This window comes from Pseudomonas gingeri (assembly GCF_013385635.1).
Taxonomy (GTDB): Bacteria; Pseudomonadota; Gammaproteobacteria; order Pseudomonadales; family Pseudomonadaceae; genus Aquipseudomonas; species Aquipseudomonas gingeri_A.
Window position 1 is genome coordinate 343,703 of record NZ_JACAPR010000011.1, and the last position, 57,671, is coordinate 401,373.

Genomic DNA, 57,671 nt, shown 5'->3' on the forward strand with positions numbered 1-57,671 from the left:
TGCGGACTGGATTTTCACCGACCGCCAGGGCCGGCTGTTCCATGTGAACGTGACCACCAGCCGGGTTCGCAGCCTGAGCATTCATTGAGGAAGTGTCCGGTCCACAAGGGCCGGACGTTCCTTTATTACTTCTAACGTTATTCCCTTTGGGTATTTTATTCACGGTGGTTATTTCCTATATCGTTCACGCCATATCTTGTTATAACAAGTTAGGATCAACCCATGGCGCAACTGCTTCCACTGTCTCCCGTCCCGCTCTACAGCCAGCTCAAGGACTTGCTGCGTACGCGCATCCTTGACGGCACCTATCCGCCCCTGGCGCGGATGCCCTCGGAGAACGACCTGGGCCAGTCCTTCGGGGTCAGTCGCATCACCGTGCGCCAGGCCCTGGGGGATCTGCAGAAGGAAGGGCTGATCTTCAAGATCCACGGCAAGGGCACTTTTGTCGCCAGGCCCAAGGCGTTTCAGAACGTCTCTACCCTGCAGGGCCTGGCCGAGTCGGTGACGCAGATGGGCTACGAAGTGCTCAACCGCGTGCGCAGCTTCAAGCAGGTGGCGGCTTCGGCGCGGGTTGCCGAGCGCCTGGCGCTGCCCGAGGGCAGCCTGGTCAGCGAAATCAAGCGGGTACGCCTGATCAACCGCGAGCCGGTGTCCCTGGAAATCACCTATCTGCCCCACAGCGTCGGCGAGAAGCTGGAAAAGGCCGACCTGGCCACCCGCGACATCTTCCTGATCCTGGAAAACGATTGCGGGATTGCTCTCGGCCACGCCGACCTGGCTGTCGACGCGGTGCTCGCCGACGCCGAGCTGGGCCTGGCCCTGGACGTGGAGGAGGGGGCGCCGATCATGCGCATCGAGCGCCTGACCCACGATGCCGAAGGCGCTCCGCTGGATTTCGAATACCTCTACTACCGTGGCGACTCCTTCCAGTACCGCCTGCGTATCGACCGTCAGAAGGACGCGCGCCCATGAGCCCGATCAATACCCTTGAACAGGAATACGACATCGTGGTCATCGGCGGCGGCACTGCCGGGCCGATGGCGGCGATCAAGGCCAAGGAAAAGAACCGCGACCTGCGTGTGCTGCTGATCGACAAGGCCAACGTCAAGCGCAGCGGCGCCATCAGCATGGGCATGGACGGCCTGAACAATGCGGTGATTCCGGGCCACGCCACGCCGGAGCAGTACACCAAGGAAATCACCGTCGCCAACGATGGCGTGGTCAATCAGGCCGCGGTGCTGGCCTACGCCGAATACAGCTATGAAACCATCCGGCAACTGGACCGTTGGGGCGTCAAGTTCGAGAAGGACGAGACCGGCGACTACGCGGTGAAGAAGGTCCATCACATGGGCGCCTATGTGTTGCCGATGCCCGAGGGCCACGACATCAAGAAGGTGCTCTATCGCCAGCTCAAGCGCGCCCGGGTGCAGATCACCAACCGGCTGATCTCGACCCGCCTGCTGACCGATGCCGAAGGCACGGTGAACGGCGTCATGGGCTTCGATTGCCGCACCGCCGACTTCCATGTGATCAAGGCCAAGGCGGTGATTCTCTGCTGCGGCGCCGCCGGCCGCCTGGGCCTGCCGGCCTCGGGTTACCTGATGGGCACCTACGAGAACCCGACCAATGCCGGCGACGGCTACGCCATGGCCTATCACGCCGGGGCGGAACTGGCGAACCTGGAGTGCTTCCAGATCAACCCGCTGATCAAGGACTACAACGGCCCGGCGTGTGCCTACGTCACCGGTCCGCTGGGTGGCTACACCGCCAACAACAAGGGCGAACGCTTTATCGAGTGCGACTACTGGAGCGGCCAGATGATGTGGGAGTTCCATCAGGAACTCGAAGGCGGCAACGGTCCGGTATTTCTCAAGCTCGATCACCTGGCCGAGGAAACCATCCAGAACATCGAGGAAATCCTGCACAGCAACGAACGTCCCAGCCGCGGCCAGTTCCATGCCGGGCGCGGCACCGACTACCGCCAGCAGATGGTCGAGATGCATATCTCCGAGATCGGCTTTTGCAGCGGTCACAGCGCCTCGGGTGTATGGGTCAACGAACGGGCGGAAACCTCGGTCAAGGGCCTCTACTCGGCCGGTGACATGGCCGCCGTGCCGCACAACTACATGCTCGGCGCGTTCACCTATGGCTGGTTCGCCGGCTTCAACGCCGCCGATTATGTTGCCGGACGCGATTTCACCGCGCTGGACGCCGAGCAGATCGCTCGGGAAAAGGCCCGTGTCTATGCGCCGTTGCAGCGCGAACACGGCCTGCCGCCGGCTCAGGTCGAGTACAAGCTGCGGCGCTTCGTCAACGATTACCTGCAGCCGCCCAAGGTCACGAAAAAGATGGAAATCGGCCTGGAACGTTTCGCCGCCATCGAGGCCGACCTCGACCAGATGAAGGCCGGCAACCCCCATGAGTTGATGCGTGCCCTGGAAGTCTCGGTGATTCGCGACTGCGCGGAAATGGCCGCCCGTGCCTCGCTGTTTCGCAAGGAAAGCCGCTGGGGCCTGTACCACCACCGGGTCGATTATCCGTTGCGCAATGACGCCGAGTGGTTCTGCCATTGCCATCTGAAGAAGGATGAAGACGGGCGGATGGTCAGCTTCAAGAGGCCGGTCGAACCTTATCTGATCGCGCTCGATGCCGATGAGCAACAAGCCTACAACCGTTTGCGGGTCGCCAACGAAGCGGCCTGAAACACGCAACCTGTAGGAGCCGGCTTGCTGGTGATAGCGGTCTGTCAGCTGAAACTTCCTGACCTGATCCACCGCTATCGCCAGCAAGCCGGCTCCCACAAGGAATGCATCTCTTCAGGTTGAGCGACTGTTAACAAGAATATAGAGGACACCGTGCCATGGCCTTCCAGCCCCAGGAAATATTCTTTCGCAGCAATGCGCCGGTCACCGTCGATGAGGACAAATGCATCGCCCACAAGGGCTGCACCGTCTGCGTCGATGTCTGCCCGATGGACCTGCTGGCGATCAACCCGGCGACCCAGAAAGCCTATATGGCCTTCGATGAGTGCTGGTACTGCATGCCTTGTGAAAAGGACTGCCCGACCGGTGCGGTGAAGGTGGAGATTCCCTACCTGCTGCGCTGAGCCGGCAAACGCCACACCCATGAGACTCATAAGAAAAAACGCCACCGGCCAACCACCGGACGCCTGATCCAGCACCCCTCGTTTCCCACCCCGGGTCCCGGCGGCGGAGACGACTCCATCTTTCATGATTCGAGGGGAAACACCCATGCGTGCACGCATCACTCTTGCCGGCCTGGCTCTGGCCCTGAGCGCCTTTGGCGTCCAGGCCGAGACTATCCGTATCGCCATCGGCACCCAGGACAGCACCATCAACTGCGCCGCCGGCGGCCTGTTGATCCGCGAGCTCGGGCTGCTCGACAAGTACCTGCCCAAGGACGGCGCCTACAAGGACGCCCGGTACGATATCCAGTGGAAGAACTTCACCAGCGGCGCGCCGCTGACCAATGAAATGGTCGCCGGCAAACTCGACTTCGGCGCCATGGCCGATTTCCCCGGTGCGCTCAATGGCGTGGCCCATGAGGCGGCGGGCAAGCACAGCCTGTTTATCAGTGTGCTGTCGGGCAGCATCGACGGCAGTGGCAACGGCGTCGTGGTGCCCAAGGACTCGCCGGTGCAGTCGTTCAGTGAACTCAAGGGCCAGACGATTTCCGTGCCTTTCGCCTCGACCGCCCACGGCATGTTGCTGCGGGCCATCGCGGCGCAGGGTTGGGACCCGGACAAGGACGTGACAGTGATCGCCCAGCCGCCGGAAGTCGCCGGCTCCGCCTTGCAGGCCAACAAGATCGCCGCCCACGCCGATTTCGTGCCGTTCGCCGAACTGTTCGAGAACCGCGGTTTTGCCCGCAAGATCTATGACGGTTCCCAGGCCAAGGCGCCGACCTTCCATGGCGCACTGGTGGACAGCGATTACGCCAGGCGCTACCCGGAAATCGTCGTCGCCTACCTGCGCGCCAGTATCGAAGCCAACCAGTTGCTCGCGGCCGATCCGGAAAAGTACAGCGAACTGATCGAGAAGGTCGCCGGGGTCGAGGCCGAGGTCAATTACCTGTTCCATGGCCCGCTGGGTCTGCAGACCCGCGACCTGACCTGGAAACCCGAGTACCGCAAGGCCGTTGCCACGGCCATCGACACCCTGAAGTTGTTGAAGAAGGCCGACCGGGGACTCAATACCGACACCTTTATCGATGATCACTTCATTCGCGAAGCCTTCAAGGCGTCTGGTCTCGACTACGACAAGCAACTGGCCAACTACGCCCAGCAGCCGCTGGTGGCCAACGATGCGCTGAGCGGCAAGCCGATCACCGATCCGAAGCAAGTCGCGCAGATCTGGCTCAAGGGTGAACCGAAAGTACGCAGCTATGCCTCGCCCGAGGCGGCCCTGAGCGACCTGGCGAACCTGAAGAAGGCCGGCAGGGACGTGCGCGCGGTCTATGCCCAGGCCAGCGACAGCGGGATCAAGATGCTCGCCCCGCAAGCCTGGTTTGTCAGCGATGCCAAGGGCCGGCTCAACGCTTTCCTGCTCAAGGAACAAGCCCGGCAGTTCGCCCAGGCCCATGGCGGTGAGGTACGGGATTTCGCCGATGCCAGCCGCCAGGCCCTGGCCCAGCGTTGAGGTGAAGGCATGAGTCGCTGGTCTGTCGATCTCGGGCGCCGCTGGAGTCTGCGCCTCGCTTCATTATTGCTCTGCCTGGGAGCCTGGCAGGTGGCGGCGCGCATGCATCTTGACCTGGGACTGGTGACCTTTCGCAACGTACCGTCGCCGGTCGAGGTGGTACAGGCGGCGTGGGCGTTGTTCAACTCCCATGCACTGCCCAGGCATCTGCTCAGCAGTCTCGGCCGGGTCGCCAGCGGCTATCTGGCGGCGGCATGGGTGGCGGTGGCGCTGGGCCTGGCCATTGGCCGCTCGAAGTGGGCCGAGGACCTGCTGCTGCCGCCGCTGGAGGTGCTGCGACCGATTCCGGCGGTGGCCTGGATTCCCCTGGCGATCCTGATGTTTCCGTCTTCGGAACTGTCGATGATCTTTATCACCTTCACCGGTGCGCTGTTCCCGATCCTGCTCAATACCGTGCATGGCGTCGAGTCGGTGGACCGGCGCCTGATCGCCTCGGCCCGCAGCCTGGGGGCGGGGCGCCTGGCGATCCTGTGGGAGGTGATCATTCCCGGCGCCGCGCCGAGCATCGTCACCGGCCTGGCCATCGGCATGGGCACGTCGTGGTTCTGCCTGGTGACCGCGGAAATGATCTCCGGCCAATGGGGCATCGGTTACTACACCTGGGAGGCCTACACCTTGCAGAACTACGCGGACATTATCGTCGGCATGCTGTTGATCGGCGTGCTCGGCATGGCCAGCAGCGGCCTGGTCAAACGTTTCGGGGCGCGGCTGACGCCCTGGTACCGCCCGCAGGAGAAACGCTGATGAGTGTCGCCGAACGTTTTGCCGCGGCGGGGCGGATCGCCATCGAGAACCTGTCGATTCACCTGGGTAGCGGCCCCGACGCCTTCGAGGCGGTGCAGGCGCTGAGCTTTGATGTGACGCCGGGTGAGTTCGTCTGCATTCTCGGGCCGTCCGGGTGTGGCAAGTCGACCCTGCTCGGTGTCCTGGCCGGCCACCTGGCACCCAGCGGCGGTTCGTTGCGGGTCGACGGTCAGCCGGTCGACGGGCCCTCGCCGAGCAGGGGCATGGTGTTCCAGCAACATACCCTGTTGCCCTGGCGACGGGTGCTGGACAACGTTGCCTTCGGTCTGAAGATGCAAGGCATCGGCAAGACCGAACGCCAGCGCCAGGCCCGCGAGTTCCTCGGCTGGGTCGGGCTGGAGGACTTTGCCGGGCACTGGCCGAGCCAGTTGTCCGGCGGCATGCAGCAACGGGTCGAGATCGCCCGGGTGTTGATCAACCGGCCGAAGCTATTGCTGATGGACGAGCCTTTCGGTGCCCTCGACGCCCAGACCCGCAGCCAGATGCAGGCGTTGCTGCTGGATATCTGGGGACGGATCCAGACCACCGTGGTGTTCGTCACCCACGATATCGACGAGGCGCTGTTCCTGGCCGACCGGATCCTGGTGATGAGCCCGCGTCCGGGCCGGTTTATCGAAGACCTGCGCCTGGGCTTTCCCCGGCCGCGTCAGCCGGAACTGCTGACCAGCCCCGAATTCGTCCGCCTCAAGCGCCATTGCCTGGAACTGCTGCGGCACCAGGATGGTCGTCAACTACCGCGCCTGACTCCCCTCGGGCTGCCCCTTGAAAACACCCAACCGCGATTTGCCCTATGACCGACCTGATCAGCGACAACCCCGACATTCTCGACCTGCAACCGCGCCTGGAACATGAAGACGCCGGCGTACGCCGCATCGCCCTGATCGATCTGGCCGACCTGGAAGACCCGGACGCCTTGCCCTGGTTGATCCAGCCTCTTGAGGCCGACCCGGACGGCGACGTGCGCGCCGAGGCCGCGCGCCTGCTGGAAGCCTGGGAAGAACCGCAGGTGGTCAGTGCACTGTGCAAGGCCTTGCTCGACTGGGACCACAAGGTCCGGGTGGCGGCGGCCCAGAGCCTCAGCCTGCTGAAGACCGAAGAGGCCGGCCACGTGATCCTGCCATGGGCCGCTCACCCCGATGTGTTTGTCCGCAGCAGCGCCCTGAGGGCCTTGCGCGAGCTGCGCCTGGACGAAAGCGCGCCCGTCGCCCTGCAAGCCCTGCAGGACCCGCAAGCCAGCGTCCGTCGTGAAGCGGTGGGGATTCTCGGCTGGCTCAAGCAACTCGATGCGCTGCCGGCATTGGCGCGCCTGGCCAGTGCCGACCCCGAGCCGGAAGTGCGCCGTGTGGCGGCCGGAGCCCTGGGCCTGGCCAGTGACCCTTCGGTATTGCCGGCGTTGCAGTCGGCCTTGCTGGACCCTGCCTGGCAGGTTCGCGAAGAAGCGGCCACCACCCTGGGCAAGGTCGGTCTCGGGCAGGCCGGTCCCGCCCTGGAGGCGGCGCTGGCCGACGACTACTGGCAGGTTCGCCTGCGCGCCGCGCGTTCATTGGGGCGCCTGCGCCATGTCGGCGCCCTGACGGCGCTGATCGAGCTGCTCGGTCACAGCATCAGCAACCTGCGCAAGGAAGCCGCCCTGGCTTTGGGCGAACTGGGGCAGCGCGAGGCGGTTGCGCCATTGCAGGCCGCGCAGCATGACGGTGACCCGGAAGTGCGCAAATCGGTGCGTATCGCCCTGGCCCAACTGGGCGTCGGTGGCGTCTGATGCAGCCCCTGGCGGTGCGCAATGTACGCGGCGAGGGGCACCTGCTGTTGACCTGGGCCGATGGTCAGCAGCCCCTGGCTTATGCCCGGTTGCGTGCCGCGTGTCCCTGCGCGCAGTGCCGGGCGGCGCGCTTGCAGGGCCGTATCGACCTGGTCGCGGCCGAGGTGCGCCTGGTCGAGATCAACCTCCAGGGTTATGGCGTGCAACTGGTGTTCGACGACGGCCACCAGCAGGGCATCTATCCCTGGATTTATCTGCGGGAACTGGGCTGAGCGGCCCGCTGTGAGCGCCTGTATCGGCTCTACGACGTTTGATGGCTACACAAACCGCGCCTGGCACGGTTATTCTGGAGGGCACGGGGTTACCAGTCGGCAGGGGAAGGGTTCAATGGAAAAAGTCATCGTCATCACCGGCGGCAGCCGTGGTATCGGCGCGGCGACTGCGTTGTTGGCGGCACAGCAGGGTTATCGGATCTGCATCAACTACATGAATGATGACGCGGCCGCTCATGAGGTGCTGGAGCAGGTCCGGGCCCTGGGTGCACAGGCCATCACGGTGCGGGCGGATGTCAGTATCGAGGACGAGGTGATCCGTCTGTTCAGCCGGGTGGACGCCGAGCTTGGCCCGGTCACCGCGCTGGTGAACAACGCCGGCACCGTCGGGCACAAGTCGCGGGTCGATGAAATGTCCGAATTCCGCATTCTGCAGACCCTGAAGACCAACGTGCTGGGCCCGATCCTCTGCGCCAAGCATGCGGTGTTGCGCATGTCGCCACGCCATGGCGGGCAGGGCGGCAACATTGTCAACGTGTCCTCGGCGGCGGCGCGGCTCGGTTCGGCCAACGAGTACGTCGACTATGCCGCCTCCAAGGGCGCACTCGACACCTTCACCACGGGCTTGTCCAAGGAGCTCGCGGGCGAGGGCATCCGGGTCAACGCCGTGCGCCCCGGTTTCATCTACACCGGCTTCCATGCGCTGAGCGGCGATGCCGACCGGGTCAGCAAGCTGGAGTCGGCGATTCCCATGGGCCGTGGCGGCCGCGCCGAAGAAGTGGCCGAGGGCATTATCTGGCTGCTTTCGGACAAGGCTTCCTATGCCACCGGGACCTTTATCGACCTGGCCGGCGGCCGCTGAGTCGGTTTTTGTCGCCAGAGTGTCGTTCCGGTGCACCCAGGGTTATGTCCATATCCTCAGTATGTGACGGCTGAAATTCACCGCCAGCGCTGACTTGCTCAGCCGTCACAGAGGATTGCCCGATGACCGTCACTTTCCGTCCGGCGCTACGCGCGGATGCCCGCGAGATCGCCCGGCTGTTCCAGATTTCCTCGGAGGGGGCGGCCGACTATATCTGGAGCCGGATCGCCGAGGAGGGCGAGTCGCTGCTGGATGTCGGCGAGCGCCGCTACCGCCGCGAGGGCGTGGAGTTTTCCTATGAGAACTGCTTGATGGCGCAGGCAGATGGCCAGGTCATCGGCATGCTGCACAGCTACCCGATGCTGCACGACCCCGATCCGGCACCGGCCACCGATCCGGTCCTGGCACCCTACGCCGACCTGGAAATCCCCGATACGCTGTATATCTCCAGCCTGGCCCTGCACGAAGGCTGGCGCAACCAGGGACTGGGCGCACGCTTTCTCGACCTGGCCCGCCAGCGCTGCGCGACTCTCGGGCTCAAGGGCCTGAGCCTGATCGACTATGCGATGAACAGCGGTGCCTGCCGCTTCTACACCCGCCACGGTTTCCGGATTGTCGGTGAATGCCAGGTCGTGCCCCATCCGCTGATCCGGGTGACGGGGGCGGCGTACCTGATGCATTGGCCCTCGACCGCGATCAAGACTGACGTTTGAACGCGGTCCCCGTAGGAGCCGGCTTGCCGGCGATGGCGTCCGGATAGACACCGCCAGGCTCAAGGGCTTCATCGCCGGCAAGCCGGCTCCTGCAGCGGTCGTGTGCTCATTGGTCCAGCAGCGACCGCACGATCCGCCCCAAGGTTTCCATCGCGTGCTCCGACACCTCGCTCCACGGGCTGCCGTAGTTCAAGCGGATGCAATTGCGAAAGCGTCGGGTCGGCGAAAAAATCGGTCCCGGGGCCAGGCTGATGCCTTGGGCCAGCGCAATCTGGAACAGCTTCAGCGAGTCCATCTGTTCCGGCAGTTCCAGCCACAGGAAATAACCGCCGGCCGGTTGGCTGACCCGGGTCTGTGCCGGGAAGTAGCGGCCGATGGCCGCGAGCATGGCACTTTGCTGTTCTTCCAGGGCATAGCGCAGGCGGCGCAGATGGCGGTCGTAGCCGCCGTGTTGCAGGTAGTCGGCGATGGCCGCCTGGGCCGGCATCGAGGCACAGAGCGAGGTCATCAGCTTCAGCCGTTCGATCTTCTGCGCGTAGCGTCCCGCCGCGACCCAGCCGATGCGATAGCCGGGGGCCAGGCTCTTGGCGAAGGAACCGCAGTGCATCACCAGGCCTTCGGTGTCGAAGGCCTTGGCCGGCTTCGGGGCCTGCTGGCCGTAATAGAGTTCGGCGTAGACATCGTCCTCGATCAGCGGCACCTGATGCCCGCGCAGCAGTTCCACCAGTGCCTGTTTCTTCGCCTCGGGCATGGTCGCGCCCATGGGATTCTGGAAGCTGGTCATGCACCACACGGCCTTGATCGGGTGGCGTTCGAGAGTCTGCGCCAGCACGCCGAGGTCGATGCCGTCCCGTGGGTGCACGGGGATTTCCACCGCCTTGAGTTTCAGTCGCTCGAGTATCTGCAGGCAGGCGTAGAACGCCGGGGCTTCGATGGCGACCAGGTCGCCGGGCTCGGTGACGGCTTGCAGGCACAGGTTCAGCGCTTCCAGGGCACCGTTGGTGATCAGCAGCTCCTCCATGGGCAGCATCAGCCCGCCGACCATGTAGCGCAGGGCGATCTGCCGGCGCAGTTGCGGATTGCCCGGCGACAGATCGGTGACCACCATGCGCGGGTCCATCTCGCGGCTGGCGCTGGCCAGGGAGCGGGCCAGGCGTTGCAGCGGAAACAGCGTCGGGCTGGGGAAGGCCGAGCCGAAGGGCACGGTGCTCGGGTCCTTGATCGAGTCGAGCACCGAGAACACCAGCTCGCTGACATCGACCTTGGTGGATTCGTGGACCTGGTGGCTGATCACCGGCTCCGAGAACGGGCTCGGTGCATGGGTATTGACGAAGTAACCCGAGCGCGGCCGGGCGCGAATCAGCCCGCGACGCTCCAGCAGGTAGTAGGCCTGGAACACCGTGGACGGGCTGACGCCGTAGGTCTGGCTGGCATAGCGCACCGACGGCACCCGTTGTCCGGGCCCGAGGACTCCGGAGCGGATCAGTTCGGCGATATCGTCGGCGAATTTCTCGTAGCGTTTCATGGTGGCTTGGCTCATTCGATACGGGCACGCAAGTCTTGTTCGAGGGGCGTTCCCGGGGCTTCTCGCGCCCGGGGATTCTATGTCATCAGCGATTCAGCGGGGCGACAAAGCGGCTTTTTGCCACGCTGTAGATGCCGGGCTCATCATCATCGATCACCCGGAAGTTGAGTTCCTGGGAACTGCTTGCCGGTTTGTCGGTGGTCATCGCTACCGACACCGGGAAATCGGCGATCTCGCCGGCGGCCAGGCTCAGTTCGGTCTTGCCCTGTAACTGGAAACCCTCGCTGTCGAGCAGTTCCAGGCGGTACTGCTGGTGCTGCTGGGTCTTGTTGATGACCTTGAGGCTGTAGATATTCTCGATCTGCCCCTGGCTGTTTTCGCGGAACAGGCCACGGTCCTTGCTGACGTCCAGTGACACCATCGGCCGTTGCACCAGCGCTACCACCAGCGCGCCGATCATGATCAGCAGCACCGCGCTGTAGCCGATCAGGCGTGGTCGCAGCAGATGGGTCTTGCCGCCCTGCAACTGGTGCTCGGAGGTGTAGCTGACCAGGCCACGGGCATAACCCATCTTGTCCATGATCGAGTCGCAGGCGTCGATGCACGCCGCGCAGCCGATGCATTCCATCTGCAGGCCGTCACGGATGTCGATGCCGGTGGGGCAGACCTGCACGCACATCTGGCAGTCGATGCAGTCGCCGAGGCCGACGCTGGTCGGGGCCACTTCACGCTTGCGCGGGCCACGATTCTCGCCACGGGCGGCGTCGTAGGAGATGGTCAGGGTGTCCTTGTCGAACATCACGCTCTGGAAGCGCGCGTAGGGGCACATGTGCATGCACACCGCTTCGCGCAGCCAGCCGGCGTTGATATAGGTGGCGCCGGTGAAGAACAGCACCCAGAACAGGCTGACACCGCCGATTTGCAAGGTCGCCAGCTCCTGGACCAGCGGCCGGATCGGCGTGAAGTAACCGACGAAGGTCAGTGCGGTCAGCAGGCTGATGGCCAGCCACAGGGTGTGCTTGGCGGCGCGCCGGGCCAGCTTGTTCGGACCCCAGGGTGCGGCCTGCAGCTTGATCCGCTGGTTGCGCTCGCCCTCGGTGATTTTCTCGCACCACATGAACAGCCAGGTCCATGAGCTCTGCGGGCAGGTATAGCCGCACCAGACCCGCCCGGCGAACACGGTGATCGCGAACAGGCCGAAGGCGCAGATGATCAGCAACGCCGAGAGCAGGATGAAGTCCTGGGGCCAGAAGGTCGCGCCGAAGATATGGAACTTGCTGTTCGCCAGGTCCCACAGCACCGCCTGGCGCCCGCCCCAGTTCAGCCAGACGGTGCCGAAGAACAGCAGGAACAGGAAGCCTGCACCACTCAGGCGCAGGTTGCGGAACAGGCCGGTGAAGCTGCGGGTATGGATCAGGTTGTCGCTGGACTTGGCCTTTATCTTCCTGGGCTGCTGCAGGTCGGGGTGTAAAGGCTCGAAGGTTTCAACTATCTGGACGGGGATTCGTTCGCTCATGGTCTGTCGCTCATCAGCCTCCATCAGGCCAGGGCACTATGCCGAGCGAACTGTATGCATAACAGACTCAGGTATCTGAATAAAAAGCGGATCAGATGGCCGCGCGCGCGCGCCTGCGACACCTTGTCCCAGCGCGTGCTGCGCCACGGTTGGCGTGCCCGCCGCTGCTTGGCACAAGGGCAGGGCGGGCACGCTGACACGGGTCAATCAAATCACCGAATCACTGGAAGTGGCCTTCACATGGTGGCGGCCATCGACTGCACCCGCGACGGTCAGCGCATCGGCTTCTGCTTCGGTAATCACGATCGACTGGCCGTCGAGTTCCGCGCGGGACATGCTCAGGGCGTCATCAGTGGTGATGGTCACGTCCTTGGCCGAACCGTGGACCTCGATGTGGTCTCCTTCCAGGGTGCAGGTCTGGCTGCGTAGATCGATCTTCACGGGCATGGTGTTCTCCTTTTTCTCCGGCTGATAAGCATTAGGGTTCCCGGGCCGGCCATCGTTCGCTGCAGCCGATTAGCGGTCATGGACCGAACCGGCGCACTGGCGCGGGTGTCCACCGCTTATCGAGCATAAAGAGGGCGGGATCATGGAAGCCTGGTGGCACACCGTATGGACGACGTTGCAAGCCGAGTTCGCCGATATCGGCGATGCCCAGCAGGTGACCCGCATCACCTTGCGCCTGTTGATTGCCGCCCTGCTCGGCGGGGTGCTGGGCTTCGAGCGGGAGCAGAAGGGCAAGGCCGCGGGGGTGCGCACCCACATGCTCGTCGCGATGGGGGCGGCGCTGTTTGTGCTGGTGCCGCAGATGTCCGGCGCCCAGGCCGATGCGATGAGCCGGGTGGTGCAAGGGGTGATCGCCGGCATTGGCTTCCTCGGTGCCGGCACGATCCTCAAGGGCCATGCCGACGAGGAGGGCCAACACGTCAAAGGACTGACCACCGCCGCCGGTTTGTGGATGACCGCCGCCATCGGCGTGGCGGCGGGGCTGGGGCGCGAGTCGACGGCCGTACTGAGCACCGTCCTCGCCCTGGCGGTGTTCAGCCTGATGCCCAAGGTCGTGCGGCTGCTGGAAAAACAGCCGCCCGAATCGTAGCCCGCATCCGCGTCTATGCTTGCTGCGCGATCACCGGCGGCATGGTGGTCGGCGGGTCGATCTTCGGTGGCGGGGTGGTGTCGGGCGGTTCCTGCTCCGGTATCGGTTGTGGCCCGGTCGGCGGCAAGGTCGGTTTATCGATATTGGGATCGGGCGTTTCCGCCGGAATCGGAATATTCATGAAGTGGCCTCTTTTATGCGTGGTCCGAGCATGTGGGGCGCCCGGCACCGTGTGTAGCGATGGACCCTGTGCGTTCGCGTTTGACTGCACTTTTTTGACGAGTGGACGTTGCCGGCATATCCGTCTGAACTTTTAACGCGCCGTCCGGCTCCGAACTTGAGCGGCCTTTCAGGATGAAGCCAGCCGCGACGAATCATGATCATGCAGGGTAGAGCGTCCACAGGACGTAAGGAGTGATGCTCGATGACAGCTGATAAATCGTTGGACGAGGAAATCACCGAAGTCCTGCCGTTGTCCCAGGCGCTGTTGCTGCCACGCATCGCCATCGAGAACGTGACGCCGTCCGTCGATGGCGGGCAGTTCGCGGTCAAGGCGGTGGCCGGGCAGGAGCTCACGGTGAGTGCCAAGGTGTTTACCGATGGGCATGACAAGCTGGCGGTGATGCTGGCCTGGAAAGCCACCGATGCGGCCGATTGGCAGCGCTCGGTGATGAGCGACCAGGGTAATAACGCCTGGCAGGGCCGGCTGCGGGTCGGTGGCCAGGGGCATTATGTGTACCGGATCGAAGCCTGGATCGATCAGTTCGGCAGTTTTTGCTACGAACTGGAGAAGAAATTCGTTGCCGGGGTGCTGATCGACCTGGAGTTGCAGGAGGGCCGCGAACACGTCCGCCAGGCCATCGAACGCAGTCAGGGCGATCTGGTGCAACGCCTGACGGCTTTGCATGAGGAACTGTCGCACCTGTCCAACGACGGCCAGGTCGAGTGTTTTCTCAAACCGGCCACGGCGGTGCTGATGCGTCTCGCGGACCATCATGCCTATCTCAGCCGCAGCTATGATTTTCCCCTGGAAGTCGAGCGCAGCCTGGCGCAGTTCGCCAGCTGGTACGAGCTGTTCCCGCGTTCCGTCACCGATCGCGCCTCGCGCCACGGCACCTTCAATGACGTGCATGCGCGCTTGCCGGCGATCCGTGACATGGGCTTCGACGTGTTGTACTTCCCGCCGATCCATCCCATCGGCCGACGCCATCGCAAGGGCCCGAACAATGCCCTGACTGCCGGCCCCGACGATCCGGGCAGCCCTTATGCCATCGGTAGCGAAGAGGGCGGGCACGAGGCGATTCATCCGCAGTTGGGCAGCCGCGAGGATTTCCGCCGACTGGTGGCCGCCGCCGCCGACCACGGCCTGGAGATCGCCCTGGATTTCGCCATCCAGTGTTCCCAGGACCATCCCTGGCTGCAGCAACATCCCGGCTGGTTCAACTGGCGGCCGGACGGCACGATCAAATACGCCGAGAACCCGCCGAAGAAATACCAGGACATCGTCAACGTTGACTTCTACGCGGCCGAGGCCATTCCCAGCCTGTGGATCGAGCTGCGCGATATCGTCGTCGGCTGGGTCGAGGAGGGCGTGAAGATCTTTCGCGTCGATAACCCGCACACCAAACCACTGCCTTTCTGGCAATGGCTGATCGCCGATGTTCGCGGCCGTCATCCCGAAGTGATCTTTCTCGCCGAGGCCTTCACCACGCCGGCGATGATGGCGCGCCTGGGCAAGGTCGGTTATTCCCAGAGCTACACCTACTTCACCTGGCGCAACACCAAGGCCGAGCTGGCGAGCTACTTCAGCGAACTGAACCAGTCGCCCTGGCGCGAGTGCTACCGGCCGAATTTCTTCGTCAATACCCCGGATATCAACCCGGCCTTCCTGCACGAGTCGGGTCGCGCCGGGTTTCTTATCCGCGCGGTGCTGGCGACCATGGGCTCCGGCCTGTGGGGCATGTATTCGGGGTTCGAGATCTGCGAATCGGCACCGGTGCCGGGCAAGGAAGAGTACCTGGACTCGGAGAAGTACGAGATCCGCCCGCGGGACTTCAATACGCCGGGCAACATCATTGCCGAGATCGCCCAGCTCAACCGTATCCGCCGCCAGCACCCGGCCTTGCAGACGCACCTGGGGTTGCAGGTCTACAACGCCTGGAACGACAACATCCTGTACTTCGGCAAACGCACCGCCGACCGCAAGAGCTTCATCCTGGTGGCGGTCAGCCTTGACCCGCACAACGCCCAGGAGGCGCATTTCGAACTGCCGCTGTGGGAGTTCGGATTGCCCGACGATGCCGCGACCCGCGGTGAAGACCTGATGAATGGCCATACCTGGACCTGGCACGGCAAGACCCAGTGGATGCGCATCGAACCCTGGCACCAGCCGTTTGGCATCTGGCGGATCACCACGATCTGATTGTGGCGAGGGGGCAAGCCCCCGCTGGGCTGCGAAGCGGCCCTGAATCCAGGCTACGGCTGCGCCGCCGAGCGGGGGCAAGCCCCCTCGCCACCATTTAAGGAGTTACCCATGGCGAAGAAATCCCGCCCAGCGACCTTTATCAATGACCCGCTCTGGTACAAGGACGCGGTCATCTATCAAGTGCATGTAAAGTCCTTTTTCGACTCGAACAACGACGGCATCGGCGATTTTCCCGGCCTGATCGCCAAGCTCGACTATATTGCCGACCTCGGCGTCAACACGATCTGGCTGTTGCCGTTCTACCCCTCGCCACGCCGCGACGATGGCTACGATATCGCCGAATATCGCGGGGTCCACCCCGACTACGGGACCCTCGCCGATGCGCGGCGGTTTATCACCGAGGCGCACAAGCGTGGCCTGCGGGTAATCACCGAACTGGTGATCAACCACACCTCCGACCAGCACCCCTGGTTCCAGCGGGCCCGCAAGGCCAAGCCGGGCTCCAGTGCCCGGGACTTCTACGTGTGGTCCGATACCGACGACAAGTACAACGAGACCCGGATCATCTTTCTCGACACCGAGAAGTCCAACTGGACCTGGGACCCGGTCGCCGGCCAGTACTTCTGGCACCGTTTCTACTCCCACCAGCCGGACCTGAACTTCGACAACCCGCAAGTCATGAAGGCGGTGCTGTCGGTGATGCGCTACTGGCTCGACATGGGTATCGACGGCCTGCGCCTGGACGCCATTCCCTACCTGATCGAACGCGACGGCACCAATAACGAGAACCTGCCCGAGACCCACCAGGTGCTCAAGCGGATCCGTGCCGAAATCGATGCCCATTACCCCGACCGCATGCTGCTGGCCGAGGCCAACCAGTGGCCGGAAGATACTCAGTTGTATTTCGGTGACCAGAAGGGCGACAACGGCGACGAGTGCCACATGGCCTTCCACTTTCCGTTGATGCCACGCATGTACATGGCCCTGGCCCAGGAGGATCGCTTTCCGGTCACCGATATCCTGCGCCAGACCCCGGAAATTCCCGCCAACTGCCAGTGGGCGATTTTCCTGCGTAACCACGATGAGCTGACCCTGGAGATGGTCACCGACCGCGAGCGCGACTACCTGTGGAACCACTACGCCGCCGACCGCCGCGCCCGGATCAACCTCGGTATCCGCCGTCGCCTCGCGCCGTTGATGGAGCGTGATCGTCGGCGGATCGAACTGCTCAACAGCCTGCTGCTGTCGATGCCGGGCACGCCCACCCTGTATTACGGCGATGAAATCGGCATGGGCGACAATATCTACCTGGGTGACCGCGATGGCGTACGCACGCCGATGCAGTGGTCCATCGACCGCAACGGCGGTTTCTCCCGCGCCGACCCGGCCAGTCTGGTATTGCCGCCGATCATGGACCCGCTCTACGGCTATCCGTCGGTGAACGTCGAGACCCAGGCCGGCGATCCCCATTCATTGCTGAACTGGACCCGGCGCCTGCTGGCGGTGCGCAAGCAGCAGAAGGCCTTCGGCCGTGGCAGCCTGAAAATGCTTTCGCCGGCCAACCGCCGGATTCTCGCCTACACCCGCGAATACACCGGGCCGGATGGCAAGAGCGAAATCATCCTGTGTGTCGCCAACGTCTCGCGTACCGCCCAGGCGGCGGAGCTGGACCTGTCGCACTTCGCCGGCAAAGTGCCGGTGGAGATGCTCGGGGGTAACGCCTTCCCGCCCATCGGCCAGTTGAATTTCCTGCTGACCCTGGCGCCCTATGGTTTCTACTGGTTCCTCCTGGCGGCCGAGAGCCAGATGCCCAGTTGGCATGTGGAGTCGCCCCAGAGCCTGCCGGACTTCACCACCCTGGTCCTGAAAAAACGCCTCGAAGAATTGCTCGAAGCCCCTTCGCGCACCACCCTGGAGCAGGTTTCGTTGCCCGAGTGGTTGCCCAAGCGGCGCTGGTTCGCCAACAAGGATGCCGCCATCGAACAGGTGCACCTGGACTATGGCCTGCGTTTCGGCGATGCGCAGCAGCCGGTGCTGCTCAGCGAAGTCGAGGTGACCGTCGGCGGCCAGGTCAGTCGCTACCAGATCCCTTTCGGCCTGCTGGCCGAAGAGCAGATCAATGCCGCGCTACCCCAGCAACTGGCGTTGGCCCGGGTCCGTCGCGGGCGCCAGGTCGGCCTGATCACCGATGCCTTCAGCCTTGAAAGCTTTGTGCGCGCAGTGATCCAGGGCCTGCAGGCGGGCAGCGTACTGAGCGGCAGCGCGGGCGAGCTGCACTTCCAGGCCAGCGCCGAACTGCTGGCGCAGCCGCTGCCGGCGGATGCCGAGGTGCGCTACCTGTCCGCCGAGCAGTCCAACAGTTCGGTGGTGGTGGGCGAGCGGGTGATGCTCAAGTTGATCCGCAAGGTCAGCGCCGGGATTCATCCGGAACTGGAAATGAGCGCCTACCTGAGTGCCGCCGGCTTCAAGCATATTTCGCCGTTGCTGGGTTCGGTGGTCCGCCGTGATCAGGACGGTGGGGAAAGCCTGCTGATGATTGCCCAGGGCTTGCTCAACAACCAGGGCGATGCCTGGGTCTGGACGCAGAATAACCTGGAGCGGGCGATCCGCGATGAACTGGCCGACGGCACGGTCGAGCACCCGCAGCCGTTCAATGCCCTCGACGAACTGGCGAATTTTGCCGGTTTGCTGGGTCAACGCCTGGGTGAGATGCACGAGGTGTTGGCCGCGCCGACCGCCAACGCGGATTTCAGCGCCCAGGTCAGTACCGCCAAGGACAGTCAGGCCTGGGGCAAGCAGATCGGCAGCCAGCTAACCCGGGCCCTGCAATTGCTCGAACAGCATCAGGCGCGACTTGCGCCGGCGGACCAGGTCCTGGTCACGCACCTGGTCGCGCGGCAAAAAGCCATCGTCGCCCATGTCCAGGCCCTCGCCACGCAGGTGCGGGGCGGCTTGCGCATTCGCGTGCATGGCGACCTGCACCTGGGGCAGGTGCTGGTGGTACAGGGCGATGCCTACCTGATCGACTTCGAAGGCGAACCGGCGCGTTCGTTGCAGGAGCGTCGGGGCAAGCACAGTCCGTACAAGGATGTCAGCGGGGTGCTGCGCTCGTTCGACTATGCCGCGGCAATGGCCCTCGACCGTTCTCACGCCGCCGACTCCTCGGCCGCGGCGCAGGCCGCGCTGCAGCGCGTCGCCGAGCGCTACCTGAAGGATTCGCGCAAGGCTTTTATCCGGGCATATCGGCAGGCAACGACTAGTCTTGCTCATGCATGGCAGGACCCGGCGGGCGCGGAAGCGGCTCTGGCCCTGTTCAGTCTGGAGAAGGCTGCCTACGAAATTGTCTATGAGGCGGAGAACCGTCCAGCCTGGCTCCCCGTGCCATTGCACGGTTTGAGCGGGTTGTTGAGTGAGGTGAAATCCTTGTCCGGTGGAGAGCAGCAATGAGTACAAGTAAGGAACAAGGTAAAACGAAGGCCAGCCTGTTACCCGCCAGCCACGATATCGAAGCGCTGGTGCGCGCCGAACACCAGGACCCGTTTGCCATTCTCGGTCCCCATGATGACGGCGCGGATGGGCAGTTTATCCGCGCGTTCCTGCCGGGCGCCCTGAGCGTCGAGGTCCTTGCCCGTGGCAGCGAGGAGCTGCTGGGTAGCCTGGACAGCAGCGCGGTACCTGGCTTGTATGTCGGTCACCTGGCGGATCGCCAGCCCTACCTGCTGCGTGTCCAGTGGGCCGGTGGCGAGCAGATCTGCGAAGACCCCTACAGCTTCGGCCCCTTGCTGGGGGAGATGGACCTGTACCTGTTCGCCGAGGGCAATCACCGTGACCTGAGCGGTTGTCTCGGTGCCCAGGTGATGACGGTCGACGGCATCGACGGTGTGCGTTTCGCGGTGTGGGCACCGAATGCCCGGCGGGTTTCGGTGGTCGGCGATTTCAATATCTGGGACGGCCGTCGCCATCCGATGCGCCTGCGTCATTCGAGCGGGGTCTGGGAAATCTTTATCCCGCGCCTGCATCCGGGCGAGGCCTACAAGTACGAGATCCTCGCCGCCGATACGATCCTGCCGCTCAAGGCCGACCCGGTGGCCCTGGCGACCCAGTTGCCGCCGGATACCGCCTCGCGGGTGGCCTCGCCGTTGCGCATCGACTGGCAGGACCAGGAATGGATGCAGGCCCGTGGCGAACGGCAACGGCCGAACGCACCGCTGTCGATCTATGAGCTGCACGCCGGCTCCTGGCAGTGCGAGATCGATGAGGTGGGCGAGGTGTCCCGTCAGTACAGCTGGGGCGAACTGGCCGAGCGGCTGATCCCCTATGTCCGGCAACTGGGCTTCACCCATATCGAACTGATGCCGATCATGGAGCATCCCTTCGGCGGCTCCTGGGGCTATCAACCGCTGTCGCAATTCGCGCCCAGTGCACGGTATGGCACGCCGGACGAATTCGCCGCCTTCGTCAACGCCTGCCACCAGGCCGGTATCGGCGTGATCCTCGACTGGGTGCCGGCGCATTTTCCCACCGATACCCATGGCCTGGCGCAGTTCGACGGCACGGCGCTGTACGAGTATGGCAACCCGCTGGAAGGCTTTCACCAGGATTGGGACACGCTGATCTACAACCTGGGGCGCACCGAGGTGCACGGTTTCATGCTGGCTTCGGCGCTGCACTGGCTCAAGCATTTCCATGTCGACGGGCTGCGGGTGGATGCGGTGGCGTCGATGCTCTACCGCGACTATTCGCGCCAGGCCGGGGAGTGGGTGCCCAATCGCCACGGCGGCCGCGAGAACCTCGAGGCCATCGACTTCCTGCGCCATCTCAACGATGTGGTGGCCCTGGAAGCACCGGGCGCCCTGGTTATCGCCGAGGAGTCCACGGCCTGGCCGGGAGTCAGCCAGGGCACCCAGCAGGGCGGCCTGGGTTTCGCCTACAAGTGGAACATGGGCTGGATGCATGACTCGCTGCATTACATCCAGCAGGACCCGGTGTACCGCGCGCACCACCATAACGAGCTGAGCTTCGGCCTGGTGTACGCCTGGTCCGAGCGTTTCATCCTGCCGATTTCCCATGATGAGGTGGTGCACGGCAAACATTCGCTGATCGACAAGATGCCCGGCGACCGCTGGCAGAAGTTCGCCAACCTGCGCGCCTACCTGAGTTTCATGTGGGCGCATCCGGGCAAGAAGCTGCTGTTCATGGGCTGTGAGTTCGGCCAGTGGCGCGAATGGAATCACGACCAGCAACTGGACTGGTACTTGCTGCAATATTCCGAGCACCTGGGCGTGCAGAAGCTGGTCAGCGATCTCAACCAGCTCTATCGCGAGGAGCCGGCGCTGTACGACCAGGACGATGCGCCCCAGGGCTTCCAGTGGCTGATCGGCGATGACGCCACCAACAGTGTCTACGCCTGGTTGCGCTGGAGCCGCGAGGGGCGGCCGCTGCTGGTGGTCGCCAACTTCACCCCGGTGCCGCGCGAGGCCTACCGGGTCGGCGTGCCCTTTGCCGGGCAGTGGAAAGAGGTGATCAACAGCGATGCGGCGATCTATGCCGGCTCCAATTATGGCAATGGTGGCGGGGCTTTCACCGAAGACCACGCCAGCCATGGCCAGGCCACGTCTCTGGTGTTGAACCTGCCACCGCTGGCGGTGTTGATGTTGCAGCCGCAAGGCTGAGGCGACTGATCCCGTGGCGAGCGGGCAAGTCCGCTCGCCACAAATGATGCCCGGCGCGAGTGCTTACCAACGCATCCGCACGCCGATATTGCCGATGATGCCGTTCAAGCCATTGTCGTCGGAGGTGCCGCTGTAGTCCGCGCTGACATACAGGCTGACGGTCGGCGAGACCCGGGCCACCAGGCCCAGCCCCAGCTCCACGGTGGAGGCGTTGCGACTGCTGCTGATCTTGTCGACCTGCTCCAGGCTCAAGGTGTTGCCACTGCCGAAGGTGTGCCAGAAGTTGGTACGCAGGTAGGGTTCCACCGGCAGGCCGCGGACCTCGTAGGCGCCTTTGAGGCGGGCGCCGATCCTGCCGCTCCAGAGCGACTGGTCCGCGGATGCATCCGTCAGGCCGGCGTTATTCCCGCTGACTTGCTGGTTGACCAGTTGTGCCTGGGGTTCTATGACCCAGTTGTTGCCCAGGCCTATGGGGAATCCACCTTCCAGCGAAAACGTCCGACCCCTGGAGGACGTGCCTTGCAGGGTGCCCTGGGCCGAGCGGATATAGGTCGTGCCCTGGCTGTTCATGGCAGTGAGGTTGACGTGCCAACCCTGTTGTCCGGTCAGACTCCAGAACGCCCCGACATTGTTGCCCGCGGCATTCAAACCGTCGGCACGCGGATCGCGGGGAGCCATGACAAACCCGTCGACCGGGTCCAGTGGCCCGCTTTGCCCGGTGAATACACCGGTCCTGAGGGTATGACCGCCGCTGCGATTGGCATAGGCACCGGGAATGATCAGCAAGTCGCCAAACGCTCCGGAAAACAACGGGTCGAGGTTGCCGGTTTCGTTTACGCCCAACGCCCTGTCACGGAATCCGCTGTAGGCTTCGGGATTGCCGTTGTTCGCCACGATGGCTGCAAACCGCGAGCCGGGCAGGCGCTCGCTGTTATCCAGCGTCAATGGCTGGCCGGAACGCAACAGGGTGGGCGTGTTGTTGGCAAGCCAGGCCTGCGGATCGTCCTCGGCTGGGGCCGCCTGCAGTTCCAGGGCGGAACACAGCAGGAGGGAAGTCGAAGCCATATTAACCATCGTCCTCAGGGTAGGGTGGGTCATGAACGTTTTCATCGGGTGTTCCTTGCTGTCGCATAGATACCTGCACTGGTGCCTCTCCTACCCCCGAACGAGGGGCGGCCGAAATCATCGGGGCAAACCCTCGGCGACCCGCGCCAGGCGGGCATCCGAGGGCTTGTCCCTTGGGTTTTAAAACCGGGGATAGTCACTTGTAGCTAAGGAGAGGTGTGGGGTTGCGTCAAGAAAATAGCGAATAAACAGACAGGCTGAATCAGGATTTACAACCTATTGATCATTCGGTTATTTAAGTTGTTACCGTTGATTCTGAACGGGCCTGAAAAGCGCTCATTTCGGCCCGTCTTGCTCAGATGAACACCATCTCGAAGGGTTGCCGCGCCCGTTCGATCAACGCGGGCATCAGGATCGGCTGGATGCCCCGCTCGGGGTCGCCCTGCAACTGGCTGTGATAGGCATGGATCGCGTGCAGCTTGCGCGCCACGCCCCAGGTGTCGACGCGTACCTTGCGGGCCCGGTGCCAGGGGATCAGGCCTTCGTCACGCAGTGGCCGGAACCAGGCCCAGACCGGCAGTTCGACCAGGCGCGCACCGGTGGCGGTACAGGCCCTGGCGCTGGCGCGGCCGACCGCGTCATGGTCGGCATCGCCATCTTCGCGCCAGGTGGTGAACACCACGTCGTCGGGGCGCAGGTAGCGTCGCAGGCACTGGTAGATCGCATCTTCCTGTTGCTCCAGGGCGCCATGCCGGAAGCCGCCACGAATCCACTTCAGGCTGTGCAGTTCGATGCCCAGGCGACGCAGGGCCTCGGCGGTTTCCTGTGGGCAGACCACGCTCAGGCGTTGTTCCGACCAGATGCGCGAGCCCGGATAGGTGCCGCTGCCATCGGTGATGGAGATCAGTTGCAGAGGGTGTTCGAGGGTCGAGAGCATCTGCAGCAAGCCGCCACAGCTGTGTACTTCGTCACCGGGATGGGGGGCGATGACCACCACCCGAGCGCCCGGTTCGACCAGGCGATTGAGGCTCAGGCTCGGCACCCGGGCCAGTTGCCGCGAAGCATTCCAGATCAGCGGCGCAGCCTCGTTGCGGGCTGCGGATTGGTGTTTCATAGGGGCCACGTCCTTGTGTGGTTGGGGTGTGCACGTCAATTCAAACAGCAGGTGCGGGCGCCCCGATCCTGGAGCGCCGACGGCAAGTATCGCTCAAGTTGTTCGAAATGCGACTTTTATTGTTACGGATTCGCCGACTCCTCAGTCTTCGTCATCGCGTTGCAATTCGAACATCACCAGCGAGCGTCCGGTCAGGGTGTATTCGCTGTCGAAGGCGAAGCGCTCCTGACCCTTGATCGCCGCGTCGTTGGTATCGACCATGCAGGTCCAGTACATGCCTTGCGGGACTTCGGGCAGGCGGAAATTGACCCCGTCATGGTGGGCATTGACCGCGATCAGCAAGGTGGCATCGGCACCGGCGCGGCGGATGCCGGAAACCTGGGCCCGGCCGTCGAGCAGCATGCCCAGGCAGCGGCCATGACCGTCGTGCCATTGCTCGGTGGTCATTTCATTGCCGTCCGGGGCCAGCCAGGTGACGTCCTTGACGCCAATGGCCTCGTTGTAGTTGCCCACCAGGAAGCGCCCCCGGCGCAGGATCGGATAGGCCAGGCGCAGCTTGACCAGGCGCTTGACGAAGCGCAGCAGGGACTTGCCGTCGTCGTCCAGGTCCCAGTTGACCCAGCCGATTTCACTGTCCTGGCAGTAGGCGTTGTTGTTGCCGTGCTGGGTACGGGCGAACTCGTCGCCGGCGACGATCATCGGCGTGCCCTGGGCCAGCAGCAGGGTGGCGAAGAAGTTGCGCATCTGGCGCAGACGCAGGGCGTTGATCGCCGGATCGTCGGTGGGGCCTTCGACACCGTGGTTCCAGGACAGGTTGTTGTTGCTGCCGTCCTGGTTGTTTTCGTCGTTGGCCTCGTTGTGCTTGTCGTTGTATGACACCAGGTCGTGCAGGGTGAAACCATCGTGGGCGGTGATGAAGTTGACCGAGGTGTAGGGGCGCCGGCCACGCTGGTTGAACAGTTCGCCGGAGGCGGTCATGCGCCCGGCGAAGTCGGCGAGCTGACCATCGTCGCCTTTCCAGAAGGCGCGCACGGTGTCGCGGAAGCGATCGTTCCATTCGACCCAGCCCGGTGGGAAGCCGCCGACCTGATAACCACCGGGGCCGCAGTCCCAGGGCTCGGCGATCAGCTTGACCTGGCGCAGCACCGGGTCCTGGCGGCAGGCGACGAGGAAACTGTGACGCTCGTCGAAACCGTCGTGATAGCGCCCGAGAATGGTCGCCAGGTCGAAGCGGAAGCCGTCCACGTGCATTTCCGTGGCCCAGTAGCGCAGCGAGTCGGTGACCATCTGCAGCACGCACGGATGGCTCAGGTCCAGGGTGTTGCCGGTGCCCGAGTCGTTGATATAGAAACGCTTGTCGTCGGGCATCAAGCGGTAGTAGGAGGCGTTGTCGATACCGCGCATGGACAGCGTCGGACCTTGCTCGTTACCTTCGGCGGTGTGGTTGTAGACCACGTCGAGGAGCACTTCCAGGCCGGCCTCGTGCAGGTGCGCGACCATCTCCTTGAACTCGGCGATCTTGCCGCTGGCCAGGTAGCGCGGATCCGGGGCGAAGAAGGCGATGCTGTTGTAGCCCCAGTAGTTGGTCATGCCCTTGTGCAGCAGATGCTGGTCATTGACGAAGGCATGGATCGGCAGCAGTTCCACCGAAGAGACACCCAGCTTGCGGATATGCTCCAGGACGTCATCGACCATCAACCCGGCAAAGGTGCCGCGTACCGCCTCGGGTACGGAGGGATGGCGCATGCTGATGCCGCGCACATGGGTTTCGTAGATGATCGTGCGGTCCCAGGGCACGCTGACGCGCTGGTCCTGGCCCCAGGTGTGGGCGGGGTCGATGACCTTGCTCTTGGGGACGAAGGGCGCGCTGTCGCGCTCGTCGAAACTGAGGTCGGCGTCCGGATGGCCGATGGTGTAGCCGAACAGTGCCTCGGACCATTTGAGCTGGCCGACCAGTTGCTTGGCGTAGGGGTCGATCAGCAGCTTGTTGGGGTTGAAACGATGGCCGTTCTTCGGGTCGTAGGGACCATGCACCCGGTAGCCGTAGATCAGCCCCGGATGGGCGTCGGGCAGGTAGCCGTGATAGATCTCGTCGGTGTATTCGGGCAGTTCGATGCGCTCCAGCTCGACTTCGCCAGTGGCGTCGAACAGACAGAGTTCGACCTTGGTGGCGTGGGCGGAAAACAGCGCGAAATTGACCCCCAGGCCATCCCAGGTGGCGCCGAGCGGGAAGGGCAGGCCCTCGCGGATGCGCGAGGCTTCGCCTTCAGGTGTCGGCGTGGTTTTCTTGGGATGGGTCATGTGGTGCTCCTGCGATTGACGGATGATCGTTCCCACGCGCAGCAAAGGAATGCCTCTTGGGACGCTCTGCGTCCGCTTTGTGACGCGGAGCGTCACGGGATGCATTCCCACTCGGAGCGTGGGAATGATCACTAACGATCACTATTGCAGCGCTTAGCTGGCCGGTGGTTTGCGTGGGGCGCGAGGTTTTTTCACGGCAGGCTCGACTGCCTTGGTCGCCGGTTTGGCCGCGGCTTTCAGCGCCGGCTTGGCGGCGGGCTTGGTGGTGGTCGTCACTTTCGGCCTGGCCTTGGCGCTTGCCGGTTTGCTCGGGGCCAGGGCTTCGGCTTCGGCCAGCTTGCGGGCCATTTCCCAGTGGCGGGCTTCCTGGCCCTCGGGTTGTCCCTCCGATTGCCAGATCTGATAGGCAAATTCACGGATGCGTTTTTCGTCGGTACTCATCGCCATGCTCCTGAACTGAACTCAAGGTTGGATAAAGAGATTGACCGGGAAGTCTCCCAGCGCGTCGCCGACCATCAGCTCCCTATGGGGTGTGACTGCGCACGTTGAAAAAAGTCCCTTTAGTTTGCCGGTCGGTGCGGTAAACGGCAGTCTGACCCGTGTATCGCCCCAAACCGGTGCCGCGACCCATGGCCGATCGGCACCGGCCAACAGCGACAGTGCCAGCCTTGGCACGATCACAATGGCCGTTTGTGTCGCTGTCCCGCGACTGAACGCCAACACCTTCCCTGCGTGTTCGCCGGACACTGGCAGCGGTTGATAATCGCCACGACTGAACAGGCCGGCGTGGCGGGCCCGTAGTGCCAGGGTGCGGGCGATCAATGCCTGCTTGATCCGGCCGCTGCGCCAGTCGCCGAGCAGTGCCTGCGAGTCTGTCGACGTTTGCAATGCGGCCTGCCGAGCGGCGAAATCCACGGGCCGTCGGTTGTCCGGGTCCACCAGGCTGAAGTCCCAGAACTCATTGCCCTGGTACAGGTCCGGCAGCCCCGGCACGGTCATTCGCAGCAAACATTGGGCCAGGCCGTTGAGTGCGCCGGCGACGCCGATGAACTGCACCGCGGCAGCGATGGCGCTGCGCAATGCCAGGCCCTCGGGCTTGAGCAGCAGGAGGTCGAGAAAGGCGTGGCAGGCGTTTTCATAGGCCTCGTTCGGCGCGCTCCAGCTGCTGTGCAACTTGGCTTCGCGCAAGGCCTTGCGTTGCCATTGCCGCAGGCGTTCGGCGTAATGGCGCAAGGCGGCCGGATCGTCGACCGCAAGGTCCAGCGGCCAACTGCCGATCAGGGCCTGGTAGAGCATCAGTTCGTCGCCCGCCGAGGGCGCTGCCGGATCATCGCGCAAGGCTGTCGCCTGCTCGCGCCATTGTTCGATCCAGCCGACATAGGTCGCACTGCATTCGCTCAGGACCGCCAGTCGTGCACGACTGTCTTCACCACGCTTGTGGTCGTGGGTGGCGGTGGTCAGCAGGTTGTCGGGAAAGTCCCGCAGGCGCTGGCGATTGGCCTGGTGGAAATCTTCCACGGGCGCACTGAACTGCTCGGTGGAGAAGCCCACGTCGTTGCGCGAGAGCAGTACCGCCGAGCGATAGAACGCGGTGTCCTCCACGGCCTTGGCGGCGGTCGGCGAGGTCAGTTGCTGAAAGCGCACGCAGGCGTGCTTGAGCAGCTTGCGTTCGCGACCCGGTGCCCGTTCACGCCAGCGCTGGCCCCCCAGCCACTGTTGCAGGTAGTCGAGTACCGGCCAGTCGGCTTCGCCGAGGGTCGTGCGGGCGCCGGCCAGGGCCAGCTGGAAAAACCGCTCGTCCTCGGCCGGTCGGCCGCAGGCGTTGATATAGGTCCGGTATACCGGGAAATGCACGATCAGTTCGTGCAAGGCGCGGCGGATCGCACCCAGGGTCAGGTCACGGCTCATCAGGTTGTCGCGGGCCACCTGCAGCAGCGCCTGGGCGACGCTTTCGAAGTCGCCGGCCAGCGAACCGTTGAGCATCTGCTGGCGCGCCAGCCGCGCTTCCTGGGCGAACTCGGCGGGGCGCTCGCTGAGACGGCTCCAGAGTTCGCCCAGCGGTTCGGCGCCAGCGGCGTCGTGCTGCAACAGCGACAACTGGTTCATGAACTCATAGCCGGTGGTGCCGTCGACCTGCCAGTCGCGGTGCAGGGTTTCACCCTGGCCGAGGATCTTCTCGACATGGATCGGCAAGTGCCTTCCCGGTGCCAGGGCATCGACCCGTCGCCGTAACCGGCGGCAGTAACCCCGGGGATCGGCGAGGCCGTCGATATGGTCGATCCGCAGGCCATCCACCAGGCCGTCGCCGATCAGCTGGAAGATCTTCTGGTGTGTGGCCTCGAAGACCGCCGGGCGTTCGACGCGCAGGCCGCCCAGCTCGTTGACATCGAAAAAGCGCCGCCAGTTGATGTCGTCGCCCGCGGTGCGCCAACTGGCAAGGCGGTAGTGCTGGCGTTCGAGCAAGCGGTGCAGGCGCTGGAAGCCTTCCGGCTCACGGGAGTCGTAGCGGTCCAGGCTGGCCAGGAGTGCCGGGTGGCTGTCCGTGCGGCTGGCCAGTTCGGCGCGCAGTTGCCGGGCCTGGGTATAGGCATCAGGCAGGGTATTGAGGGCCTTGAAGCGCGCGGCCAGATCGTCCAGGCCCGGCAGGTCGGCGAGAATCTGCCCATAGTCCCTGGGGCAGATCGGAAAGTGGTGCTGGTAATGCTCGACATGGAAACTGCCGCGTCCGGCGTCGAAACGCAGGGGCAGCGCGCCGTCCTGCAGGGCGACGCCATAGTCGCTGCCGAGAAACGGCATCAGCAACTGGCCTTCGAGCAGCGGGTCCGGCGAATGCCACTGGATGTCGAAGAATTCGCCATAGGGACTGCGTCGTCCCCATTCCAGCAGGTCCAGCCACCAGGGATTATCGGCCCCGCCTACCGCCATATGATTGGAGACGATATCCAGGATCAGGCCCATGCCGTGTTCACGCAGGGCGGCGACCAGGCGCCGCAGCGCCGGCTCGCCACCCAGCTCCGGATTGACCCGGGTCGGATCGACCACGTCATAGCCGTGCATCGAGCCGGCCCGGGCGCTGAGCAGCGGCGAGGCATAGATATGACTGATACCCAGCTGGGCGAAATAGGGCACCCACGCGACGGCGGTGTCGAGCGGGAAACCCTTGTGCAATTGCAGGCGCAGGGTGGCGCGCAAGGGCGCTTGTGCGAGGCCGTTCATCGATCCCGCTCGGCGGCCTGGAGGCGGGCACAGGCCAGCAGTTCGAGACGGCGTGCCGCGTCGATATCGTCCAGCAGCCCACGGCTGTTGCCCGGCAGGCGACGGCGCCAGTTGGGATGACTGTCGATGGTGCCGGGCAGGTTCGGCTGTTCCTCCATCCCGAGGGCGTCTTCCAGGGGCAAGAGCACCAGCGGCGCCCGGGTATGCCCGAGGAAACGGATACTGGCATCCACCACCTGGTCGGTCTCGTGGGACTCGTCACGAAAATTCTGCGGGTCGGCGCTCAGCGCCCGGTGCAAGCCTTCTCGCTCATGCTGGCGGGTCTGGCGCCAGTGGTCGGCGGTCGGCGTGTCGATCAGTCCGAGGCGGATATTCCAGTCGATATCCCGTGCATGCCACCAGCCGTTGAGGGTGGGCAGGTCATGGGTACTGGTGGTGGCCAGGGCATTGTCCGGCCAGTCGAGAATCGGCTTGAAGCGATGGTCGTACTCCTGTTCGAATAGCAGCACGCGCATGCCGAGGATCGAGCGGGCGCTGAGTTTTTCCCGCAGGCCGTCGGGCACCGTGCCGAGGTCTTCGCCGAGGACGATGGCCTGGTGTCGCACGGATTCCAGGGTCAGCAGGCGCAGCAGGTCGTCCACCGGATAGTAGAGGTAGGCGCCGTCGCTCGGTGGCGAGCCGAGGGGAATCACCCAGAGTCGCTGCAGGCCCATCACGTGGTCGATGCGCAGGCCGCCGGCGTGGGCGAAGTTGGCCCGCAGCATCTCGATAAAGGCGCGGAAACCATGGCGCTTCAGGCCTTCGGGGGCGAAGGCGGAGATGCCCCAGCCCTGGCCCGAGCGGTTGAGGATATCGGGTGGCGCGCCGACGGTGAGTTCGGCCAGCAGTTCGTCCTGCCGGCTCCAGGCCTGGCTACCGCCGCCGTCGGCACCGACGGCGAGGTCGGCGATCAGGCCGATGCCCATGCCGCTGCCCCGGGCGGCGTTCTGCGCACGCTCCAGGCAGCGGGCGATCAGCCATTGGTTGAAGGCATGGAAACCGATGTCTTCGGCGTGCTCCTCGGCGAAGCGGGCGAGCGCGGCACCGCGCGGGTGGCGCCATTCTTCGGGCCAGTGACGCCAGTCAGTGCTTTCGTCGCGGGCGATCCGCCAAGCCTGCAATGCTTCGAAGCGGCAGTGGTTTTCCAGGGCTTCGCCACCGGCATGGCGGAAGCTGTGGAAGTCCTCGCCGAGCGGATGATCGCCGAGCCGGAAGCCATCGTACAAGGCCCGCAGCAGTCGCTGCTTGGCGCGGGCCGCACGTGGCCAGTCGATCAGCGGCAGCTGTTCCAGGGCGTGCAGTTCATCGGCCAGCCCGGCGCTGTCTATGGCCATGCGCAGGGCACGCTCGCCGAGGATCGCGCCAGGCGCGGCATACAGGCTGTTGAGAAACAGGCGGCTGGAGGGCGAGTAGGGGCTGTAGCGTTGCGGGTCGCAACTGAACATCGCATGCAGCGGGCTGATGGCCAGGGCATCGGCGCCCCGTTCGCCGGCGGCCCGGGCCAGGTCTTCCAGGGCCAGGGTATCGCCGAAGCCGCCATCGCCGGAACGCTGCAAGCCGTAGAGCTGGGCGCTCAGGCCCCAGGCCCGGGGTGTCCGGGTGTCGGTGGCGGCGGCCATGCCGTGGCAGGCGGCCGGGGCGACGGCCAGGGTGAAGTGCTGGCCTGCGATGTTCACCGATTGATAGCCGACCGGCACCAGGCCTGGCAGCACCGCGTCGTTGTCCAGCCGCAGATTGAGTATCGCGCCGTCTTCCAGGTGGATCTCGCAAGGTGTATCGGCGGCGAAGTAGCGGGCCAGGTTCAGCCCATGACCGAAGTCCGCCGTCAGCAGTGGCGGCAGGTGCTTGTCCTGTTGTACCCGCTGCAGTTCCAGCAGGCTGGTTTCAATGGCCGCATCGTCATCGGCCGGATGTCCGAGGCCGGCGAGGACCTTGCGCAGGACCTCGGGTCGGACCTTCTGCGGGCGACCATTGGCATCGATCCAGTCAACGGCCAGGCCCGCTCGGCTCGCAAGAATTTCCAGCTGCGCATCGCTCATGGGGACTCTCCATCAAGGGACGACAAGTCTTCATCGTTGCTCAGGCTGACCACGGCGCAATACGGCGCCAGGCTGCCTTCGTCCAGCTGTCGGGTGGCGCCCGCGGTGCTTTCGAACAACCAGCTGGCGTTGCTGTCGGCGCTATGCTCGACGGGTGTGGCACCGAGGTTCAGGTCGATGCGCAGCAGGCTGCCGTCACCCAGTCGCCAGCGTGCACTGAGGGCGCCGTCGGCCAGTACGTCGGCTCCCAGGGCCTGGGCACCGGGCAGCCGGGGTATCAGTTCGCGGTGGCGGATCTCCAGTAACTGCCGGTAGAGCCGCGCCGTGGCCTCGCGGGTGAAATGCACGGGAGCATCGAAGTCCGGACATGAAGCGGCGAAGGTGCTCGCAGCGTTCGGGTCGGGGATATGCGCACGCCGGTCCGGATCGGCGAAAGCGGCGAATTCGGCGAACTCCGCACGCCGGCCTTCGCGCACGGCATCGGCCAGCTCGCCATGGTGATCGGTGAAGAACAGGAAGGGTTCCTCGGCGCCGGTTTCGTCGCCCATGAACATCAGCGGGATCATCGGCGACAACAGCAACAGCACCGTGGCCGCGCGCAGGGCCGGGGCGGGACAAAGCTGGTTGAGGCGTTCGCCGAGGGCCCGGTTGCCGATCTGGTCGTGGTTCTGCAGGAACAGGATAAAGGCCGTGGGCGGCAAGTGCGCACTCGGCTCGCCACGGCTGCGTCCATGGCGGTTGGGATGGCCCTGGTAGACAAATCCCTGGCTCAGACAACGTGCCAGTTTGGTGGTGGTTTCCCGGGCATAGTCGGCGTAGTAGGACTCGGTCTCGCCGGTCAGCAGCACATGCAGGGCGTTGTGCCCGTCATCGTTCCATTGGCCGTCGTAGGCCTCCTCCAGCAGGCTGGCCTGGTTGAATTCGTTTTCCACGGTCAGCCAGACATGCCGCGCCGGATCGACCTGCTGGCGTACCGTCCGGGACAGTTCGCGCAGGAAGGTACTGTCGCCGAGCGCATGCACCGCATCCAGCCGCAGGCCGTCGAAACGGTACTCCAGCAGCCACATCAGGGCATTGTCGATAAAGAAGTCGCGCACTTCCCGACGACGGAAGTCGATGGCCGCGCCCCAGGGTGTCTGGCGGTCCTCGCGGAAGAAGTCCTTGGCATAACGTCCGAGAAAGTTGCCGTCCGGGCCGAAGTGGTTGTAGACCACGTCGAGGATCACCATCAGGCCGTGGCCATGGGCGCTGTCGATCAGGTGCTTGAGGTCTTCGGGCGAACCATAGGAGGCACACGGGGCATACGGCAATACACCGTCATAGCCCCAGTTGCGCTCGCCGGGGAACTCGGCCAGGGGCATCAACTCGATGGCGGTGATCCCCAGTGCTGCCAGGCGCGACAGGTGTTGTTCCACCGCTCGATAGCCGCCGAGGGCACCGACATGCAGCTCGTAGATCACCGCGGTATGCCAGGGCCGCCCTTGCCAGTCCTTGTGTTGCCAATGATAGGCGAGGGGGTCGACCACCACGCTCGGGGCCTGCACACCGCCGGCCTGGGCCCGGGAAGCCGGGTCGCAGACCTGCAGTTCGCCGTCGATGTTGTAGCGGTAGCGGGTACCGGCCTCGCAGCGGGTTTCCAGGGTGAACCAGCCGTCGTTCTGCGGCAGCATGGCCAGTGAGCGGCCATCCTCCAGGTCGACGCTGACGTAATAGCTGTCCGGCGCCCATAGCGCAAAGCGGGTGTGTTCCGCGTCCAGCATGACTGCACCATGGGGCCAGGTTTCCAGAGTCCGTAACGGCATCTATGGCGGCCTCCTCAGTGCTTGCCCGATCTGCTCCGGGAGTTGGTCACCAAGGTTTCATACAGTTGCGCGTAGGGTTCCACCGCCTTGCACCAGTTGAACGGCGCGGCCATCGCCCGGCAGCGCATGGCGTTGAGCAATGGAGGATAGGCGAAGACCTTGAAGGCCCGGCGCAGGGCTTCTTCGTAGCTTTCCACGGTGGATTCGTCGAAGAGGAAGCCGGTCACGCCGTTCTCGATGGTGTCGGCCAGGCCGCCGGTATTGCGTGCCACCGGCAACGAGCCGAAACGCTGGGCATACATCTGGCTCAGGCCGCAGGGTTCATAACGTGAAGGCATCAGCAGGAAATCGCTGCCGGCGAACATGCGCCGCGCATCGGTTTCATTGAAACCGATGCGTACGCCGATCTGGCCGGGGAAACGCAGGGCCAGCTGGCGCATGGCCTGTTCTTCTTCCGGTTCGCCACGACCGATGATTGCGATCTGGCCGCCGGCGCGGACGATAAACTCGCTGACCGCTTCGGTCAGGTCCAGGCCCTTCTGGTAGACCAGTCGCGACACCACGGCGAACAGCGGACCGCTGGAGGGTTCGAGGCCGAACAGCTGGCGCACATGAGCGGCATTGGCCGCCTTGCCGTCCCAGTCGCCGATATTGAACGGGCAGACCAGATGGCTGTCGGTGGCCGCATCCCAGCTTTCATCGATACCGTTGGGGATACCGCTGAGCAGGCCCTGATAGGTTTTACTGGCGAGGAAACCGTCGAGGCCGCAGCCGAACTCCGGGGTGGTGATTTCCTCGGCGTAGGTGGCGCTGACCGTGGTGATATGGCTGGAATAGGCCATGCCGGCCTTGAGGAACGACAGCTTGCCGTAGAACTCCATGCCTTCCTGTTGCAGGGCGTGGGGCGGGATCCCCAGTTCCGGGCAGCAGGCCAGGCTGACCACGCCCTGGTAGGCGAGGTTGTGGATGGTGAACAGCGTTGGCGTACGCTGGCCGCGCCAGTGCATGTAGGCCGGAGCCAGGCCGGCGGGCCAGTCGTGGGCGTGGACCAGGTCGGGGGTCCAGTGGATCTGCGCCAGGTTGGCGGCGATATCGGCGGCGGCCAGACCCAGGCGGGCAAAGCGGATATGGTTGTCCGGCCAGTCGCGGCCGTTGTTGGCACCGTAGGGCGTGCCTTCGCGCTCGAACAGTTCGGGGCAGATCAGCACGTAGATCACCAGACCGTCGGGCATGTCCATGCGGCCGATCCTGCAGGGTGGCAGGGCGGCATGACCCCCGAGCTCACCGACGATATGGATCGGGTTGTCGCTGTGCAGCACTTGCGGGTAGCCGGGAATCAGCACCCGGACATCATGCAGGTGGTGCATCGCCCGTGGCAGGGCGGCGGAGACGTCGCCCAGGCCGCCGGTCTTGACCAGGTCGGCGAATTCGGAGGTGACAAACAACACTTTCTTCTTGTTGGGGTTGACGGCTATTGCCGGTGACAACGGCTTCCCTCCGGTCAAGGGGGTCGACACGGGGACCGACTCGCTGGCCTGAATCAAACCTTCTCCCTGAATTTCCAACGCAGCGCTGATCATGTGCCTCTCCCGTTTTATTTGATCTGATCCATGCCTTTCATACAGCGTGCCGAAACCACGTCCTTTGGTCGGACACACCCATTCAGGGCAATTGGGCGAATAGCGCGCAATGCACCGGAACAAGAAAGGGTGGGAAGCGCCTGTGCCCATGACACCCGCAACAGACGCCTTACCTTTAACCTGACCGACCGCGGTTTCAGAAGTTTCGACTTTTTTTCGCCGAAATGACTGAGCGGTCAGTAGGCCCGAAAATCAGTGTAGGAGAGATGTTGCCCATGCGAAGGGCCTTGTTTAGACGACAAACTGAAAAAAATCGCCGGACGGATATATGGGCCGACGTTTGGAGATTTTTTCTGGAACGATCGTTCGTGATCGATCGCACTCGATTGGCGCAGGCGGATAGGGCGGGTGTTCGAGGAAGGGGCGCGGCAGGCGCAAAAAAAGTGCGTGGGCCCGGTGCAGTCGTGCCCGCGGGGATAACGGGCACGACTGCACAACGGTCTAGCCGAGCACGCGGATCGGCTTGTCGGCGGCCCAGGCCTGGATATCCTCGATCATCTGGCTGTAGAACATCCGGTAGTTGTTCTGGCTGACATAACCCACATGGGGCGTTGCCAGGACATTGTCCAGGGTGCGCAACGGGTGGTCGGTCGGCAGCGGCTCCTGTTCGAAGACGTCCAGGGCGGCACCGGCCAGCCGACCGTTTTCGAGCGCCGCGACCAGCGCCTGTTCGTCGACGATCGGCCCGCGCGCGGTATTGATCAGGTACGCGGAAGGCTTCATCCAGCCCAGCGCCTTTGCATCCACCAGGCCGCGGGAGCGATCGCTGAGTACCAGGTGCACGGACAGCAGGTCGGCCTGTTCGAACAGGGTCTGTTTACTGACGTATTCCACACCCGATTCGGCGGCGCGCTCAGGCGTGAGGTTTTCGCTCCAGGCGATCACCCGCATGCCGAATGCCTGGCCGTAGCGGGCGATTTTCTGACCGATGCTGCCCAGGCCGAGAATGCCCAGGGTCTTGCCATACAGGTCGTTGCCCAGGCCCTGTTGCCAGTTCCCGGCGCGCAGGGAGTTGGCTTCCTTGAGCAGATTGCGGCTCAAGGCCATGACCAGCGCCCAGGTCAGTTCCGGGGCGGCGTGCTTGTAGCTGTCGGTGCCGCAGACCTGGATGCCCAGGGCGGTGGCGGCCTTGATATCCAGGGCGGCATTGCGCATGCCGCCGGTCACCAGCAATTTCAGGCGCGGCAACTGCTGCAGCAGGGCTTCGTCGAAGGTGCTGCGTTCGCGCATCACACAGATCACGTCGAAGCCCGCCAGGCGCTCGGCCATGACCCCGTGGTCGGCCGGGTAGTCGTGGAGGAAGTGCACCTGGCCAACACCATCGAGCGCCGACCAGTCCACCACATCGCCGGCCACGCCTTGCCAGTCATCGATTACCGCAATCTGCAACGTCATTGCCTCTTTCCTCTTTTATTGTTTGGCGGCCAACCAGCCGAGCAGGGCCTTGTGGAAGCGGGCCGGCTCTTCCATCTGCGGCGCATGGCCCAGGCCGGGGAACTCCACCAGTGTCGAATGCGGGATCAGCTTCGCCACCTGCTTGCCGAGCACGTCATAGTGACCGATGCGGGCCTTGACCGCCGGCGGCGCGATATCGCTGCCGATCGCCGTGGTATCGGCAGTGCCGATCAGCAGCAGGGTGGGCATCTGCAGGTCCTTGAATTCGTAGTACACCGGCTGGGTGAAGATCATGTCGTAGATCAGCGCCGAGTTCCAGGCCACCGCGACGTGTCCGGGGCCCTTGTTCAGGCCGGCGAGCATATCGACCCAGCGGTCGAATTCAGGTTTCCAGTGGCCGGCGTAGTAGGTGCTGCGTTCGTAGTTGCGGATGCTCTCGGCGGTCAGTTTCAACTCGCGCTCGTTCCATTGGTCGACGGTACGGTAGGGCACGCCCAGGGCTTTCCAGTCTTCCAGGCCGATGGGGTTGACCAGCGCCAGGCGCTCGACCTGTTGCGGGTAGAGCAGGGCGTAGCGGGTGGCGAGCATGCCGCCGGTGGAATGGCCGAGCAACACGGCCCTGTGAATGCCGAGGTTCTCCAGCAGGGCGTGGGTATTGCTCGCCAGTTGCTGGAAGCTGTATTGGTAGTTGTCGGGCTTGCTGGAGGTGCAGAAGCCGATCTGGTCCGGGGCGATGACCCGGTAGCCGGCGGCGCTCAGGGCCTTGATCGACTCGTCCCAGGTGGCGCCGCAGAAGTTCTTGCCGTGCATCAGCACCACGCTCTGGCCATTGGCCGGCCCGCTGGGCTTGACGTCCATGTAGCCCATCTGCAGGGACTTGCCCTGGGACTGGAAGGCAAAGTGCTCAACCGGGTAGGGGTAGTCGAAGCCTTGCAACTCCGGGCCGTAGGCCGGGCCTTCGGCGGCATGGGACAGGACGGGCAGGGAGGCAGCGAGGAACAGGCTGCCAAGGACGAGGGAGCGTGAAGTGGACATGCGGGACCTCCAGGAGAATCTGCCCGATGCTGCTCAGGCGCGATTAACACTGGATTAAAACCCGCGTCCCCCAGTGCGCCTACCCTTGTGCCAGAGCCGCGCGTATTACCGCGCCGGGTAGTCGGCGATCACCTGGTCGGTGCCGTACTTGGTCAGGCCGATCACCTGGAAGGCGTCCTGGCGATCACCCGCTTCCATGCCGGGAGAGCCCATGGGCATGCCCGGTACGGCGATGCCCCGCAGGTCGGCGCGCTTGCTCAGGGCAACGATCTGCTCGGCCGGGACGTGGCCCTCGACGAATTTGCCGTCGATGACCGCGGTGTGACAGGAGGCGAGTCGTGGCGCGACGCCCAGGCGTTGTTTCACTGCGCTCATGTCCGTTTCGACATGGTCGTTGACCTTGAAGCCATTGGCCTCCAGATGGCTGATCCAGAGTTTGCAGCAACCGCAGTTGGCGTCGCGGTGCACGTCGATGGACAGCGGCTCGGCGGCCTGGACCAGGGTGCTGATGAACAGGGCCGACAGGGCGGCTAGGCGCAAGGGATTCTTCATGAGGGGCGTCCTGGGGAGCGAAGTGAGAGTTGGATATTCTCGCCGATAACGCTGTGCTGTCCGGCTTGCGAAACACTCGGAAACAGTCTTGCGGCGAATCGGCGGTGGCGACGACGGGCAGCCAGGGTGCGCCGTCGCCGCTGTCGGCAACCTGAGGGGCAGGTGACAAATTTGTCAGGCGAGGGTCTGTTGCGCGGTTTCCATGACGCGCTTGAGGTTCTCCATGGCCCGGGTCGAAAGGTCGATCATGCGGCCCTGCAGTCCGCTCAGGTTGAGTTCGGTGATGTATTGCAAGGTCCGGGTGAAGTGCGTGCCCCGTCCCTGGCGTCGCAACTGGTACTGGATGCAGCCGTCGACGACGGCGGAGGTGAAAGCGGTCTTGAAGGCATGGGGCGGGTCGGCGAGGACCACGCGATAATTCATGTCGACCCGCAGCCCCAACAGGTCGATGACCTCGGTGAAACGATGGTCCTTGGGCAGCGAGCCGCCCATACCGGTGTCGGCGCTGACGGAGGTCGGGTGCCACTCGTGCCAGCGATCCGGCTGGGTCACATAAGCGTAGACCACCGCGATATCGGCTTCTATATAGATCTCGTTACTGAGAGTCTTGGCATAAGTCTGGAAAGAGGGCTGTTCCATGTCGGCTCCTACTGCATTCCTTGTTTGGAGGGCGAAGCAGGAGTCAGCATAGGCGATGCGGGGGTATTCCACCCGTTTGGATGGCAATCAGTAGACGCCCCCGCGGCGGTCGCGGGGGAATCCATGGGGTACAGTCCTAACGGACCTTGAAGCGGCCCATCAGCACGCTGACGCGGTTGTTGGCTTCCAGCAGGCTGCGGGTGTTGGTGTCGGTGGCATGGCCGCTGTTCACCAGTTCCTCGACCATATGACGGATCTGCACCATGCTGCGGTTGATCTCCTCGGTCACCGCGCTCTGCTGCTCGGCGGCCGTGGCGATCTGGGTGCTCAGGCTGTTGATATGGCTGACGGATCCGGCCATTTCATCCAGCCCCGAGTTGACCCGTGCGGTGGCATCGGCGGCGGACTGGCAACTGGCCTGGGTGTTTTCCATGGCCGCCACCGAGGAACTGACGCCCTGGGTCAGGCGGGTCAGCATTTCATTGATTTCCGAGGTGCTGGCCTGGGTCCGGGCGGCGAGGGCGCGGACTTCATCGGCCACCACCGCGAAACCACGACCCTGTTCCCCGGCGCGTGCCGCTTCGATGGCCGCGTTCAGCGCCAGCAGGTTGGTCTGCCCGGCGATAGCGCCAATCACGCCGAGGATCTCGGTGATGCGCTGGGCATCCTGTTGCATGCTTTCGACCTTATGCGTGGCGCTGGCCACTTCATCGATCAGCGCGACCACGCTGCCGGACGCTTCGCCCACCACCACCCGCGAACGATCGGCGTGTTCACTGGCGCGCTGGGTGAAGGCGGCGGTTTGCGCCGCATTCTGCGCAACGGTCTCGGCGGTGCTGCTCATTTCGGTGATGGCGGTCACCGTCTGGTCGGTTTCCGAGGCATGGCGGGTGAGGATCTGGTTGGTGTGGGCCGAGGTCTGTTGCAGTTTTTCCAGGCTGCCGGCCATGTCGCCGGTGGCCTGGGTGACTTCGCCGATCATGTTCTGCAGGTAGACGATAAAGCGGTTTACCGAGTGGCCGATGGCACCCAGTTCGTCTTCGGCGCGGATGGTGATGCGCCGGGTCAGGTCGGCATCGCCGCTGGACAGGGCATCGATATTGGCCTTGAGCGCCTGCATGCGTTGCACCAGCTTGCGGATGGCGTAGATCTGCAGCAGCACCAGCAGCAGGATCATCGGTATCTGCAGCAGGCTCAGGGTCTTGAGCACGTCATCGCGTTGGGCGGTGATCGACTGGGTCGGCAGCGAGGTAGCGAGAAACCACGGCGAACCTTCGATGGGGCGCATGAAGAAGGTGCTGGCGATGCCCTCGTTATCGAACTCGACCCGGCGCCGGCCGTTGTCGCGCTCCTGCAGGCCGGCCTTGACCTGGGCGGCGAAGGGCGAGTTGCCCGCCAGGTCATTGATGTTCTTCAGGACCACCGGGCTGTTGATATGGGTGCTGTTGCTGATGATCTTGCCGTCGGCCTCGACGATCAGCATCTCTGCGCCGAGGTCTTTTTCCTTGCGCGCGACCAGGTCATTGAAGAAGCCCAGGGTCACGTCGATGGTCGATACGCCGTAAGGCACGCCATTGCGCTGGATCGCCATGGCACAGTTGGTGCGCGGCTCCTGGCTGGCATCGTCCTTGTAGGCTGCCGCCCAGGCGCACTGGCCGCGTGGGGTGGCCATGCCGCCCTTGTACCAGGGCTGGTCGTAATAGTTCGGGGCTTCGGCGCTGTTCCAGAAGGTGTTGACCTTCAACTGGCCGTTGGCATCGCGGTGCCAGAAGGTGCTGTGCTTGTTCTGTCCCGGCGTGCGCTGGCCGGGCAGGGGCCAGATGCCGCCGCCGAAGACCTTCAGCTCGCCGTACTGATCCACCAGGCCCGGCAGGACCTTGTCGATGGCGTCGCTGTCGAGCAGCGGGATGGTCTGGGTGATGCTGCGCTGCTGGGCCTGGACCTTGTTCAGTTCGCCCTGGATCTGTTCCGCCACTTCGGCAATTCGGTTGAGTGCCACCTGTTCCTCGGTGTGCCGCAGTTTCGGCGCGACCAGTTGGCTGATGCCGACGACGGTCAGCACGAACAGCAGCAGGATGAACAGGACCAGAAACAGCGTGTAGCGAGCTTGGATCGTACGGAACATGGGCATGGGACCTGTCCTTGCAAAGCGGCTTTTATTGTTCGGGAGCTTTTCAGGGCTTCGACAGGTTATCGGCTTTATCGGATCGGTCTTTAGGTACGGTCGTACAAGAAGTTCGGAATGCTCTGGGACGGGAGCTACGGCCGGGTCCGGGTGGATGGCCATGTGAATGTAATGAAATGTAGATAAATTGTAACTGAATTGGAATATCGGTTGTCCGTCAGATCGATCTGACTAGAATCCGGGGTTCTTATACCTATCGTTCAGGGATGTTTCCTATGACTGCCTCATCAGCAAGTCACCAGCAGGGTCAGATTTTTATCCACCTCAGCCAGGGAGTGCGCTCATGAGCATGGGAACGGTAGGGTCGTGGGCCACCGCGGCGGGCCTGAAAATTTTCGTCAAGGATGCCACGCCGGCGGCAAAGTCCAAGATCCAGAGCGACAAGGCCAAGCAGCTTTTGCGCACGATTGGCAAGGATCCGTTGGCGATTGACACCATCAAGATGGCCAGTGCCAAGCTGCGGCCGAAGTTCAAGGACTTCAACCCGGAACAGGTGACGCCTTCGCAACTGGGCAAGATCAGTACGTTCCTGAAGGATAACGGTTTGATCGATACGTTCACGGCGAGCCTGATGCTCAATGCCGGCGAAGAGTTCGACAAGTTCGGGATCCAGAAAAAACCGGACGACAAGTTCAACGCCCTGGAGTATTTCGCGACCCAGATCAACACCATCCAGGAGCGCAGCCTGAAGAAGGACGTGTACTCCAACTACATGGTTCCAGCCTACAAGAAGGCCATCAACGTCCTGCAGAACCTGCAGCAGTTCGGCAGCACTGGTGCTGCGGTGACGGTCAACACCAAGGCCTGACAGGGCTTTTGCCAGCACCCGTTTCTGATTGGAACGGGTGTTTCGCGGTCATCGAACCGCTATCTTTCTGTGTTTCGCATAACCTCTCCCGCCTGATCGATACCCACTTCATTTCCGACTCCCCGGCTTTTCCGGGACGGCTCAGATGCGCGTGTCGTATGGCGAAACTGACGACATGGGTTGTTTAAATGTAACCAAATGTAATATTGTGTAGGTAAATTATAGGTCAATTGAAATATAAGCCGTTGCCAGGCTGGTCTGATCAGAACGCCGGGCTCCTCAATCTATCTTCAGGGATGTTGTCCATGGTCGTCTTACACGCATGTCAGCAGCATGGTCGGATTTTCACGCGCCTGAACCGGGGAGGCCGCTCATGAGTATGGGAACGGTGGGCGCCTGGGCCACGGCAGCTGGGCTGAGAATCTTCGTTCAGGATGCTGCCAGTCCAGCACAAAAATCGACGATCCAGAGTGACAAGGCAAAGCAGTTGTTACAGACGATCGGCAAAGACCCGCTGGCGCTCGACACCGGGAAAATGGCCAAGGCCAAGTTGCGGCCCAAATTCAAGGATTTCGATCCGCAAAAAGTCAGCCCTGCCCAACTGGGCAAGATCAGTACCTTCCTCAAGGATAACGGCTTGATCGATACCTTCACGGCGAGCCTTATGCTCAATGCCGGTGAGGATTTCGACAAGTTCGGCACCCAGAGCAAGCCGGACGACAACTTCAATGCCCTGGAGTATTTCGCCACCCAGATCGATACCATCCAGGATCGCGACCTGAAGAACGACCAGTACTCCAACTACATGGTCCCGGCCTACAAGAAAGCCATCAACGTCCTGCAGAACCTGCAGCAGTTCGGCAGCACCGGCGCTGCCGTGACGGTCAATACCAGGGCCTGACCCGCTTGCCAGAAGGCCTCCGTTCTGGTCGGAACGGGGGCTTTTTCGCGTCTGTATCCGGTCTGAAATAAACAGCTACATTTGTTGACGCCATAGAGTCGTCTCTCTACCATCGCGCCACTATTTTGATATCAGCTGTATTTCGAGGGATCGATCATGTCTCCACTCGCCTTCGGGACGAGGTTGTGCGCTGCGCTGCTGTGTGTTTCTGCCCTGAATACCGCCCATGCTGCCGATAACCCCGGTGTCACCGACCTGATCCGCGATCGCCAGGATCGCCTCCTCGAAGAACAGCGCCGCCGCCTCGAAGAACTCAAGGACCTGCCCGGCAAGGCCGCGGCCCCCGTGGCGCCGACGACTCCGGTCGACACCCGCTGCTTCCCGATCAAGACCATCGAGCTCAAGGGCGCCGACTCGCTGTCCGAGGGCGAGCGCGAGCGTCTGCTCAAGCCGTATATCGGCCAGTGCCTGGGTGTGCCGCAGCTCAATGAGCTGCTCAAGGTCATCACCGACCGCTACATCGAGAAAGGCCTGGTCACCAGCCGTGCCTATCTGCCGCAGCAGGACCTGTCCAGCGGCAACCTCAAGGTGCTGGTGGTCGAAGGTCGGCTCGAAGGCTTGAAGGGGGACGAGGGCAGCGGTATTTCCGACCGCCAGTTGGCAATGACTTTTCCCGGCAAGCCGGGCGATCTGCTGAACCTGCGGGAAATCGAGCAGATGGTCGACCAGTTGAATCGCCTGCCGTCGAACCAGGCGCAGATGGAACTGGCCCCGGGCAAGGAAGTCGGCGGCAGCGAGGTGCTGGTCAAGAACAACCCGCAGAAACCCTGGCGGGTCGGACTGGCCCGGCACAACGATGGCCAGCGCAGCACCGGTGAGCAGCAGTGGGGCACCAGCCTTGACTGGGACAACCCCCTGGGGTTGGCCGACCAGCTGTCCCTGCGTGGCGGCCATGATGCCCTCAGCGATCACCAGAAAACCTCGCGTAACGCGATGCTGTATTACAACCTGCCGTTCGGCTGGTGGAACCTCAGCTACACCTACAGCGAAAGCGAATACCGTTCGCTGGCCAAGGCCAGCGGTTTCGACTTCAAGCAGACCGGCGACAGCCAGAACCACCAGTTGAAACTGGAACGGGTCATCTACCGCGATGCCCTGAGCAAGACCTCGCTCAATACCGGCGTGTCCTACCTGCGCACCAACAACTTCATCGAAGACAGCAAGCTGGACGTCAGCAGCAACCGCATCAGCGAAGCCCAGTTCGGCATCAACCATGGCCGGCGGATCGGCGGGGCGTTCGTCAACGTCGACCTCGGCATGCAGGACGGCATCGGTGCGTTCGATGCCCAGGGCAACCACGACCCGAAACCGGGCCAGGCCGATGCCCGCTACCGCAAGTACACCGCGACGCTGAGCTACCTGCAGCCGTTCAAGCTGTGGGGCGAGTCCTTCAGCTTCAGCAGCCTGATGACCGGCCAGCGCAGCGAAGACGTGCTGTTCAGCTCACAGCGCATGAGCCTGGGCGGGCAGTCGTCGATTCGCGGCTACAAGGACCAGACCCTGTCCGGCGACAGCGGCGGTTACTGGCGCAATGACCTGCGCTGGACCCGTCCGGTGACCTGGGACTGGATGCGTCCGGTGTTCGCCGAGTACGGCACCAGCCTCGGCTACGACCAGGGCGTGATCCGTCGCGACCGCTACAACGCCGAGCAGCACGGGCGCATGACCAGCGACTCGCTGGAACTGTTTGCCCGCGGGCAACACGTGGCGGCCACCGTGACCTTTGCCCATTCCCTGGAAAGACCGGGGCCGATCACCGAGCGTGAAGCGCCGATCTACTTCCGCCTGGATTTCTTCCTTTAATTTTCCGTTGTATCTGATTCGAGACTTTTTGACATGGACGTTCGCCAGTTCGCCTTCCTTGCGCGCCAACCTTCTGCTGTCCTGAAAAACCGCGAGCACTTCCTGGGGTTGCCCAAGCGCGGACTGGCGTTCCTGTTGGCGAACGTCATGTTCTGGCAACCGCTCTGGGCCCAGGCGGATGGGATCGTGGTCAGCGCGCCGGGCACCACGCTCGGCCAGGCGGGCAACGGCGTCCCCATCGTCAACATCGCCGCGCCGAATGCCAACGGGTTGTCCCACAACCAGTTCAAGGACTACAACGTCGGAGCGAATGGGCTCATCCTCAACAACTCGACGAATCGTACCCAGTCCACGCAACTGGGCGGGATCATTCTCGGTAACCCGAACTTCAATGGCGCCGCCGCCAACGTCATTCTCAATGAGGTGAATGGCGGCAGTCCGAGCCAGTTGCGCGGTTATACCGAAGTGGCGGGGCAGTCGGCGCATGTGATCGTCGCCAACCCCTATGGCATCAGCTGTAACGGCTGCGGCTTTATCAATACGCCGCGAGTCACCCTCAGTACCGGCAAGGCCGTGATCGAAAACGGCAAGGTCGATCATTTCCAGGTGGACGGCGGTTCCATCAGTATCGAGGGAGCCGGGTTCAAGGCCGCAGGTGTCGATCAGTTCGACCTGATTACCCGCAGCGCCAGGATCAATGCCGAGCTTTATGCGAAAAAGCTCAATGTCATTACCGGTCGCAACGACGTCAAGGTCGATGATCTTTCAGTGGTCGCGCGGGCCGACGACGGTAGCCTGGTGCCCGAACTGGCCATCGACAGTTCGGCCCTGGGCGGGATGTACGCCGGTGCAATTCGCCTGGTAGGCACTGAAAAAGGCGTTGGCGTGCGGTTGGCCGGCGATATGGCGACCAGTGCGGGCGATATCCAGATCGACGCCAATGGCAAGTTGACGATGGCCCAGGCCATCTCCAGTGAGGCCATCAAGGTCAAGGCCGATAGTCTGGAGGCCAATGGTCCCGTGTATGCCGGCGGCAGTCTCGACATCAAGACCCGCGGTGATCTCGACACTCATAAAAGCCTGGCGGCCCACGATGGCATTCGCCTGGAAAGTGGCGGCCAACTGAGCAACACCGGCAGCATCGACGCAGGTGTCAACCAGGACAGCAGCCGTAACGCCGAGGGCGATGTCTCGTTGCTCGGCAAGTCTGTGCGGAACACCGGCAGTGTGGTTGCCAGCCGGAAAATCGAGGTCAAGGCCGATCAGACCCTGGACAATCGCAATAGCCAACTGGTGGCTGCCGATGTCGAGGTCGGCGCTGCCCGGATCGACAACCGCAATGGCCTGATCAGCGCCAATAGCGGTGCTGCCCGGGTACATGCCGAAGAGCAACTGGATAATAGCGATGGCAAGGTGCTGGTCGGTACCGACCTGGTGCTGAGCGGTGGCGAGATCATCAACCGCAACGGCGCACTGATCGCCAATACCCTGACCGCCGATATCCTCAGTCTCGACAACAGCCTCAAAGGGCGGGTCAGCGCCGAGGCCGGCAAGCTCAAGATCAATGCCCGGCAAGACCTGAACAATCATGGCGGCCGCCTGCAGTCCACCACCGGCGCGATTGAAGTCGTGGCCGCGAATCTCGACAATCGCGAAGGCATCGTGGTCGGCGAACAACTGCAGATCACCGCCGACAAGGGCAGGATCGACAACCGCAATGGTCAGGTACTGGCCCGCAAGATCGAACTGCTGGCCGCCGAGATCGATAACCGCGAGCAGGGCAAGATACTTGCCGGCAGCGAAGGATTGCAGTTGGTGGCCGACCGGGTCCTGAACCAGCAGGGTACGGTGCTGGCCGAGGGCAGCCCGCTTTCATTGCTGCTGAACAAGGGCGTGCTGAGCAACCAGGGCGGCACCCTCAAGGGCGCGGATATCAAGATCACCGCCGGTGACCTCGACAACAGCGCACTGAACGGGCAGTTGGGTTTGATTACCAGCCTCAAGGGCAATCTCGAGCTGACCGTGGATCGGGTGATCAACCGGGGCGGCCTGGTGGAGTCCGCCGGTAACCTGGCAATCGATGGCGACAGTCTCGACAACAGCGGCGGTCAACTGCGCGCGCTCAAGGGGGATGCCAGCCATATCGCGCTCAAGGGTAACCTGAACAACCAGGGTGGCGCCATTGTCGTGGGCGGTAATGCCTTCGGTCTCGACGCCGCCCTGTTGAACAATACCGGGGGCCGGATCGAGCACGCCGCCCAAGGGTTGTTCAGCCTCGCGCTCGTCAGTCTGCAGGGCAGCCAGGGACACGTGACCGGATTGGGCAGCGGCGACTGGAAAATCGGTGCTGTGCAGGGGGTCGGCAGCTGGCAGCTCAACAATGGCCTGAGCTATACCAGCGGCCAGGCACTCGCGCTCGCCGCCGGCGAGCGTATCGCCAGTGCCGGGGCACTGAAGTTCGACGTGGCGAGCCTGGACAACGCCGGCCAGTTGGTCAGCGACGGCGACGTGACCCTCAAGTTGGCGGGTGACCTGACTAACAGCGGTGTGATCTCGTCCCTCAAGACCCTGGATATCAGCGCCGTCAACCTGACCCAGAACAACGGCCGCCTGGCGAGCGCTGGCGACACCCGTCTCACGCTGCAAGGCACCCTGGAAAACCTCGGGCGGCTGGTGGCCGACCAGGCATTGGCGATCGAGGCCGCGCGGATCAACAACCACGGCACGTTGGGCGCGCTCAAGGCGGTCAAGCTGACGGCGGCCAATGGTGTCTACAACGACAAGGACAGCCTGCTGTTCAGCGGTGCCGACCTCAGTGTGCGCGGCGACAGCCTTAGCAACTTCTACGGCGATATCTACAGCAAGGGCGATCTCAGTTTTGCCGCCCTGGACGACAGCAAGGCGCGACTGTTCAGCAACCTCTCCGGCACTGTCGAAAGCGAAGGCAATCTCGACCTCAAGGCCATGGAGCTGATCAACGCCAAGGCCGAGTTCGAGATGAGCAAGGGCGGGGCCATCTCCGGCAGTCTCTCCTGGGTCTGCGGCCAGCATTGTGGCGGCCATGACTCGTTCAAGCGTGGCACGATCACCATCACCAAGGTCTTCAACGAACAGGCCATCAAGGACTCCGCGGCCTCGCGGCTGGTGGCCGGCAAGAATTTCACGGCCCAGGCGGATCGGATCGAAAATCGCTACAGCCTGATGGCGGCCAACGGCGACCTGAGCTTGACGGCGGGCAGCTTGCTCAACCAGGGGGCGGTGTCGCGGTCGGGCTACAACGTTATTCAGATAGGGACACCCGGCAGGATCGATACCGATTACTGGGACCAGATGGAATCCAGCGACGTCCCGGCGTTCAATGCCGCCGTTGCCGCCGGCCGTTTCGATGAGGCTCGTTTCAACGAACTGATCAGTCGTTCCGCCGACGATCGTTTCAGCCTGATGAGCGACGTCACCACCTGGAGTTCTGATGGCAGCACGGTATATGCCGCGACCATCCAGGCCGGTGGCAAGGTCAGCCTGAACGTTACCCAGAACATCCAGAACGGCAGCCTGGTGGACAACACCCTGGCGCAGTTGACCGGCTCCATGGGCGATAACCAGCTGGGCGCGCGGGTCGGTGGCATCGATATCGCGGTCAACCCGAGCAGCCCGCCGGCCCAGGCACCGAAAGACGTGACGCGGGTCGAGCATATCGCCGCCGACGGCAGTGTTGAAGTCAGCTTCGTGCCGGCGGATTTCAGCGGCTCGCCGTTCGTCTCCGTCGATCCCACGGCCCTGCCGACGTTCCGCCTGCCCCAGGGCGACTACGGCATGTTTACCCAGAGCCGCAACCCTCAGGGCCAGTACCTGATCGAGACCAACCCGCAGTTGACCAACCTGAAGAGCTTCTTCAGTTCGGACTACATGCTCGGACAATTGGGCTATGACAATCAACAGGCCTGGCGCCGACTCGGCGACGGTGGTTATGAAACCCGCCTGGTCAGCGATGCGGTCTTTGCCCAGACCGGCCAGCGCTTCCTGGCCAATGGCCTGACCAGCGACTACGACCAGTTCCGCTACCTGATGGACAACGCCATCGCCTCGAAGGATCAGCTCAATCTGACCGTTGGTGTCGGCCTGACTTCGTCCCAGGTCGCGTCATTGACCCACGACATCGTCTGGATGGAAGAGCGCGAAGTACAGGGCGAAAAAGTCCTGGTGCCGGTGCTTTACCTGGCGAAGGTAGACTCTCGTGACATTCGTGGCGGCAGCCTGGTCCAGGGGCGTGATGTCAGCCTGATCGCCGGGAACAACCTGGTCAGCGTCGGCACCTTGCGGGCCAGCAACGACCTCAGTGTGATCGCCGGTGAAAGCATCTACAACGGAGGTCTGGCTGAAGCGGGTCAACATATCTCGATGATGGCCCAGGACAGCATTCGCAATGCCCTGTCCGGTGATATCCGTGGCAACCAGGTCAGCCTGACGGCGCTGACGGGCGACATCGTCAATGACCGCACGGCCATTCTGGTGGGGGACGGCGCCGGTTATCGCACGGTGCTCGATGACGGCGGCCACATCGCCGCGACGGGGAGCCTGAGCATGATTGCCGGGCAGGATCTGACCAACAAGAGTCAGATCGGCAGCGCCGGCGATGCCCGTCTGAAGGCGGGTCGTGACATCAATCTGTTGTCGGTTGCCGACAGCAGCGAAACCCATGTCATCAAGAACGGCGGGCACAAGAACACCGTGACCACCGAGGTCAAGAACCTTGGTTCCGGGGTGAGTGCCCAGGGCGACCTGCTCCTGGAGGCCGGGCGCGATATCAACGCCGTCGCCAGTACCGCCAAGGCCGGTAAAGACCTTGAGGTCAGCGCCGCCGGGGACATCCTGCTGACCTCGGCGGAAGATGAAAACAGCGTCGAGACCCACACCAAGAAGGGCAAGAAACGCATCGAGGAGGTCGACAGCCATACCCGCCAGGTGGCGAGCGAGTTCAGTGCCGGGGGCAACCTGACGGCGGTTGCCAAGCATGATGTGACAATAGTTTCCAGCAACCTGAAGTCCGGCGGGGATCTTGAGGTGACTGCGGGGAACGACCTGCAGTTGCTGGCGAAGCAGAACAACGACCATACCCTTTACGACATGAAGGAGAAGGGCGGCTTCGGCAATCTCAAGCTCAAGCGCGACGAAGTGACCCAGGTCACCCATGTCGGCAGCCAGATCCAGTCGGGCGGTGACCTGACGCTCAAGAGCGGCGGTGACCAGCGTTATCAGGTGGCGAACCTGGAGAGCGGCAAGGACCTGACGCTGGACAGCGGCGGGGCGATTGTCTTCGAGGGCGTGAAGGACCTGCATGACGAGAGCCATACCAAGACCAATAACAATTCCTTCTGGAACTCCGCGAAAGGCAAGGGCAATACCGACGAGAGCCTGCGCCAGAGCCAGTTGACCGCTGCCGGCAAGATCACCATCAAGGCTGTCGAAGGCCTGAAGATCGATATCAAGCAGGTCGACCAGCAATCGGTGAGCCAGACCATCGACGCGATGGTCAAGGCCGATCCCAAGCTGGCCTGGCTCAAGGATGCCGAGCAGCGCGGCGATGTCGATTGGCGGCAGGTGAAGGAAATTCATGAATCCTTCAAGTACAACACGTCGGGGCTGGGGCCGGCATCGCAGCTGATCATCGCGATCATCATGGCGGCGGTTGTCGGGCCTGCTGTGCTGACCGCCATGGGTACTGGCGCACCATTGTTGTCGGCAGGGGTCGCGGCCGTATCCACTGGCGCCGCGACCAACGCGACGACCAGCTTTATCAACAACGGCGGAAACCTGGGGGCGGTATTCAAGGACGTGACGTCCTCGGATGCGATGAAAGGCTATGCCGTGTCATTCGCTACCGCGGGGGTGACACAAGGCCTTGGCTACAGTCCTGACAAGCTGGGTTTCAACCTGCAGAGTGCGCAGACCGTTGCACTGAAGGTGACGGCGGATGCCGTGATCAAGACGGCTGTTTATGGCGGTAGTTTCAAGGACAACCTTGCTAGTTCCGCGAAGGGCGCGGCGATCAGTATTGGCGGTGCAGTCGGCGCCGGGAAAATCGGCGACCTGGGGCTGGATGAAGGAAGTCTGGAGAAGATTCTCCTGCACGCGGGCCTGGGCGGGTTACTGTCGAAGGCTATGGGAGGCGATTTCAAGACAGGTGCTATTGCAGGCGGTGCCAATGAGCTTTTGCTTGGGGCGTTCGGCGATAAGTTGATGCCCAAGAACTTGATACCCGGCTCGACTGAATACATAAGAGCCGAGGCGAACTTGACGGCACTTACACAGATTGCCGGGGTGCTGGGAGCTGTGGCTTCGGGAGGAAATGCTGGTGTAGCAGCTTCAGTCGCAGAGAACGCAACGCAATATAATTTTTTGAACCATAGGGATGTTCAGGAACTGTCCGAGAAAGCGAAAAGATGCCAGGCTGAAGGAACCTGTGATGCCCTGCAGGCGGAGGCTAATGCTCGAGATGCTGCTAATCGTAAGCGGCTCATGGAGTGCCAGGCGACGAACACTTGTGCCGAAGTTCGTGCGGAAATAGATGCTGGTTCGAAGGCCGTAGACGACTTGGTCGCTGTACTTCCGGAAGGAAAAGCTGCGGACATTCTGGGGAAATTTACCGGGATCGGTGGTGGCAATACTCGTGACTGGACCACGGCCGGCCAACTGCACATTGAAAAAGTTGCACAGATGTTTATAAATTGGGATCCCGGTTGGGCTCCTGCCTTCGGTCAATGGTTGGATCAATCAGGATTTAATCCGTTTTCATTTAACGCCCCAGGTCTGTCGGCAACCGTTGTTCCCGGAGGAGCCAAGGGGACGTCTTCTACTTCAGCGAGTAGCGGGTATGTTGATGTTCTACCTGGAAATCCCGGTCGGCCCCGTGATGAGCCGCCGCCTGCTTCCTCATCGCTTTCCCGTGAAGGAATGCGCGAGTTTTTGGCGGCAGAGGCGGCTATTCCTAGAAATATAGTTGAGGTACCTTGGAGTGTCTGGGGAAGCTCTGTGGATAATCTCAAAATGTCATTTACCATGGATGGCGCAATGACAGCTCCCTCGGTGCGAGGAAGCTCCTCCGGGAATGCTCAGGTATTTGATGTGATAGGAAGTGCGACAGGTATTGTCAAGGTTCAATACAGTCCGTCAACTGTTGGTAAGGAAGTCCGTTCGGATCATGTTGGTGAGTATTATAAGATTACTTACAAGGATGGTAGCAAGGTGAAGGTTGTAGATCCTTATGAGTATAGGCCTACCTTCAAGAATGGAGAGCCTATTTATGATAAAAATACTATCTATTATAATCCGCAGGGAAAGAAAGTGGTGTTCGAATCCTCTAAAAACTTGTGGGTTCCGGAGTGACCATGTCAGAAAATGGTGATTTTGTTATCTCTTGGCGAGCTGGGATTGTTCCCTCGCAATCTCTTGCGGGAATTCCTCTTGGTATATCTGTGGAAGATTTTGAAAAAAATCTTTCTCGGTATGTTATTGACGAATCGAGAGGGTTGTACAAATTTCAGGGTTCTCCTATTTTAACACTGGGGAAAGAGTTGGATTCTAATGGCGACGGGGGCTATGGGTTCTCGGTTTTTGATCGGGAGTTAACTGGTTGGCGGCTATATTTTAGTACATCTGATCATGCGGGAGCAGATCCTCGGGCTCTTTACGTAATCGTTCGTTCCTGGAAGGTTTTTGCGGTTAAGGTGTGGATGTTTGAGAATTTGAGGCTCGAAGAGCTGCCGGTAAATTCATATGCAGGAAAACTTCAAGAAGGTATCGGCCTCGGAGATTTGGTAAGTGAATTCTTGAAGTATACAGAGCTAGACTTCGATGATGCAGAGGAGTGGTTCTGTACGGATGAAAACTATGGTGGTTTAGAGGTTACTGGCTATGGCGGGGATTTGAGCGAAAGCCCAGATCAGACAATTAGAGCCCTGACGGTTATATCGAGATCTTGATTTGCTGGAGGGGTGAGTATTTTCAGATATCCATTACTGCATTTTCAGAGACATAACGATATAGGGTACTGTCCAGAGTGTGGGCTGGTTTCCGATCTTGCCAGAGTTCCCGTGTTCTCTGAGGGCGTGCGTGATCGCCTCCGCGATTTCTTGACGCCCAACCATCCTGATTCTATTGGGGCGCAAGACCTTAAGTGAACTGAGAGTCCCAGCAGTTTCCACGATGGCTCATGCGCTCATGGTCTGGTGCGCACGGTGGTGCCCACGGCGTCGGGTGGCTTCGATATCGAAACCCAGCAGCCCGTTGTTCAACTCCAACAGCTGGATGGCGGGCATGGTCTGGGGCGGTAATACCAAGTTCATTGAAAAGCAGGAGTTCATGAATAACAGCCCGGTCATCAACTACCTCAAGGACACGCCGTTTTTCAACTGGGGCGGTAGTCCTCAGCCCACGGGGGGGGAAATGAAGCCCAACGGCGAACTGCGCCTGTGCGCCGTGCTGGTGTGCGGCGGCCTGATCCAGGGTCTGGTGATCTACCTCTTCTTCGGCGGTTTTTCCGGCTCCTTGCTGAAAGTGGCGGTGGTGGGCGGGCTGGTATTGGGCATGGCGTACAGCCTGGCCATCTACTGGGTGGAGAACTGGCCGTCGAGGAACGGCTCGCCTGCGCGGCGCGGGTGGCGGTCGATCATTGCCGTGCCGTTCGCGGGAGGCTTGACCCTGGGCACGGTGGCTGTCGTGCTGTTCTTTGGCCAGGGAGAGGTCCTGCCGGGCTTTGTCCTGTTTTTCCTGATCGGAGCACTGCTCAGCATGCTGGTGTGCTGGCCGCTGCTCTGGCTGGTGGAGCGGTTTCTCACCACGGGCTGGCGTTACGTCATCGGCGGTGGTGCCGCCGGTCTGCTGATCTGGATCATAACCGCCATGCCGTCGGTTCTGGAGGTCTGTACGCCAGCGGCCAGGCCACCGCTGTTCTGGGCGGGGATGGCGATTTTCATCTCTATTGGCCTGGTCGCGGGAGGGCTGTACACAGTCGCCCACTGGCTCGGCAAGCGTCGGCGTGATTCTTGACGCCCAAATCCCGCCACCTTATGATGCTGCCATTAAATTGATATCAAATGTGTCGAGGGATTGTACATGTGGGTTGTCACCCTCGGGATGAGGTTCCTCGCGGCGCTGCCGTCTTGCAATACCCCCTCTTCGAAACACCTCTGTCAGATACCCGGAGCATTCGCAAACGCAGGGCAATAACGCATTGACCCCCGCTGAATCCAGGCTCTGTCGTTGACTGCGCCAGCGCAGACAAGCCTCGCCATGCGCCTGGCAAGCCAGTCGACTCACCCATTTCGCAATTTTCCAAAATCCGATTTTCCAGGAGTGTACTGCGTGAAAAAGATGTCGCAGGTGATGGTTTCAGGGATGGCGGCACTCACGCTGGCGTCCGTTATCGGTTGTACCACCCAGGAGACTTCCCGGGCGCTGCCGGTGCAGCAAGTCGAAAGCGTCAACCGGCCTTATGCCGGTGTCCGCACGCCGATCGCCGTCGGCAAGTTCGATAACCGTTCCAGCTATATGCGCGGGATCTTTTCCGATGGCGTCGACCGTCTCGGCGGCCAGGCCAAGACCATCCTGATTACCCACCTGCAGCAGACCAACCGCTTCAGCGTGCTGGACCGCGACAATATGGCGGAGATCCAGCAGGAAGCGGCCATCAAGTCGCAGGTGCAGAAGCTCAAGGGCGCCGATTATGTCGTCACCGGTGATGTCACCGAGTTCGGTCGCAAGGAGACCGGCGACCAGCAGCTGTTCGGCATCCTGGGGCGCGCCAAGACCCAGGTGGCCTACGCCAAGGTCGCCCTGAACATCGTCAATATCACCACCTCCGAAGTGGTCTATTCCACCCAGGGCGCGGGTGAGTACGCCTTGTCGAACCGCGAGATCGTCGGCTTCGGCGGTACCGCCAGCTACGACTCGACCCTCAATGGCAAGGTCCTCGACCTGGCGATGCGCGAGGCGGTGAACAAAATGGTCGATGCCATCGACAGCGGCGCCTGGAAACCGGGCCAGCACTAATTCATTCGATAACAGGGAGTGCCAGGGGTTATGGGCAAGGTGTTCAGTTCGGCGCGGTTTGTCGCGGTAATGATGGGTGGCGCGGTGTTGGTGGGATGTGCCCAGCAACCCAAGACGCTGTATCAGTGGGAAGGCTACGAGCCTCAGGTCTACGAGTATTTCAAAGGCGAATCCAAGGAAGCGCAGGTCGCGGCACTGGAGGCTGATCTGCAGAAGATCAAGTCCACCAACCGCGCCGCGCCGCCGGGTTATCACGCGCAGTTGGGCCTGCTGTATGGCAGCCTGGGCAAGGACGACCAGATGGTGCAGCAGTTCCAGACCGAGAAGGCACTGTTTCCCGAGTCGGGAACCTACATGGACTTTCTGCTGAGCAATGCACAAAAAGGAAGCAAGCCATGAACCTGCGCTTTCTGAGTGTCATGGGTGGGCTGATCATGGTGAGCCTGCTGGCCGGGTGCGCGCACCCGATCAAGAGTCTCGATTATTCCGCCTACAAGCAGGCGCGTCCGCGGACCATCCTGGTCCTACCGCCCGTGAATGAGTCGCCGGATATCAAAGGCTCGTACAGCCTGTTGTCACAGGTGACGTTTCCGTTGGCCGAGGCAGGTTATTATGTGATGCCGGTGGCGCTGGTGGATGAAACCTTCAAGCAGAACGGCTTGAGCTCGCCTGCTGAAATCCAGAACACCTCGCCGGTCAAGCTACGCGAGATCTTCGGCGCCGATGCCGCGATGTACATCACGGTGACGCAGTACGGCACCAAGTACATGGTGCTCAGCAGCAACACCATTGTGACCGCCAATGCCAAGCTGGTGGACCTCAAGTCCGGCACCACGTTGTGGACCGGCAGCGCGACGGCATCGAGCGAAGAGGGCAACAACAGTAACCAGGGCGGCCTGGTCGGCATGCTGATCACGGCGGCGGTCAAGCAGATCATCAACAGCTCCACCGACGCCGGTCACCCGATTGCCGGCCTCGCCAGTCGACGCCTGATGTCCGTGAATCACACTACCGGGCTGCTCTACGGGCCACGTTCGCCGAAATACGGTACGGACTGATAGCCTGCAAGGTTACGGTGCCGGTCGTTTCCAGGCTGGGCCGTACAAATTCCTCGGCGCTTGCGCAACGCAAGCGCCGATCAAACACGATCCATGTTCCTCGCCATCACCGTCCCGCCATTGATGCGCTCCGCCTGCCGCCTATGATTGCCATGACGCCTGTCGGCCTTTGACCGTGATCCGACAGCCTCGCGTACTTTCATTTCTGCGAGCGCCACCATGACTCCAACAAGAACCCTCTACGACAAGCACATCGATTCCCATACGGTGTGTCGCCTCGACGACCAGGGCCATGTCCTGCTGTACATCGACCGTCAGGTCATCAACGAATACACCAGCCCGCAAGCCTTCAGCGGCCTGCGTGAAGCCAGGCGCGGTGTCTGGCGCGCGGAAACCGCGCTGGCGGTGGTCGATCATGTGAACCCCACCGCGCCCAAGCGCGTTGCCGCCATGCCCGATGCCGGCGGCGCCCGCCAGGTGTCGTACCTGGCCGAGAACTGTGCCGACTTCGGCATCGAGCTGTTCGACGTGCTCGACAAGCGCCAGGGCATCGAACATGTGATCGCCCCGGAGCAGGGCTTCATCCTGCCGGGCATGGTGGTCGCCGCCGGCGACAGCCATACCACGACCTACGGTGCCCTCGGCGCCTTCGGTTTCGGCATCGGCACCTCGGAGATCGAGCATCTGCTGGCGTCCCAGACGCTGGTGTACAAGCGCCTGAAAACCCTGCGGGTCACCGTCGACGGTGAGTTGGCGCCGGGGCTGACGTCCAAGGACGTGATCATGGTGCTGATCGGCAAGATCGGCGCCTCCGGGGCCACAGGCTATGCCATCGAGTTCTGCGGTTCGACCATCGATGCCCTGAGTGTCGAGGCCCGCATGACCATCTGCAACATGGCGGTGGAGGCGGGCGCGCGCGGGGCCTTCATGGCGCCGGACGAAAAGGTTTTCGCCTACCTCAAGGACAAGCCGCGGGCACCCAAGGGCGAACTGTGGGAGCAGGCGGTGGCTCGCTGGCGTGAACTGAAGAGTGATGTCGGTGCTCGGTTCGATCGTGAAGTGCACCTCGATGCCGGGGTCCTGGAACCCATGGTCACCTGGGGCACCAGCCCGGACCAGGCTTCGCCCATCGGCGCGAACGTGCCGGACCCGGAAGCCATCAGCGACCTGATCCTGCGCCAGGACATGCGTCGGGCCTTGAACTACATGGGCCTGGAAGCCGGTATGCCGCTGCGCGAGATCGTTATCAGCCACGCCTTTATCGGCTCGTGCACCAACGCCCGTATCGAGGACTTGCGCGACGCGGCCCGGGTGGTGCGCGGCCAGCAGGTGGCCAAGCATGTACGGGCGATGATCGTGCCGGGGTCCACCCAGGTGCGTGACCAGGCCGAAGCCGAAGGGCTGGCGGCGGTGTTTATCGAGGCCGGTTTCGAGTGGCGGCAGTCGGGCTGCTCGATGTGCCTGGCGATGAACGACGATGTCCTGGAGCCCGGCGATCGCTGTGCCTCCAGCACCAACCGCAATTTCGAAGGCCGCCAGGGCGCGGGTGCCCGTACGCACCTGATGAGCCCGGCGATGGTAGCGGCGGCGGCGATTGCCGGACGCCTGACCGATATCCGTACCCTGGAGCAACGCCCATGACCCTGCAGCCGTTTTCCCAGGTCACCGGCAAGGCGGCGCCGATGCTGGCGGCCAATATCGACACCGATGTGATCATGCCCAAGCAGTTTCTCAAGGGGATTGACCGCAACGGTCTGGACCGCGGGTTGTTCTTCGACCTGCGTTTCCTGCCCTCGGGCGAGCCCAATCCCGAGTTCGTGCTCAACCAGCCGGCCTGGAAGGGCGCGAGCTTCATGGTGGTGGGGCCGAACTTCGGCTGCGGTTCCAGCCGTGAACATGCGGTGTGGGGCTTGAAGCAGATGGGGATCCGCGCCTTGATCGGCAGCAGTTTCGCCGGGATCTTCTACGATAACTGCCAGCGCAATGGTGTGCTGCTGATCACCCTCGACGAGGTCACGGCACAGCGCCTGGGGCAGGTGGTGAGCCAGCCGCGAAGCGCCGAGATAGCCATTGACCTGGAGAGCCAGCAGATTCGCTTGCAGGACGGCGGCGTGATCGAATTCCAGATCGATACCTTGCGCAAGACCGCGTTGATGCTGGGGCTGGATGCGATCGGCAGTACTTTGCAGCGGCGCGACGAGATCAAGGCGTTCGAACGGGCGCACCTGCAGGCCAATCCCTGGTTGAGCTGAATATTGTTTGTGGCGGTAGATGAAGCGTCTGTCTGCCTGGGGCTTGTGGCGTTTGTTCCGACGTCTTCGCGGGCAAGCCCGCTCCTACAGTACCGCGTCGATCGCAGATTCTGCGCATGACACAATCTTGTAGGAGCCGGGCTTGCCCGCGAACAGGCTACCTATTCGCAGTCAGGTGTTGTTGCAGCCCTTGGCGATGGAGTCCTCGTTGGAGGTATAGGGGCGGGACGGTTCCAGGTTCCACTGCGGTTTGTTGCGGGCAATGTTGAAGTGGCAGACCAGTTGGCGGCGCATGCTGCCGACCGTGCTGTCACGGTTGTCCGGATTGTTCTTCCAGTTCGCGTCCAGGTAGTGCTCC

The 57,671-nt window shown here is 62.8% G+C and carries 44 protein-coding genes and 2 pseudogenes (2 of these 46 running past the window's edge); 26 read left to right on the forward strand and 20 right to left on the reverse strand.

Going from position 1 to position 57,671, the window contains the following annotated elements; translation table 11 throughout:
- From HX851_RS15545 to HX851_RS15595, 11 genes are all read left to right on the forward strand, one after another.
- Positions 1-88, forward strand: the 3' portion of a protein-coding gene (locus HX851_RS15545; protein WP_177065837.1) for a bpX6 domain-containing protein. The gene continues 2,840 nt to the left of window position 1, outside the view; only the last 88 of its 2,928 coding nucleotides appear in the window; its start codon lies beyond the left edge, outside the window; the stop codon is at positions 86-88.
- A gap of 134 nt (positions 89-222) precedes the next feature.
- Complete coding sequence (locus tag HX851_RS15550; RefSeq protein WP_177060804.1) at positions 223-972, forward strand: GntR family transcriptional regulator; 750 nt, start codon at positions 223-225, stop codon at positions 970-972.
- A 5-nt stretch (positions 973-977) separates the two neighbouring features.
- Positions 978-2,702 (forward strand): fumarate reductase/succinate dehydrogenase flavoprotein subunit, encoded by a 1,725-nt coding sequence (locus HX851_RS15555; protein WP_177061033.1) that lies wholly within the window; start codon positions 978-980, stop codon positions 2,700-2,702.
- A gap of 158 nt (positions 2,703-2,860) precedes the next feature.
- On the forward strand, positions 2,861-3,106 hold the full coding sequence (locus tag HX851_RS15560; RefSeq protein WP_017125004.1) for a 4Fe-4S dicluster domain-containing protein: 246 nt from the start codon (positions 2,861-2,863) through the stop codon (positions 3,104-3,106).
- Between the two features lie 145 nt (positions 3,107-3,251).
- Positions 3,252-4,658, forward strand: a complete 1,407-nt coding sequence (locus tag HX851_RS15565; RefSeq protein WP_177065835.1) for an ABC transporter substrate-binding protein — start codon at positions 3,252-3,254, stop codon at positions 4,656-4,658.
- A 9-nt stretch (positions 4,659-4,667) separates the two neighbouring features.
- Positions 4,668-5,462: an ABC transporter permease gene (locus HX851_RS15570; protein ID WP_177060800.1), complete on the forward strand. Its 795-nt coding sequence runs from the start codon at positions 4,668-4,670 to the stop codon at positions 5,460-5,462.
- Entirely contained in the window at positions 5,462-6,316 is an 855-nt protein-coding gene (locus HX851_RS15575; protein WP_177065833.1) for an ABC transporter ATP-binding protein, read from the forward strand. Before HX851_RS15570 ends, HX851_RS15575 begins: the two co-directional genes overlap by 1 nt.
- The gene (locus HX851_RS15580) at positions 6,313-7,281 is read left to right on the forward strand and encodes a HEAT repeat domain-containing protein (RefSeq protein WP_177065831.1); all 969 of its coding nucleotides are present in this window, start codon (positions 6,313-6,315) and stop codon (positions 7,279-7,281) included. Before HX851_RS15575 ends, HX851_RS15580 begins: the two co-directional genes overlap by 4 nt.
- Positions 7,281-7,553, forward strand: a complete 273-nt coding sequence (locus HX851_RS15585) for a DUF971 domain-containing protein (RefSeq protein ID WP_439899223.1) — start codon at positions 7,281-7,283, stop codon at positions 7,551-7,553. Before HX851_RS15580 ends, HX851_RS15585 begins: the two co-directional genes overlap by 1 nt.
- 115 nt (positions 7,554-7,668) lie before the next feature.
- Positions 7,669-8,415 (forward strand): SDR family oxidoreductase, encoded by a 747-nt coding sequence (locus tag HX851_RS15590; protein WP_177060793.1) that lies wholly within the window; start codon positions 7,669-7,671, stop codon positions 8,413-8,415.
- Positions 8,416-8,537: 122 nt separating this feature from the next.
- Positions 8,538-9,128, forward strand: a complete 591-nt coding sequence (locus HX851_RS15595; RefSeq protein ID WP_177065830.1) for a GNAT family N-acetyltransferase — start codon at positions 8,538-8,540, stop codon at positions 9,126-9,128.
- Between the two features lie 106 nt (positions 9,129-9,234).
- Here HX851_RS15595 and mapR read toward each other — a convergent pair whose 3' ends face one another.
- From mapR to HX851_RS15610, 3 genes are all read right to left on the reverse strand, one after another.
- On the reverse strand, positions 9,235-10,653 hold the full coding sequence (gene mapR / locus HX851_RS15600) for a GntR family transcriptional regulator MpaR (RefSeq protein WP_177060789.1): 1,419 nt from the start codon (positions 10,651-10,653) through the stop codon (positions 9,235-9,237).
- Positions 10,654-10,738: 85 nt separating this feature from the next.
- Positions 10,739-12,169: a cytochrome c oxidase accessory protein CcoG gene (gene ccoG / locus HX851_RS15605; protein ID WP_177060787.1), complete on the reverse strand. Its 1,431-nt coding sequence runs from the start codon at positions 12,167-12,169 to the stop codon at positions 10,739-10,741.
- Positions 12,170-12,376: 207 nt separating this feature from the next.
- Positions 12,377-12,616 carry a DUF3203 family protein gene (locus tag HX851_RS15610; RefSeq protein ID WP_177060785.1) on the reverse strand — a complete coding sequence of 80 codons (240 nt, stop codon included), beginning with the start codon at positions 12,614-12,616 and terminating at the stop codon, positions 12,377-12,379.
- A 142-nt stretch (positions 12,617-12,758) separates the two neighbouring features.
- Between HX851_RS15610 and HX851_RS15615 the strand changes: the two genes are divergently transcribed.
- Positions 12,759-13,265 (forward strand): MgtC/SapB family protein, encoded by a 507-nt coding sequence (locus tag HX851_RS15615; protein WP_177060783.1) that lies wholly within the window; start codon positions 12,759-12,761, stop codon positions 13,263-13,265.
- Positions 13,266-13,278: 13 nt separating this feature from the next.
- Here the strand turns inward: HX851_RS15615 and HX851_RS15620 are convergent, their stop codons facing one another.
- Positions 13,279-13,446 carry a hypothetical protein gene (locus tag HX851_RS15620; protein ID WP_177060781.1) on the reverse strand — a complete coding sequence of 56 codons (168 nt, stop codon included), beginning with the start codon at positions 13,444-13,446 and terminating at the stop codon, positions 13,279-13,281.
- Positions 13,447-13,689: 243 nt separating this feature from the next.
- Between HX851_RS15620 and HX851_RS15625 the strand changes: the two genes are divergently transcribed.
- From HX851_RS15625 to glgB, 3 genes are all read left to right on the forward strand, one after another.
- Entirely contained in the window at positions 13,690-15,687 is a 1,998-nt protein-coding gene (locus tag HX851_RS15625) for an alpha-1,4-glucan--maltose-1-phosphate maltosyltransferase (protein WP_177065828.1), read from the forward strand.
- A 111-nt stretch (positions 15,688-15,798) separates the two neighbouring features.
- Complete coding sequence (gene treS / locus HX851_RS15630) at positions 15,799-19,137, forward strand: maltose alpha-D-glucosyltransferase (RefSeq protein ID WP_177065825.1); 3,339 nt, start codon at positions 15,799-15,801, stop codon at positions 19,135-19,137.
- A complete protein-coding gene (glgB, locus tag HX851_RS15635; RefSeq protein ID WP_177060774.1) occupies positions 19,134-21,362 on the forward strand; it encodes a 1,4-alpha-glucan branching protein GlgB in 2,229 nt (742 codons plus the stop codon). Before treS ends, glgB begins: the two co-directional genes overlap by 4 nt.
- A gap of 63 nt (positions 21,363-21,425) precedes the next feature.
- On the opposite strand, the gene HX851_RS15640 is transcribed toward glgB, so the two are convergent.
- From HX851_RS15640 to HX851_RS45465, 14 genes and pseudogenes are all read right to left on the reverse strand, one after another.
- Positions 21,426-22,427, reverse strand: a complete 1,002-nt coding sequence (locus HX851_RS15640) for an autotransporter outer membrane beta-barrel domain-containing protein (RefSeq protein ID WP_256262512.1) — start codon at positions 22,425-22,427, stop codon at positions 21,426-21,428.
- Between the two features lie 355 nt (positions 22,428-22,782).
- Positions 22,783-23,541 carry a PIG-L deacetylase family protein gene (locus HX851_RS15645; protein WP_177060770.1) on the reverse strand — a complete coding sequence of 253 codons (759 nt, stop codon included), beginning with the start codon at positions 23,539-23,541 and terminating at the stop codon, positions 22,783-22,785.
- Between the two features lie 141 nt (positions 23,542-23,682).
- Positions 23,683-25,842 carry a glycogen debranching protein GlgX gene (glgX, locus tag HX851_RS15650; protein WP_177060768.1) on the reverse strand — a complete coding sequence of 720 codons (2,160 nt, stop codon included), beginning with the start codon at positions 25,840-25,842 and terminating at the stop codon, positions 23,683-23,685.
- A gap of 153 nt (positions 25,843-25,995) precedes the next feature.
- On the reverse strand, positions 25,996-26,283 hold the full coding sequence (locus tag HX851_RS15655) for a DUF2934 domain-containing protein (protein WP_177060767.1): 288 nt from the start codon (positions 26,281-26,283) through the stop codon (positions 25,996-25,998).
- Positions 26,284-26,304: 21 nt separating this feature from the next.
- The gene (locus HX851_RS15660; RefSeq protein ID WP_177065817.1) at positions 26,305-29,058 is read right to left on the reverse strand and encodes a malto-oligosyltrehalose synthase; all 2,754 of its coding nucleotides are present in this window, start codon (positions 29,056-29,058) and stop codon (positions 26,305-26,307) included.
- The gene (gene malQ / locus HX851_RS15665) at positions 29,055-31,136 is read right to left on the reverse strand and encodes a 4-alpha-glucanotransferase (protein ID WP_177065815.1); all 2,082 of its coding nucleotides are present in this window, start codon (positions 31,134-31,136) and stop codon (positions 29,055-29,057) included. The genes HX851_RS15660 and malQ overlap by 4 nt, the downstream gene beginning before the upstream one ends.
- A complete protein-coding gene (gene treZ, locus HX851_RS15670; protein WP_177060761.1) occupies positions 31,133-32,938 on the reverse strand; it encodes a malto-oligosyltrehalose trehalohydrolase in 1,806 nt (601 codons plus the stop codon). The genes malQ and treZ overlap by 4 nt, the downstream gene beginning before the upstream one ends.
- 14 nt (positions 32,939-32,952) lie before the next feature.
- Positions 32,953-34,518: a glycogen synthase GlgA gene (gene glgA / locus HX851_RS15675; RefSeq protein ID WP_177060759.1), complete on the reverse strand. Its 1,566-nt coding sequence runs from the start codon at positions 34,516-34,518 to the stop codon at positions 32,953-32,955.
- A 501-nt stretch (positions 34,519-35,019) separates the two neighbouring features.
- The gene (locus HX851_RS15680) at positions 35,020-35,973 is read right to left on the reverse strand and encodes a D-2-hydroxyacid dehydrogenase family protein (protein ID WP_177065813.1); all 954 of its coding nucleotides are present in this window, start codon (positions 35,971-35,973) and stop codon (positions 35,020-35,022) included.
- A 15-nt stretch (positions 35,974-35,988) separates the two neighbouring features.
- Entirely contained in the window at positions 35,989-37,008 is a 1,020-nt protein-coding gene (locus HX851_RS15685; protein WP_177060755.1) for an alpha/beta fold hydrolase, read from the reverse strand.
- Positions 37,009-37,113: 105 nt separating this feature from the next.
- Positions 37,114-37,560, reverse strand: coding sequence for a DUF411 domain-containing protein (locus HX851_RS15690; RefSeq protein WP_177060753.1), 447 nt, complete (start codon positions 37,558-37,560; stop codon positions 37,114-37,116).
- Between the two features lie 174 nt (positions 37,561-37,734).
- Complete coding sequence (locus tag HX851_RS15695) at positions 37,735-38,199, reverse strand: SRPBCC family protein (protein ID WP_177060751.1); 465 nt, start codon at positions 38,197-38,199, stop codon at positions 37,735-37,737.
- A gap of 136 nt (positions 38,200-38,335) precedes the next feature.
- Positions 38,336-38,863, reverse strand: a pseudogene (locus HX851_RS45460) (methyl-accepting chemotaxis protein); the annotation flags it as partial.
- A gap of 333 nt (positions 38,864-39,196) precedes the next feature.
- Positions 39,197-40,486, reverse strand: a pseudogene (locus HX851_RS45465) (cache domain-containing protein); the annotation flags it as partial.
- A gap of 181 nt (positions 40,487-40,667) precedes the next feature.
- On the opposite strand from HX851_RS45465, the gene HX851_RS15705 reads away from it, so the two are divergent.
- The 5 genes from HX851_RS15705 (at position 40,668) to HX851_RS15725 (ending at position 51,935) form a co-directional block, all read left to right on the forward strand.
- Positions 40,668-41,192, forward strand: a complete 525-nt coding sequence (locus tag HX851_RS15705) for a hypothetical protein (RefSeq protein WP_177065809.1) — start codon at positions 40,668-40,670, stop codon at positions 41,190-41,192.
- Between the two features lie 373 nt (positions 41,193-41,565).
- Entirely contained in the window at positions 41,566-42,093 is a 528-nt protein-coding gene (locus HX851_RS15710) for a hypothetical protein (RefSeq protein WP_177065807.1), read from the forward strand.
- 156 nt (positions 42,094-42,249) lie between these two features.
- On the forward strand, positions 42,250-43,956 hold the full coding sequence (locus tag HX851_RS15715) for a ShlB/FhaC/HecB family hemolysin secretion/activation protein (protein ID WP_177065805.1): 1,707 nt from the start codon (positions 42,250-42,252) through the stop codon (positions 43,954-43,956).
- A 33-nt stretch (positions 43,957-43,989) separates the two neighbouring features.
- The gene (locus tag HX851_RS15720) at positions 43,990-51,339 is read left to right on the forward strand and encodes a two-partner secretion domain-containing protein (protein WP_177065803.1); all 7,350 of its coding nucleotides are present in this window, start codon (positions 43,990-43,992) and stop codon (positions 51,337-51,339) included.
- A gap of 2 nt (positions 51,340-51,341) precedes the next feature.
- Positions 51,342-51,935 carry a hypothetical protein gene (locus tag HX851_RS15725; RefSeq protein ID WP_218173458.1) on the forward strand — a complete coding sequence of 198 codons (594 nt, stop codon included), beginning with the start codon at positions 51,342-51,344 and terminating at the stop codon, positions 51,933-51,935.
- Positions 51,936-52,163: 228 nt separating this feature from the next.
- Here the strand turns inward: HX851_RS15725 and HX851_RS38710 are convergent, their stop codons facing one another.
- Positions 52,164-52,298: a hypothetical protein gene (locus tag HX851_RS38710; protein ID WP_256262710.1), complete on the reverse strand. Its 135-nt coding sequence runs from the start codon at positions 52,296-52,298 to the stop codon at positions 52,164-52,166.
- Between the two features lie 16 nt (positions 52,299-52,314).
- Between HX851_RS38710 and HX851_RS15730 the strand changes: the two genes are divergently transcribed.
- The 6 genes from HX851_RS15730 to leuD all read left to right on the forward strand — a co-directional run bounded on the left by HX851_RS15730 (position 52,315) and on the right by leuD (position 57,313).
- The gene (locus HX851_RS15730; RefSeq protein ID WP_177065801.1) at positions 52,315-53,001 is read left to right on the forward strand and encodes a hypothetical protein; all 687 of its coding nucleotides are present in this window, start codon (positions 52,315-52,317) and stop codon (positions 52,999-53,001) included.
- Between the two features lie 324 nt (positions 53,002-53,325).
- Positions 53,326-54,003 (forward strand): CsgG/HfaB family protein, encoded by a 678-nt coding sequence (locus tag HX851_RS15735; RefSeq protein ID WP_177059790.1) that lies wholly within the window; start codon positions 53,326-53,328, stop codon positions 54,001-54,003.
- A 30-nt stretch (positions 54,004-54,033) separates the two neighbouring features.
- Positions 54,034-54,402: a DUF4810 domain-containing protein gene (locus HX851_RS15740; protein ID WP_177059765.1), complete on the forward strand. Its 369-nt coding sequence runs from the start codon at positions 54,034-54,036 to the stop codon at positions 54,400-54,402.
- The gene (locus tag HX851_RS15745) at positions 54,399-55,061 is read left to right on the forward strand and encodes a DUF799 domain-containing protein (RefSeq protein WP_177065799.1); all 663 of its coding nucleotides are present in this window, start codon (positions 54,399-54,401) and stop codon (positions 55,059-55,061) included. The genes HX851_RS15740 and HX851_RS15745 overlap by 4 nt, the downstream gene beginning before the upstream one ends.
- A 219-nt stretch (positions 55,062-55,280) precedes the next feature.
- Positions 55,281-56,702: a 3-isopropylmalate dehydratase large subunit gene (leuC, locus tag HX851_RS15750; RefSeq protein ID WP_177065797.1), complete on the forward strand. Its 1,422-nt coding sequence runs from the start codon at positions 55,281-55,283 to the stop codon at positions 56,700-56,702.
- Positions 56,699-57,313 carry a 3-isopropylmalate dehydratase small subunit gene (gene leuD, locus HX851_RS15755; RefSeq protein ID WP_177065795.1) on the forward strand — a complete coding sequence of 205 codons (615 nt, stop codon included), beginning with the start codon at positions 56,699-56,701 and terminating at the stop codon, positions 57,311-57,313. Before leuC ends, leuD begins: the two co-directional genes overlap by 4 nt.
- A gap of 171 nt (positions 57,314-57,484) precedes the next feature.
- Here leuD and HX851_RS15760 read toward each other — a convergent pair whose 3' ends face one another.
- Positions 57,485-57,671: the 3' portion of a DUF2599 domain-containing protein gene (locus tag HX851_RS15760; protein WP_256262727.1), read on the reverse strand. Its footprint extends 1,010 nt past the window's final position; only the last 187 of its 1,197 coding nucleotides appear in the window; its start codon lies beyond the right edge, outside the window — the gene reads right to left on this strand; its stop codon occupies positions 57,485-57,487.

Excerpts from the sequence above, each read along its gene's own strand:
- glgB (WP_177060774.1), top strand. The coding sequence starts at position 19,134 with ATGAGTACAAGTAAGGAACAAGGTAAAACGAAGGCCAGCCTGTTACCC.
- HX851_RS15590 (WP_177060793.1), top strand. The coding sequence starts at position 7,669 with ATGGAAAAAGTCATCGTCATCACCGGCGGCAGCCGTGGTATCGGCGCG.
- mapR (WP_177060789.1), bottom strand. The coding sequence starts at position 10,653 with ATGAAACGCTACGAGAAATTCGCCGACGATATCGCCGAACTGATCCGC.
- HX851_RS15730 (WP_177065801.1), top strand. The coding sequence starts at position 52,315 with ATGAATAACAGCCCGGTCATCAACTACCTCAAGGACACGCCGTTTTTC.
- HX851_RS15720 (WP_177065803.1), top strand. The coding sequence starts at position 43,990 with ATGGACGTTCGCCAGTTCGCCTTCCTTGCGCGCCAACCTTCTGCTGTC.
- HX851_RS15735 (WP_177059790.1), top strand. The coding sequence starts at position 53,326 with ATGTCGCAGGTGATGGTTTCAGGGATGGCGGCACTCACGCTGGCGTCC.
- HX851_RS15710 (WP_177065807.1), top strand. The coding sequence starts at position 41,566 with ATGAGTATGGGAACGGTGGGCGCCTGGGCCACGGCAGCTGGGCTGAGA.
- malQ (WP_177065815.1), bottom strand. The coding sequence starts at position 31,136 with ATGAGCGATGCGCAGCTGGAAATTCTTGCGAGCCGAGCGGGCCTGGCC.
- treZ (WP_177060761.1), bottom strand. The coding sequence starts at position 32,938 with ATGCCGTTACGGACTCTGGAAACCTGGCCCCATGGTGCAGTCATGCTG.
- HX851_RS15565 (WP_177065835.1), top strand. The coding sequence starts at position 3,252 with ATGCGTGCACGCATCACTCTTGCCGGCCTGGCTCTGGCCCTGAGCGCC.
- HX851_RS15660 (WP_177065817.1), bottom strand. The coding sequence starts at position 29,058 with ATGAACGGCCTCGCACAAGCGCCCTTGCGCGCCACCCTGCGCCTGCAA.
- HX851_RS15610 (WP_177060785.1), bottom strand. The coding sequence starts at position 12,616 with ATGCCCGTGAAGATCGATCTACGCAGCCAGACCTGCACCCTGGAAGGA.
- leuD (WP_177065795.1), top strand. The coding sequence starts at position 56,699 with ATGACCCTGCAGCCGTTTTCCCAGGTCACCGGCAAGGCGGCGCCGATG.
- HX851_RS15655 (WP_177060767.1), bottom strand. The coding sequence starts at position 26,283 with ATGAGTACCGACGAAAAACGCATCCGTGAATTTGCCTATCAGATCTGG.
- HX851_RS15680 (WP_177065813.1), bottom strand. The coding sequence starts at position 35,973 with ATGACGTTGCAGATTGCGGTAATCGATGACTGGCAAGGCGTGGCCGGC.
- HX851_RS15690 (WP_177060753.1), bottom strand. The coding sequence starts at position 37,560 with ATGAAGAATCCCTTGCGCCTAGCCGCCCTGTCGGCCCTGTTCATCAGC.
- ccoG (WP_177060787.1), bottom strand. The coding sequence starts at position 12,169 with ATGAGCGAACGAATCCCCGTCCAGATAGTTGAAACCTTCGAGCCTTTA.
- HX851_RS15625 (WP_177065828.1), top strand. The coding sequence starts at position 13,690 with ATGACAGCTGATAAATCGTTGGACGAGGAAATCACCGAAGTCCTGCCG.
- HX851_RS15595 (WP_177065830.1), top strand. The coding sequence starts at position 8,538 with ATGACCGTCACTTTCCGTCCGGCGCTACGCGCGGATGCCCGCGAGATC.
- HX851_RS15715 (WP_177065805.1), top strand. The coding sequence starts at position 42,250 with ATGTCTCCACTCGCCTTCGGGACGAGGTTGTGCGCTGCGCTGCTGTGT.
- HX851_RS15745 (WP_177065799.1), top strand. The coding sequence starts at position 54,399 with ATGAACCTGCGCTTTCTGAGTGTCATGGGTGGGCTGATCATGGTGAGC.
- HX851_RS15640 (WP_256262512.1), bottom strand. The coding sequence starts at position 22,427 with ATGGCTTCGACTTCCCTCCTGCTGTGTTCCGCCCTGGAACTGCAGGCG.
- HX851_RS15740 (WP_177059765.1), top strand. The coding sequence starts at position 54,034 with ATGGGCAAGGTGTTCAGTTCGGCGCGGTTTGTCGCGGTAATGATGGGT.
- HX851_RS15580 (WP_177065831.1), top strand. The coding sequence starts at position 6,313 with ATGACCGACCTGATCAGCGACAACCCCGACATTCTCGACCTGCAACCG.
- HX851_RS15615 (WP_177060783.1), top strand. The coding sequence starts at position 12,759 with ATGGAAGCCTGGTGGCACACCGTATGGACGACGTTGCAAGCCGAGTTC.
- HX851_RS15620 (WP_177060781.1), bottom strand. The coding sequence starts at position 13,446 with ATGAATATTCCGATTCCGGCGGAAACGCCCGATCCCAATATCGATAAA.
- HX851_RS15585 (WP_439899223.1), top strand. The coding sequence starts at position 7,281 with ATGCAGCCCCTGGCGGTGCGCAATGTACGCGGCGAGGGGCACCTGCTG.
- HX851_RS15725 (WP_218173458.1), top strand. The coding sequence starts at position 51,342 with ATGTCAGAAAATGGTGATTTTGTTATCTCTTGGCGAGCTGGGATTGTT.
- leuC (WP_177065797.1), top strand. The coding sequence starts at position 55,281 with ATGACTCCAACAAGAACCCTCTACGACAAGCACATCGATTCCCATACG.
- glgA (WP_177060759.1), bottom strand. The coding sequence starts at position 34,518 with ATGATCAGCGCTGCGTTGGAAATTCAGGGAGAAGGTTTGATTCAGGCC.
- HX851_RS38710 (WP_256262710.1), bottom strand. The coding sequence starts at position 52,298 with ATGAACTTGGTATTACCGCCCCAGACCATGCCCGCCATCCAGCTGTTG.
- HX851_RS15645 (WP_177060770.1), bottom strand. The coding sequence starts at position 23,541 with ATGAAACACCAATCCGCAGCCCGCAACGAGGCTGCGCCGCTGATCTGG.
- HX851_RS15550 (WP_177060804.1), top strand. The coding sequence starts at position 223 with ATGGCGCAACTGCTTCCACTGTCTCCCGTCCCGCTCTACAGCCAGCTC.
- HX851_RS15705 (WP_177065809.1), top strand. The coding sequence starts at position 40,668 with ATGAGCATGGGAACGGTAGGGTCGTGGGCCACCGCGGCGGGCCTGAAA.
- HX851_RS15685 (WP_177060755.1), bottom strand. The coding sequence starts at position 37,008 with ATGTCCACTTCACGCTCCCTCGTCCTTGGCAGCCTGTTCCTCGCTGCC.
- glgX (WP_177060768.1), bottom strand. The coding sequence starts at position 25,842 with ATGACCCATCCCAAGAAAACCACGCCGACACCTGAAGGCGAAGCCTCG.
- HX851_RS15575 (WP_177065833.1), top strand. The coding sequence starts at position 5,462 with ATGAGTGTCGCCGAACGTTTTGCCGCGGCGGGGCGGATCGCCATCGAG.
- HX851_RS15570 (WP_177060800.1), top strand. The coding sequence starts at position 4,668 with ATGAGTCGCTGGTCTGTCGATCTCGGGCGCCGCTGGAGTCTGCGCCTC.
- HX851_RS15695 (WP_177060751.1), bottom strand. The coding sequence starts at position 38,199 with ATGGAACAGCCCTCTTTCCAGACTTATGCCAAGACTCTCAGTAACGAG.
- HX851_RS15560 (WP_017125004.1), top strand. The coding sequence starts at position 2,861 with ATGGCCTTCCAGCCCCAGGAAATATTCTTTCGCAGCAATGCGCCGGTC.
- treS (WP_177065825.1), top strand. The coding sequence starts at position 15,799 with ATGGCGAAGAAATCCCGCCCAGCGACCTTTATCAATGACCCGCTCTGG.